The following is a 40,796-nucleotide window of genomic DNA, read 5'->3' as shown; positions in this document are numbered from 1 at the left end:
ATGCACCACCGCTTCGACGCCCTGGCACAGCCGCCGGGCAAGCTCAGGATCCGCCAGATCGCCAGGTATGAACTGCGCACCGCGCTTGACCAAGTGCTCCACGCCTTCGGCGCGCCGGCCGCTGACCCGCACAGCCAGGCCCTGCTCCAGGGCAAAGCGCGCAAAGCGCCCGCCGATGAAGCCGCTCGCCCCGGTGACCAGAATTTGCATGTATGACTCCGCCTTGATTTCAGATGCAACAGACGTCAGCCGCCGCTACAAGGGCACCAGCCAATGCTGTGCCGTTTGCCGCAGATGTTCGGTCAGTTGCGCGAGCATTTGCCCGCCGTTGCGCCAATGATGCCAGTACAGCGGCACATCGATGGGGGTATCGCTGCAGATTTCTACCAACAGGCCATTGGCCAACTGCTCACGGGCCTGCAATTCAGGCACCAACCCCCAACCTAAGCCAGCCTCGGTCATGCGCAGAAAGCCTTCCGAAGAGGGGCACAAATGGTGCAGAAAACCGTCCTCTATTCCCAGCGATGCCAGGTAGCGATGCTGCAGGAAATCGTCCGGCCCATAGACGATCGCCGGTGTACGAGCCAACCGCTGCGCCTTAAAGCCATGGGGGAAATAGCGTTGCATGAAGGCAGGGCTAGCCAGCGCCCGGTAACGCATGGCACCCAACTGCAGGCTGCGAGCGCCCGCCACTGGGCGCTCGCTGCCACACAGGCAGGCAGCCACCTCGCCGGCACGCATGCGCTTGAGGCCCACCTCCTGGTCTTCTACCACCAGGTCAGTGAGCAACTGATGCTCGGCGCAGAAAGCGCCAATCGCCCCAGACCACCACGTCGCCAGGCTGTCGGCGTTGAGGGCGATGCGTAAGCGCTCGGGCAACCCCTGCTCGTCCAACGCTGGCACCTGACGCTGCAGGTCGCGCTCAAGCAAGCGTACCTGCTGAACGTGGTTGAGCAACTGCCGGCCCACTTCAGTCGGGCTAGGCGGGGTGGCGCGCACCAGTACCGGCTGGCCGACCCGCGCCTCGAGCAGTTTGATCCGTTGCGAAATGGCCGATTGCGACAAACCTAATACCTGTGCGGCGCGCTCGAAACCGCCTTGCTCGATCACCGCCGCCAGGGCGGCCAGCAGCTTATAGTCGAACATCGATTTTCCTAATGAGAGATCAGCTTTATTTGTTTTTCTTATACAGCGCTGCTCGCCACAATGGCCAGCATCTTCAATGGCAGTTCATAACTGGAGCACGCGCCATGTGGCAAAGCTATCTCAACGGCATGCTGGTGGCCTTCGGCCTGATCATGGCCATCGGTGCACAAAACGCCTTCGTGCTCGCTCAAAGCCTGCGCCGCGAGCACCACTTGCCCGTGGCCGCTCTGTGCATCGTCTGCGATGCCATCCTGGTGGCAGCCGGGGTGTTCGGCCTGGCCACGGTCCTGGCCCACAACCCTACCCTGCTGGCCATCGCCCGCTGGGGTGGTGCGGTGTTTCTACTGTGGTATGGGGCCAAGGCATTGCGCAGCGCCTGCGCCAAGCAAAGCCTGCAGCACCAGGAGGGCCAGGGCATGCGCTCGCGCAAGGCGGTTTTGCTCAGTGCCCTGGCCGTTACCCTGCTGAACCCCCACGTCTACCTCGACACGGTACTGCTGATTGGCTCGCTCGGTGCCCAGCAGCCAGTGCCTGGGGCTTATGTGGCAGGTGCCGCCAGCGCCTCGATGGTGTGGTTCTCGAGCCTGGCCATCGGTGCGGCGTGGCTTGCCCCGTGGCTGGCACGGCCGGCCACGTGGCGCATGCTCGATTTGATGGTGGCGGTGATGATGTTTGCCGTGGCGGCTCAGTTGATCTTCAACTGAGCTGGGGATGGTCACAGGCGCTACAAACCCCGAGACGAGCACCACCGGTCGGCGGCGGCCAACCGCTCTGGAACCTCTATTCCCTATCTTTGTTGCGTGGTTATGCGCCGGGGCCGGTGCTATGATCCAGCCCTTGCGTCGCAAAGAGTAAAAACTCGCCGACGTATATCGGGCCGCCCGTGATCGGCCTTGCGCAAACCGCAAACAGACCTGAATCAGGAGATCCACCATGGCTTTTGAATTGCCGCCGCTGCCGTACGCCCACGATGCCCTGCAGCCGCACATCTCCAAGGAAACCCTGGAGTATCACCACGACAAGCACCACAACACCTATGTCGTGAACCTGAACAACCTGGTCCCAGGCACCGAATTCGAAGGCAAGTCCCTGGAAGAGATCGTCAAGGCCTCTTCGGGCGGCATCTTCAACAACGCCGCTCAAGTCTGGAACCACACCTTCTACTGGAACTGCCTGTCGCCAAACGGCGGCGGCCAGCCGACTGGCGCCCTGGCTGATGCCATCAACGCCGCATTCGGTTCCTTCGACAAGTTCAAGGAAGAGTTCACCAAGACTTCGGTCGGCACCTTCGGTTCCGGCTGGGGCTGGCTGGTCAAGAAAGCTGACGGTTCCCTGGCCCTGGCCAGCACCATCGGCGCTGGCTGCCCGCTGACCAGCGGTGACACCCCACTGCTGACCTGCGACGTCTGGGAACACGCCTACTACATCGACTATCGCAACCTGCGTCCTAAGTACGTCGAGGCTTTCTGGAACCTGGTCAACTGGGCATTCGTTGCCGAGCAGTTCGAAGGCAAGACCTTCAAGGCCTGAGTCAATCAGCCTTGAACGAGAAGCCCGGCCAAGTGCCGGGCTTTTTTGTGCCTGGCTGATGAACCTGGGGTCTTGCTCAGCGCGCACAGCACGCTAACATCAAACGTCAGGAATTTTGATCGCGCGCACTCAAGTTGCAGGATCGAGCAACCGATACACTAGCCAAGGTCGGCTGATAGTGTATTGCCAACGTTAATGGCAAAATGCCGCCATGCGCATGGATTAAGGAAACCCCATTGAAGCTGGAATTGCGGAACAGCTTGTCGGTCAAGTTGCTCAGGGTCGTGCTCCTTTCAGCGCTGGCCGTTGGCGTGGTCCTCAGTTGCGCGCAAATCGTCTATGACACCTACAAGATACGCCAAGCCGTCAACAACGACGCTCAACGTATCCTCGACATGTTCCGCGACCCTTCCACCCAGGCGGTGTACAGCCTCGACAGGGAAATGGGCATGCAAGTGATGGAAGGCCTGTTCCAGGACAAGTCGGTGCGCATGGCCTCGATCGGCCACCCCAATGAAACCATGCTGGCCGAGAAGTCTCGCCCCCTCCAGGATATGCCGATGCGCTGGCTGACCGACCTGATCCTCGGGCAGGAGCGCGCCTACACAACTCAGCTGGTCGGCCGAGGCCCCTACAGCGAGTACTACGGCGACCTGAGCATCACCCTCGATACCGCGGCTTATGGCGAACAGTTTCTCATCAACGCGGTGATCATCTTCATTTCCGGGGTACTGCGAGCCCTGGCGATGGGCTTGGTGCTTTATTTGGTCTATCACTGGCTGCTGACCAAACCGCTGTCCAAGATCATCGAGCACCTGACCCAGATCAACCCGGATCGCCCGAGCCAGCATCAGATACCGCTGCTCAAGGGGCACGAGAAGAATGAGCTGGGCATCTGGGTCAACACCGCCAACCAGCTGCTGGCCTCGATCGAACGCAACACCCATCTGCGCCATGAAGCCGAAAACAGCTTGCAGCGCATGGCCCAGTACGACTTTCTGACCGGGCTGCCCAACCGCCAACAGTTGCAGGCGCAACTGGACAAGATCCTGGCCGATGCCGGCCGCCTGCAGCATCGGGTGGCGGTACTGTGCGTGGGTCTGGACGACTTCAAAGGTATCAACGAGCAGTTCAGCTACCAGGCTGGCGACCAGTTGCTGCTGGCACTGGCCGACCGCCTGCGGGCCCACAGTGGCCGGTTGGGCGCCCTGGCGCGCCTGGGGGGCGACCAGTTCGCCATGGTCCAGGCCAATATCGAACAGCCGTACGAGGCGGCAGAACTGGCCCAGAGTATCCTCGACGACCTGGAACAACCGTTCGGGCTGGACCTGCAGCAGATCCGCCTACGCGCCACCATCGGCATCACCTTGTTCCCTGAAGACGGTGACAGTACCGAAAAGCTGTTGCAGAAGGCCGAGCAGACCATGACCCTGGCCAAGGCCCGCTCGCGCAACCGCTATCAGTTCTATATCGCCAGTGTCGACAGCGAAATGCGCCGCCGCCGCGAACTGGAAAAGGACCTGCGCGAAGCCCTGCCACGCAACCAGCTGTACCTGGTTTACCAACCGCAGATCAGTTACCGCGACCAGCGCGTGGTCGGCGTAGAGGCTTTGCTGCGCTGGCAGCACCCGGAGCTGGGCATGGTCCCACCTGACCAGTTCATCCCGCTGGCCGAACAGAACGGCAGCATCATCGGTATTGGCGAATGGGTGCTCGACCAAGCCTGCCGGCAACTGCGCGAGTGGCACGACATGGGCTTCAGCGAGCTGCGCATGGCAGTCAACCTGTCCACCGTGCAGTTGCACCACAACGAACTGCCGCGGGTGGTCAACAACCTACTGCAGGCCTACCGCCTGCCCCCTCGCAGCCTGGAGCTTGAGGTTACCGAAACTGGCTTGATGGAGGACATCAGCACCGCCGCCCAGCATCTGCTTAGCCTGCGACGCTCAGGGGCGCTGATCGCCATTGATGACTTCGGCACCGGCTACTCCTCGCTCAGCTATCTCAAATCGCTGCCGCTGGACAAGATCAAGATCGACAAAAGCTTCGTCCAGGACCTGCTCGATGACGATGACGACGCGACCATCGTTCGGGCCATCATCCAGTTGGGCAAAAGCTTAGGCATGCAGGTCATCGCCGAAGGCGTGGAAACCGCCGAGCAGGAAAGCTACATCATCGCCCAAGGCTGCCATGAAGGTCAGGGTTACCACTACAGCAAGCCGTTGACCGCGCGCGAGCTGACCAGTTATCTCAAACAGGCACAGCGCAATCAGGTTTCGGTGCTGTAACGCCTGCTTCGACCAAGGGCACTGACTCGCATTTGCATGAATTGCGAGGCCACCCCTTTACAGCAAATGCAAATCTTTCGCATGATGTTGTCGTTTCGCGTGCCACGGCGCACGGCCCAACCCCATGGTCCAACCACACGACGCAGGAAACCCATAATGATTCGTATGCCTCTGGCCTCCGCCAGTCTGCTGGCCATTGCCATCGCTCTCGCAGGTTGCGGCGAAAGCAAGGATGACAAGGCCGCCGCTCCGCAAGCTCAGGCACCGGCTGCAGCCAGCACCAATGCTGCGGCGCCCGGGGCCGTCGACGAGGCGGCCGGCAAGGCCGTGGTCAAGCATTACACTGAAATGGTCTATGCCGTTTACAGCGACTCGCTGAGTACCGCCAAGACCCTGCAAGGCGCCGTGGATGCATTTCTGGCCAAGCCCAGTGAAGAAACGCTAAAAGCCGCCAAAGAGGCCTGGGCCGCCGCCCGCGTTCCATACCTGCAAAGCGAGGCATTCCGCTTCGGCAACACCATCATCGACGACTGGGAAGGACAGGTGAACGCCTGGCCTCTGGACGAAGGCCTGATCGACTACGTCGACCAGGGCTACGAACACGCCCTGGGTAACCCAGCCGGTAGTGCCAACATCATCGCCAACACCGAAATTCAAGTGGGCGAAGAGAAGGTCGACGTCAAGGACATCACCCCGCAGAAGCTGGCCAGCCTGAATGAGCTGGCGGGTTCGGAAGCCAACGTCGCCACCGGCTACCACGCCATCGAATTCCTGCTTTGGGGCCAAGACCTCAACGGCACCGGCCCGGGTGCCGGCAACCGTCCTTACACGGACTACCTGGAAGGCAATGGCGCCACTGGTGGGCACAACGACCGCCGTCGTGCCTACCTCAAGGCGGTGACCGACCTGCTGGTCAAGGACCTTGAAGAGATGGTCGGCAACTGGGCGCCGAACGTCGCCGACAACTACCGCGCCACCCTTGAAGCAGAGCCTGTGACCGATGGCTTGCGCAAGATGCTGTTCGGCATGGGCAGCCTGTCGCTGGGCGAACTGGCCGGCGAGCGCATGAAGGTTTCGTTGGAAGCCAACTCGCCTGAAGACGAGCAGGACTGCTTCAGCGACAACACCCACTACTCGCACTTCTACGATGCCAAGGGTATCCGCAACGTCTACCTGGGCGAGTACACCCGGGTCGACGGCACCAAGATGACCGGCCCGAGCCTGTCTTCGCTGGTTGCAAAAGTGGACCCTGCGACCGACGCGACCCTCAAGGCTGACCTTGAGGCCACCGAAGCGAAAATCCAGGTGATGGTCGACCACGCCCTCAAAGGTGAGCACTACGACCAGCTGATCGCCGCCGACAACGCTGCCGGCAACCAGATCGTGCGCGATGCCATCGCTTCGCTGGTCAAGCAAACCGGCTCTATCGAGCAAGCTGCCAGCAAACTGGGCATTGCCAACCTCAACCCGGACACCGCCGATCACGACTTCTGATCAGCTCTGGCGTTGCTAACAGAGGCGGCCTTCGGGCCGCCTTTTTTATGTGACCGCCTTATGGCAGCTCAAGCCCAGCGCTGCAGGTCACCTCAGAGCATGCGCAGTGTGTGGACTGACGGAAGCAGGTTCACCCGCGAGAGGGCCCACAGCGCTTGATGAAACATCGGTGTTTCACACTCTTTTCATCAGCCTAATTGCAAATTGCTCTTATTCAAACATCGCCGTCCTGCTAAGCTTGCACGCCGGTTTTTCGTCCACGTCCAGGATTGTGCATGTCCTCGCCGCTGTCCCGATTCGCCCTTTTGCTGTTGACCCTCGCCCTTGCCGCCTGTGATGACGCTGCGCGTTTTACCCAGGCCGAGCCCGGCGAAGCGTTGTCTGGCGGCCAGGCAACGGTATTGCGCAATGACCGTAACGCGTTCTCTCTACCTTCGGCCAATCTTTCGGCCGAGCGGCGGCTGGATTTCGCAGTGGGCAACAGCTTCTTCCGCAACCCATGGGTGATCGCACCGTCCACCACCACCGCGCGTGACGGCCTGGGCCCACTGTTCAACACCACGGCGTGCCAGAACTGCCACGTGCGCGATGGCCGTGGCCACCCGCCAGAGCCCGGCGACAGCAATGCCGTAGGCATGCTGGTGCGCCTGTCGATCCCCGACCAGCCTTATCTGGCCAAAGTGATCGAGCGCCTGGGCGTGGTTCCTGAACCGGTCTACGGCACACAGCTGCAGGACATGGCCATCCCAGGTGTGGCCCCAGAAGGCAAGGTCAGAGTGAGCTACAGCACCCAGACCGTGACCTTCAAGGACGGCCATACGGTGCAATTGCGCCGCCCGAGCTTGGAGATCACCCAGCTCGGCTACGGCCCGATGCACCCGGATACACGCTTCTCGGCACGCGTGGCGCCGCCGATGATCGGCCTGGGCCTGCTCGAAGCCATCCCGGAAGCGGCGATTCTGGCCAATGAGGACCCGGATGATCGCAACCATGACGGTATCCGCGGCCGCGCCAACCGGGTGTGGGACGACGCCCAAGGCAAAACTGTGGTCGGCCGTTTCGGCTGGAAGGCGGGGCAGCCGAATGTCAATCAGCAGAACGCGCACGCCTTCGTGGGCGACATGGGCCTGACCAGCACATTGCAACCAAAGGACGACTGTACAGCGGCCCAGGTCGACTGCCTGGCCGCACCCAATGGCAATGGTGAGGGCGATGAGAAGGAAGTCAGCGACAATATCCTGCGCCTGGTCACCTTCTATACCCGTAATCTGGGCGTCCCAGCCCGTCGCGACGTTGACGCGCCACACGTACTGGCGGGCAAGAACTTATTCTTCCAGGCCGGTTGCCAGGCCTGCCACGTGCCGCAGTTCACCACCGCCGCCAATACCGCGCAAGCGGAACTGGCAAGCCAGGTGATCCGCCCCTATAGCGACCTGCTGCTGCACGACATGGGCCCAGGCCTGTCTGACGAACGTACCGAATTCAGCGCCAACGGCCAGGACTGGCGTACCCCGCCCTTATGGGGGATCGGCCTGACCGAAGCAGTCAGTGGCCACACCCAGTTTCTGCACGACGGGCGCGCCCGCAATCTGCTCGAAGCCGTGCTCTGGCATGGCGGGGAAGCCCAGCGGGCGCGTGACCATGTGCTGACCTTCAATGCCGAGCAACGCGCCGCGTTGCTGGCCTTTCTGAACTCACTTTAATACGCGTAAGGAGCCGGGCATGTTCCGACCCAAACTGTTGTTCACCAGCCTCGCCGCACTCGCCTTGGGTGCTTGCTCGCCGCAAGACCCACAGGCAGTGACCTCCGCTGCGATTGCCAAGCAGGTGATCCTGCCGACCTACAGCCGCTGGGTCGAAGCCGACCGCCAATTGGCTGCCAGTGCACTGGCTTACTGTGAGGGCAAGGAAAGCTTGGACACGGCCCGCGCCGACTTCCTCAACGCGCAGAAAGCCTGGGCACAGCTGCAGCCTCTGCTGGTCGGGCCGCTGGCCGAGGGCAACCGCGCCTGGCAAGTACAGTTCTGGCCTGACAAGAAAAACCTGGTGGGGCGTCAGGTCGAACAGCTGGTCAATGGCGACAAGCCGGTCGATGCCGATGCCTTGGGCAAAGCCAGCGTGGTCGTGCGCGGCCTGTCGGCTTACGAATACATCCTGTTCGACAGCAAGCCAGACATCGCCACGGCCGAACAGAAGGCCCGGTACTGCCCACTGCTGATTGCCATCGGCGAGCATCAGAAGAACCTGGCCGAGGAAATCCTCAAAGGTTGGAACAGCACCGACGGCATGCTTTCGCAGATGACCAAGTTCCCCAACCAGCGCTATGCCGACTCCCACGAGGCGATCGCCGACCTGCTGCGCTCCCAGGTCACAGCCCTGGACACCTTGAAGAAGAAACTGGGTGCGCCAATGGGCCGTCAGAGCAAGGGCATCGCCCAGCCCCTGCAAGCCGAAGCCTGGCGTAGCCACTCCTCGCTCACCAGCCTTGAGGAAACCCTCAAAGCGGCCCAGGCAGTGTGGGTCGGGGTCGATAATCAGGGCCTGCGCGGCCTGCTGCCCGGCGATCAGAAAGCGCTGGCGCAGAAGATCGACGACGCCTACGCTACGGCCCTCAAACTGCTGGCCGACAACCACAAGACCCTCGGCGAACTGCTGGCCGACGACGCCGGCCAGCAAACGCTCAACCAGATCTACGATGCCCTGAACGCTGTTCACCGCCTGCACGAAGGCGAGCTGGCTAAAGCGCTGAACATTCAGCTGGGCTTCAATGCCAACGACGGTGACTGACCATGCTGCGACGCCAGGCCCTCAAACTCGGTAGCGTGTTGCTCAGCGCCCTGACCCTGGGCGGCTGGACCCTGTTGCGCAACAAAGGCAGCGAACCTCTGCTGCTGTCGGCGCGTGACGATGGTGACGGTAAGCACTATGCGGTCGGCTTCCGCCTGGACGGTACCCAGGTGTTCTGCACCCAGGTTGCCCAACGTTGCCATGCCATCATCAATCACCCGCAACTGCCGATCGCCCTGTTCGTAGCCCGTCGCCCGGGCACCGAAAGTTATCTGGTGGATTTACGGGACGGGCGCTTGCTGCAAACCATCACTTCGCAAGCAAACCGGCATTTCTACGGCCATGCGGTGATCCACAAAGGTGGTGAGTGGCTGTACGCCACCGAGAACGACACCACCGACCCAGGCCGTGGTGTGCTGGGCGTGTATCGCTTCGAGGGTGAGCGGCTGGTGCACACCGGCGAAATCCCGACCCACGGCATCGGCCCCCATGAAGTGGCATGGCTGCCTGATGGCGAAACGCTGGTCGTGGCCAATGGCGGCATCCGCACAGAGGCCGAAAGCCGGGTCGAGATGAACCTCGATGCGATGCAGCCAAGCCTGGTACTGATGCAGCGCGACGGCACCCTGCTGAGCAAGGAAACCCTGGCGCAGCAGATGAACAGCATTCGCCACTTGGCGGTGGGCGACGATGGCACCATCGCCGCCTGCCAGCAATTCATGGGGGCTGCCGACGAGACCGCAGAACTGCTGGCGATCAAGCGCCCCGGCGAGCCGTTCAAGGCGTTCCCAGTGCCGGAGCGGCAACTGCAATCGATGGCCCAGTACACCGCCAGCGTTGCCATCCACAGCGAACTGCGCCTGGTGGCACTGACTGCGCCGCGGGCAAATCGCCTGTTCGTCTGGGACTTGGACAGTGGTGCGGTCAAGCTCGACGCACCCATGCCTGATTGCGCCGGGGTCGGTGCGGTCGACAATGGATTCGTCGTCACTTCCGGGCAGGGCCGCTGCCGCTTCTACGATTGCCGCAAGGCCGAGCTGATAGGGCAACCGATGGAACTGCCGTCCGGGTTCTGGGACAACCATCTGCACCTGGTCTGATTCGTGCCTGGCTGCCCTGGCTGTTCGCGGCCAAGGCCGCACCTATGGGGGCTGCACAAACCCGTTGAGCGGGCAGCCCTGTAGGTGCGGTTATAGCCGCGTTGGGATCAATACAGGCAATCCCCTCCCCTTCTGCAATACTTCCATGATCCGCACGTGGGCAGGACCGCCCGTTGTCGTGCCATAACCAAAACAAACCCGCATCCAAGGAACCGGACCTATGGTACGTCGCCGCATGCTCATCATGTTGGCCGTCGTGGTGCTGATCGTGCTGGCCCTTGGGGGCTACAAAGGCTTCTCGATCTATCAGCAGATCCAGACGTTCTCTGCGCCTCGCCCGCCAATCACCGTTGCGGCGGCCGTGGCCGAAAAGCGCCAATGGCAGGAACGCCTGCCAGCAGTGGGCAGCCTCAAAGCGCTCCAGGGCGTAGAGCTGAGCCTGGAGGTTGAAGGTATCGTCAAGGCGCTGTACTTCGACTCCGGGCAGAAGGTCAAAGCCGGGCAGCCGCTGCTGCAATTGAACGATGACCAGGAAACCGCCCTGCTCGGCACCGCCCAGGCCGACCTGGGCCTGGCCAAGGTCGATTTCGGTCGCGGTAGCCAATTGGTGGGAGATGCCGCCATCTCCCGCGGCGAGTTCGATCGCTTATCCTCTCAATATCGACGCAATCAGGCAGTGGTGGAGCAGCTCAAAGCGCAGAAAACCAAGAAGAGCATCAATGCGCCATTCAGTGGCACCATCGGCATCCGCCAGGTGGACATCGGCCAATACCTGGCTGCCGGTACGGTGATTGCCACACTGCAGGATCTTTCCAGCCTGTACGTCGACTTCAACGTACCCGAGCAGGCCCTGCCCCATTTGAGCCTCGGCCAGCAGGCCCTGGTACAGGTTGCGGCGTATCCGGGCCAGACATTCCCAGCACATCTGAGCGCGATCAACCCCAAGGTCGACGAAAACACTCGTAACTTGCTGGTGCGCGCGACCCTGGCCAACCCAGACAACACATTGCTGCCGGGCATGTTCGCCAACCTGCAGGTGCTGCTGCCCGACCCGCAGCCCCAGGTGGTGGTGCCAGAAACCGCCATCACCTACACCCTATACGGCAACTCGGTGTACGTCGTCACAGCAAAAAAGGACAAAGACGGCATCGTGCAAAACGACGACAAGGGCCAACCACAGCTAAGCGCCGAGCAGCGTACGGTGCAGACCGGCGAACGCCGCGATGGCCTGGTGGTGGTCAGCAAGGGCCTGGAGGCTGGGGAGCGGGTCGTGACTGCCGGGCAACTCAAACTTACCCCAGGGGCGGCCATCCGTATTGCCCAAGACAACGCGCTCACGCCCGAGCAGCGCGCCCCTAACCACGACTGAGCAGGAGGCAGGCATGGCGTTCACCGACCCATTCATCCGCCGCCCGGTACTGGCCAGCGTGGTCAGCCTGCTGATCCTGCTGCTGGGCTTGCAGGCCTGGAACAAACTGCAGATTCGCCAGTACCCGAAACTGGAGAACGCGCTGATCACGGTAACCACTGCCTACCCCGGGGCCAACGCCGAGACCATTCAGGGCTACATTACCCAGCCGCTGCAACAGAGCCTGGCGAGTGCTGAAGGCATCGACTACATGACGTCCGTCAGCCGGCAGAACTTCTCGGTCATATCCATCTACGCGCGCATTGGCGCCGACAGCGATCGCCTGTTCACCGAACTGCTGGCCAAGGCCAACGAGGTGCGCAACCAACTGCCGCAGAACGCTGAAGACCCGGTGCTGAGCAAGGAAGCCGCCGATGCATCGGCGCTGATGTACATCAGCTTCTACAGCAAGCAAATGAGCAACCCGCAGATCACCGACTACCTGTCGCGGGTCATTCAGCCTAAGCTCGCCACTCTGCCGGGCATGGCCGAGGCAGAAATCCTCGGCAACCAGGTGTTCGCCATGCGCATCTGGCTGGACCCGGTGAAGCTTGCAGGGTTCGGCCTTTCGGCCAGCGACGTGACCGATGCCGTGCGCCGCTACAACTTTCTCTCTGCGGCAGGTGAGGTGAAAGGCCAATACGTTGTCACCAGTATCAACGCCAATACCGAGCTGAAATCGGCCGAAGCCTTTGCCGCGCTGCCACTGAAGGTCTCAGGTGACAGTCGGGTGCTGCTGGGCGATGTGGCGCGCGTGGAGATGGGCGCGGAAAACTACGATACGGTCAGCTCGTTCGATGGCACGCCATCGGTGTACATCGGCATCAAGGCCACCCCTGCGGCCAACCCGCTGGAAGTCATCAAGCAAGTGCGGCGCATCATGCCCGAGCTCGAAAGCCAGCTGCCGACCGCACTGAAGGCATCGATCGCCTATGACGCTACGCTGTTCATTCAGGCCTCCATCGACGAAGTCATCAAGACCCTCGGCGAAGCAGTGCTGATCGTCATCGTCGTGGTGTTTCTGTTCCTTGGCGCTCTGCGCTCGGTCCTGATCCCGGTGGTGACCATTCCGCTGTCGATGATCGGCGTGCTGTTCTTCATGCAGATGATGGGCTACTCACTGAACCTGTTGACGCTGCTGGCGATGGTGTTGGCCATCGGCCTGGTCGTCGACGATGCCATCGTGGTGGTGGAGAACATCCACCGGCATATGGAGCAAGGCGAGTCGCCCCTCGATGCCGCATTGCAAGGCGCACGGGAAATTGCCATGCCGGTGGTATCGATGACCATCACCCTGGCGGCGGTCTATGCCCCCATCGGCTTTTTGACCGGGCTCACAGGTGCGCTGTTCAAGGAGTTCGCCCTGACCCTGGCGGGCGCGGTGATTATCTCTGGCATTGTCGCCCTGACTTTGTCACCGATGATGTGCGCCCTGCTGCTGCGCAAAGAGCACAATCCCAGCGGGCTGGCACATCGGCTGGACCTGCTGTTCGATGGCCTCATGCGCCGTTACCAGCGTGTGCTGCATGCGACGCTGGACAGCCGCCCGGTGGTGCTGGTGTTCGCTGTAATCATCCTGTGCCTGATTCCGGTACTGCTCAAATTCACTCAGAACGAGCTGGCGCCCAATGAAGACCAAGGGGTGATCTTCATGATCAGCAGCTCACCGCAGCCAGCCAACCTCGACTACCTCAACGCCTATACAGACCAGTTCACGCCTTTGTTCAAAGGCTTTCCAGAGTACTATTCGTCGTTCCAGATCAACGGTTTCAACGGGGTGCAGAGCGGTATAGGTGGCTTTCTGCTCAAACCCTGGAACGAACGCGAGCGCACGCAGATGGAGTTGTTGCCGCAGGTACAGGCCAAGCTCTCAGAGATCGCTGGGTTGCAGATATTCGGTTTCAACCTGCCGTCGCTACCGGGCACCGGCGAGGGCCTGCCGTTCCAGTTCGTGATCAACACCGCCGGGGATTACACAGCCCTGCTGGAAGTCGCCCAGCGCGTCAAGCAACGTGCACAGGCCTCGGGCAAATTCGCCTTCCTGGACATTGATCTGGCGTTCGACAAACCCGAGGTGCTGGTCGACATCGACCGGGCCAAGGCGGCGCAGATGGGCGTGTCCATGGATACCCTGGGCAACACGCTGGGCACCCTGCTGGGCGAGGCGGAAATCAACCGCTTCACCCTGGAGGGCCGCAGCTACAAGGTGATTGCCCAAGTGGAGCGGCCTTACCGTGACAACCCAGGCTGGCTCGACAATTACTACGTGAAGAACCAGCAAGGGCAGTTGCTGCCCTTGTCCACGCTGATCACGGTCACTGACCGAGCCCGCCCACGCCAGCTCAATCAGTTCCAGCAACTGAACTCGGCGATCATCCAGGGTGTGCCGATCGTCAGTATTGGCGATGCGTTGCAGACAGTGCAGCAGATCGCCCAGGAAGAAGCGCCGGAGGGGTTTTCGTTCGACTATGCAGGGACCGCGCGGCAGTTCGTGCAGGAAGGCAGTGCGCTGTGGGTAACCTTTGGCCTGGCACTTGCGATCATCTTTTTGGTGCTGGCGGCACAATTCGAGAGCTTCCGCGCCCCCTTGGTGATTCTGGTGACCGTACCGTTATCGATCTGTGGCGCGCTGCTACCCTTGTTCCTGGGCATCTCCAGCATGAACATCTATACCCAGGTGGGGCTGGTGACGCTCATCGGCCTGATCAGCAAGCATGGCATCCTGATCGTCGAATTCGCCAACCAATTGCGCGATGAAAAAGCACTGGATGTACGCGAGGCCATCGAACAAGCGGCTGCCATTCGCCTGCGGCCGGTGCTGATGACCACCGCAGCGATGGTCTTCGGCATGGTCCCGCTGATCCTGGCCAGTGGCGCTGGTGCGGTTAGCCGCTTCGATATCGGCACGGTGATCGCCACCGGGATGTCCATCGGCACCCTGTTCACCCTCTTCGTGCTGCCCTGCATCTACACCTTGCTGGCACACAAATCCCAAGCCACCGAGCCTGTTGTTAGCTGACCTGTTCCCCGACTGCCCGCTACAAGCTTTGCAGGGTGATTAGCCACAATAAAAAAGACCTCGCGAGTGCGAGGCCTTTGTGTGCTCGAGCGCTATCAGCCGAACGGCCGCAGTCCCTGGCGCATGCCGAAAAGAAACAACAGCAGGTCATGGTCCGGTTGGGCCTGGCTTTGCTGTGCCTTGACCGCACGCGGCACCGCGCACTGGTCAGCCTTGCTGAAAACCACTGGCCGCGGCTGCTCCCAGGCAGCTACCGCCATCGTGGTCACCGCCAGCCCACCTGCCATGAACAAAGCTCGAGCGATTTCTAGTTTCATTACCCTAACCCTTTGACAGCGCTGCCAAACGCCATCTGATAAAAGTAGAGCAGCCTTTGCCATTCCGTGTCGTTGAGCGACGAGTGGCGGCGCAGTTGGCGCAGGTCATTGCCTGCTGCCCGCTGACAGCTGATGCGTCGTCTGCATTTCTCCAGATCCAGCAATGCGACTTCGACGCGAGCCTGCTCACCCTCGCCGATCACCTTGACGAAAACGTGCTTGCCGTACAGGCAGCCATGCTGCCAGTGCCCCAGGTGCATGCGAGCCAAGTTTTCGGCCAGGTCCTTGAGCATGCGCTCATGAACCACCTGCGGGTAGCGTTCACGGGCCCCTTGGGCATGCCAGGTATCCAGTTCGACGAAGCCGTCCAGGGCCTCACTGACCAGCAGCGCCCGCCATTGGTGCTGAGCATCACGCTCGGCGCCGCAGAACACGATGCGCGGCACACGCACACCCAATTGCTCGAAACTGTTCAGGGCATCGAGCTCGCGCAACACGGTAGGCCTACCGAATGGGTGCAGCAGGCTGCGATAGATATGGCCAACTTGACGTTTGGCGTACAGCACCTTGCCATTGCCATCATCGAGCCTTTGCACACCACTTTCACCACCACGCCGCTGGTTGGGTTCCTCTACCCATTCACCCTGCTGGCGCCAGTAATAATCGAACCGTGAATCCCCGTTTTGGGTTACAGCCATCAAACACTACCCCTTACGTAATACATAGACTCGCCACATGGCATAGAACGGCAGGAAGTCGAGGTGCTCCTGGATTCTGAAGCCGGCGGCCTTGAATTCTGCTTCAACCGTTTCTGCCGGTAACACGAACCGGTTCTGATAGCTGCCCTGCTCGGCCCTGGCCAGGCGCTTTTGCTCAAGCTTGCTGCGCCGCCAGGCCTTGAAGTTGCCGTCCACCCACAATGACAGGATTACACTGTCACGGCTAACCCTTTGAAACTCACGAAGAATGGTTTTGCGGTGAGCCGCCTCGCCGATGTGGTGAAACAGCCGCATGCAAAAGATGCTGTCCACGGAATTGTCCGGCAAGTCGATCGCGAATGCAGAGGTTTGCAAAGGCCGTACCCGCGCAACCACCTCTGGCGGCTGTGCGGCACAGGCTGTCTGAATCATCGCCTGGGAATTGTCGGCACCGATGATCACCCGGTTGGGCTTTTCTGCCAGCAATGGCCAGAAACGGCCCGCGCCACACGGCAGATCGAGGACCAGCCCCGGGTCTGCGGCCAACGCCAGAGCGCGGCGGGCCAACTGCTCGTCACGCAGGTGGGAGAGGCGCCGGGCTAATCCATCCTTGTGCTTGAGAAAGTATGCCCTGGCGTGCTGCTGGTCGTACTTCTCGGAAAATTCAAGTTTGATCGGACTGCGCATCGGGTAGCTCCTGTTTCCAATGCGCCCCACGTTAGGCAGCAAGGCGTTGGAAACAGGTCATACCGATGTGAAAATAGCGTCATGCTCCGCTAAGGATGTTTCAGCCTATTACTGCGAAGGATCGGTCTTTTCCGCGCTCTGGCTCAGATCCACCTGGAAGCGGCAACCGTGCGGTGCAGTGGAGGTCAATGTCACTCGCCAGCCTTGGTCATCGCAGATCCGCTGCACCAGCGACAGGCCCAGGCCAAGGCCTTCACCGCGCCGCTCCTCGCCACGCACGAAAGGCTTGAACATTGCCTCGCGCTGCTCCTCCGGGATACCTACACCACTGTCTTCGACACTGAAACCACTGGCCTGGAGGGTCAGACGGATGTAACCACTGTCGGTGTAATGGGCAGCATTGCGCAGCAAGTTGCCCATCACCGAATGCAGGAAGGTAGCGTTGTACAGCAATGGCCCTGCGCTGGCCTGGCCGTCGAAGTGCAGCGTCAGCCCTTTTTGCTCGATGGTGTCGCGCCACACCCCGATCAAGTCTTCGGCGACTTCACACAGCGTGGCCTGAGACGCCACGGCCCCCTGATCACGCTGGGCACGCGCGAGCATCAGGAAGGTCTTGACCAGCTCGCGCATCTCTTCGGTGGCACGGGCAATGCGGTCCACCTGATTGCGCGAGCGCGTGTCCAGATTGGGGTTTTCCATCAACAGTTCGCACGAGGTGGCCAGCACCATCAACGGCGTGCGCAGTTCATGGCTGACATCACTGGTGAACAAGCGCTCACGAGTCAACGCATCCCGCAGCCGGCCCAGGGTATCGTCGAAAGCAACCGCCAACTGGCCGACTTCATCGGCGGCGTAGTCGGGTGCCAAGGGCGGGGCCAAGCCCAGCAACTGATCGCGATGACGAACTTGCCGCGCCAAGCGGATAACGGGTGCCATCACCCGGCGCGCAAGCAGCCAGCCGAGCACCACCGCCAGTACCAGGCTCAGTACGAAGCCCACCACCACCACAGCGAACAGTACACGCTCGCGCTCTTCGAAATCACTTTGATCCTGCAGCAGCACGTAGCGCCGACCATCGACGATCTCGACCATTGCATGGTAGGAAAGCTGGTCGCGAAACACCTCATGAAACCCTGCGTCGAGGTGGCGCAGGTCTTTGGGCAACTCGAAATCATCGCGCCCGCCACTGAAGTAAAACAACTGGTCGGGCCTTGGCCGGTGGCTCCAATCGCTGATGCTGTCCATACGCAGCAAACGCTGCAGGTCACCGCCGAGCACCGAAGAAATGAGGCGTTCCTCGACCAGGTGCACGGTGGCGACGATCCCGAAGGCGAAGGCGCCTGCCACCAGTGCGCTCATCAGCGCAAAGGCGATGATGATGCGTTGGGCAAGGCTTTGCTTAAACTCCATCACGGCCCTCGGCGAGGCGATAGCCGACGCCATGGACGGTATGCAACAGCGGTTTGTCGAACGGTTTGTCGATCACTTGGCGCAACTGATGCACATGGCTACGCAGGCTGTCGCTGTCTGGGCAATCATCACCCCAAAGCGCTTCTTCGAGCACCTCGCGGCGCAGCACGTGCGGGCTTTTCTGCATCAGCACTGCCAACAGCTTCAAGCCGACCGGGTTGAGCTTGAGCAGGCGACTTTGGCGGGTGACTTCCAGGGTGTCGAGGTCATAGCTCAAGTCGGCAACCTGCAGGGTCCGCCGCCCACCGCCCTGGGCTCGGCGCAGCACCGCTTCGATGCGTGCAGCCAGCTCGGAGAGTGCAAAAGGCTTGAGCAGGTAATCATCGGCACCGGAGCGGAAACCCTGCAAGCGATCGTCCAGCTGGTCTCGGGCGGTCAGCATGATCACCGGGGTGTCACGGCGGGCGTCCTCACGCAGGCGCTTGCACAGGGTATAACCATCGATCCCCGGTAGCATGATGTCCAGCACAATCAGGTCGTAATGCTCGGTTGCAGCCAGGTGCAGGCCCGACAGGCCGTCCTGGGCGCAGTCGACGGTGTAGCCCTTCATGCCCAGGTAATCGGCAAGGTTGGCCAGAATATCGCGGTTGTCTTCAACCAAAAGAATACGCATCGGGTTCTCCTGTGCGGCGCTTCGCTTGGGTGCGCGGCAGGCGCAGCTTAAGGCCATCGTCGGGACTGTACCAGCCCTTGGTCAAATTCAGCGAACTTGACAGTTTTTTCACTGATCCTTCACGGACAGAGCATAGCGCCCGCCTGACAATGCCCGGTCTTTTTATCCCTGGAGTCGTCATGCAACAACGCACGCGTTCGCGCCCGATCAATCTCTGGCTGTACCTTGGCGTACCAGTAGCGGTCGCCGTGGCTTTGCTCCTGCTGGAGCTGACTTCGATCGACATGGATATCGCCAACCTGTTCTTCGACCCCGCCGCCGGGCAGTTCATAGGCCGTCACAGCTACCTGCTGGAAACCGTCATGCATGACCGGGTCAAGCAGGGCGTCATACTGCTTGGGCTGATTTCGCTGGCCGCGTTCGGCTGCAGCTTCTTCTTCAAACGCCTGTTCGGCTGGCGCCGCGAGCTGGGTTGCCTGGTATTGGCGCTTGGGCTGTCGACCGCCTTCGTTACCCCGCTGAAGAAGGTGACTCAGGTGCAATGCCCTTGGAGCCTGACTCAGTTCGGTGGCACCGAAACGTACAGCAAGCTGCTGGAACACCGCCCGGCCACCGACAAGCCGGGGCTGTGCTGGCCGGGTGGGCATGCGGCCACCGGTTTTTGCCTGTTTGGCCTGTTTTTCATGCTGCGTGATCGCAAGCCAAAACTGGCGCGCGCCGCCTTCTGCCTGGCCCTGGTGGCAGGCTCCACGCTGGGCTTGGGCAGGATGTTGCAGGGCGCGCATTTCCTGTCGCACAACGTGTGGACGGCGGTTTTCTGCTGGTTGATCGGCTTGGGTTCGTACTATCTGGTGCTGTACCGCCGGAACCCGGCTCAAGTACCTGCCAGCGAACAGCGCCTGGCCTGACGCAAAGCCGCCTGGCGGCATATTCCCAACGCACACAAAAAAGCCCCGGTTCTCTCGAACCGGGGCTTTCATGGTGCAGGGGGTAAGGCTGGCTTACATCATGCCGCCCATGCCACCCATACCGCCCATGTCAGGCATGCCAGCAGCTGGCTTGTCTTCCGGCAGGTCGGCAACCATGGCTTCGGTGGTGATCATCAGACCGCCAATCGAAGCTGCAGCTTGCAGAGCCGAACGGGTGACCTTGGCTGGGTCGAGGATACCCATCTCGATCATGTCGCCGTATTCGCCGGTAGCGGCGTTGTAGCCGTAGTTGCCCGAACCTTGCTTGACCTTGTCGGCCACCACGCTTGGCTCGTCGCCGGCGTTGGCAGTGATCTGGCGCAGCGGAGCTTCAACAGCACGACGCAGCAGGGAGATACCGACGTTCTGGTCTTCGTTGTCGCCTTTGAGGTCGACAATGGCAGCCAGGGCGCGAACCAGGGCTACACCACCGCCAGGCACCACGCCTTCTTCGACGGCTGCACGGGTAGCGTGCAGGGCGTCTTCAACGCGGGCTTTCTTCTCTTTCATCTCAACTTCGGTGCCTGCACCGACTTTGATCACGGCAACACCGCCAGCCAGTTTGGCCAGACGCTCTTGCAGCTTCTCACGGTCGTAGTCCGAAGACGTCTCTTCGATCTGGGCGCGGATCTGCTTGACGCGTGCTTCGATGTCGGCGTCAACACCAGCACCGTCGATGATGGTGGTGTTTTCCTTGGACAGGATGACGCGCTTGGCGTTACCCAGGTGCTCCAGGGTGGTGGTTTCCAGGGTCAGGCCGATTTCTTCGGAGATTACCTGGCCACCGGTCAGGACGGCGATGTCTTGCAGCATGGCCTTGCGGCGGTCGCCGAAGCCAGGCGCCTTGACGGCAGCAACCTTGACGATGCCGCGCATGTTGTTGACCACCAGAGTAGCCAGGGCTTCGCCTTCGACGTCTTCTGCAACGATCAGCAGTGGGCGGCCGGCTTTGGCAACAGCTTCCAGAACAGGCAGCAGTTCACGGATGTTGGAGATCTTCTTGTCAACCAGCAGCAGCAGCGGGCTTTCCAGCTCGGCAACCATGGTGTCTGGCTTGTTGACGAAGTATGGCGACAGGTAGCCACGGTCGAACTGCATGCCTTCTACGACGGACAGTTCGTTTTCCAGGCCCGAGCCTTCTTCAACGGTGATCACGCCTTCCTTGCCGACTTTTTCCATGGCTTCGGCGATGATTTCACCGATGGAGTTGTCGGAGTTGGCGGAGATGGTGCCTACCTGAGCGATGGCCTTGGAGTCGGCGCATGGCTTGGACAGGTTTTTCAGCTCGGCGACAACGGCAGCAGTGGCCTTGTCGATGCCGCGCTTCAGGTCCATCGGGTTCATGCCGGCAGCAACGGCTTTCAGGCCTTCGTTGACGATGGCTTGAGCCAGAACGGTAGCGGTGGTGGTGCCATCACCGGCTGCATCGTTGGCCTTGGAAGCAACTTCCTTGACCAGCTGAGCGCCCATGTTTTCGAAGGCGTCTTTGAGCTCGATTTCTTTGGCGACGGAAACGCCGTCCTTGGTGATGGTCGGAGCGCCGAAGCTCTTGGCCAGCACTACGTTACGACCTTTCGGGCCGAGGGTCGCTTTTACCGCGTCAGCCAGAACGTTGACACCAACCAGCATTTTCTTACGAGCGGAATCGCCGAATTTTACGTCTTTAGCAGCCATGATCGTTTAATCCTTGAAAATCTTTGGAGTAACGGGAAGTCGGGGGAAATCAGCCTTCGATAACGGCGAGGATTTCGTTCTCAGCCATGACCAGCAGGTCTTCGCCATCGACTTTCACGGTGTTGCTGCCCGAGTAAGGGCCGAATACCACTTTGTCACCGACCTTGACGGCCAGTGCACGTACTTCGCCGTTTTCCAGAACGCGACCGGTGCCAACAGCAACGACTTCGCCGCGGTTTGGTTTTTCAGCGGCCGAACCCGGCAGGACGATACCGCCAGCGGTTTTCGATTCTTCTTCGCTGCGACGGATGACTACGCGGTCATGCAGAGGACGAAGCTTCATTGTCGATCTCTCCCAAATTGTGGTTTTCATCGGCCGGTATCGACACCGGCGGGTTGATGCAGTCCGGCGTTGCCGGTAGGGGCCCGCCAACGGCGAACCACCTGTGTCATGTCTGGTGTTTTCACCAGTAACCTTGCGGTGACCACATACATAAGGCCGCCATATTCAATTACAAGGCTTGGTATGCAAATTTTTTCAGCAGGCTATAAAACAACGGGGCCGCTGATGCGGCCCCGCAGGTGACGGGTCTGGTTACTTGTCGCGGCGCTCGTATTCGCCTTCGATCACGTTCGGGCGATGTCCGCCGTCGCGGGGCTGCGCCTGAAACGGGTCGTCCTGAAACGCCCGCTGGCGCATGGCTTGGGCCTGGGCCCGCTCGCGCAGCTTGCGGGCTGCCAAATGGCGAGTGAACGGCAGCAGGCACAGCAGGCCCAGTACGTCACTGATGAAACCTGGCAGCAACAACAGCCCACCACCGACAGCCAGCATCAAGCCCTGGAACATGTCCTCAGCGGGCAATTCGCCGCGCTGCAGGCTTTCCCGGGCACGCAGGGCGGTGGCCAAGCCAGCCACTCGCATCACCAGCACACCCAGGGCGGAGCCGGCGATGATCAACAGCAGCGCCGGAAAGAAGCCGATCGCGGCGCTGACTTTGACGAAGACAAACAGCTCAAGCACCGGGAACAACAGAAACAGCAATAAAAAAGCACGCATCAAAGCATTCCTCGTTGGAAGAAACCCTTCCCCTAAGACCTCCAGATGGATGCGTCAGCTCGCAATTTCAAGCCTCGACCTCAGTCGCAGCCGGCCATTGGTCAGCGCGCGCCAGCAAAACCAAGGCTTCACGCACTTGTGTCGGCGTGTTGCAGATTGTTGGGAAGGCGAGCCAGTAGACCGCCTGGCCGATGCGCAGGTGCATCCCTTCGCTGTCGACGCCCACCAATTGCGCTGGTACACCGCGTGGCAGGCCACTGAGCTCTACATAATGGGCAATGGCATTGGCATGGTCGCTGTTCATGTGCTCGACCATGCTGGCCTCGGCCTTACCCGCAAAGGGGTTGGCAAGGGTGACCTGATCGAGCCAGTGGATAGCGCCGAAGCCACCGATGTAGCGGTGACGTACCGGCTGCAATACCCAGAAGTCGAAATCGTGAGCCTTGTGGTAATCGGCAGCATCGGGGAAATAGCGGTAATAGCGCTGGGCCGCTGCTTCGATTGCCGCTTCGTCGTTCAATTTATGCGCTTGGGCCATCACCGTCAGCCTGCCGACTGCCTGTACATCCTCAGCCTCACGCTCACCCACCAGCAGCGAGCACTTGGCATCGTTTTGCAGGTTGTGCGTGTGCTGGGCGATGCGACTGATGAGTATCAGCGGATTGCCCTGAGCATCCAGGCAGTACGGCACCACCGAACCGAACGGGTAGCCCGGCATGGACTTGGAATGGGTCGACAGCACGCCGCGGTATTCTTTGAGCAACAGCTCCCGAGCGGGGCGGATGGCGTTGGTACTCACTGAAGGCGGCTCCTGATGGCGGGGTTGATGCAACACGATAAGCATTATCCCCGCCACTGCCAATGGTGCCGCCGCTCGGCCAGGCTTACCAGGTCACGCCGAAACCTGCGGTATAACGAGTCTTGTCCAGGTTGCTCTCGCGGGTACCGGTAATGATGTCCCGCTCCGCCTTGAGGTTGAGCGACGCCCATTCGGTGACCTTGTAGCGCAGCCCTACTTCGGCATCCAGCGAGTAGTCGGCCACACCGCCCAACGGCTTGGCCAGCTCGCCATTGGTGAACAGCTGGACATTCTTGCCGATCAGGTAGCGGGTGTAGTCCCACTTCACCGCTGCCGAGTAGAAGTTGTCCTTGCCACCATCCTGGTATTCAAAGTCGGTTCGGTTGATCAGCGAGCCCAGGGAGAACGCGCCCAGTTCGTCGTCCCAGAACTGATAGCCCGGGCCAGTACCGACCGTACGCTGGCGAGCAAGGTCTTCGACGTGGTCGCGCTTGTATTCAAGACGCCCCTGCCAGAACCACTTCTCGGTCAAGAAGCGGTCAAGTGCGTACTCGGCGCTCCAGTTGTCGGTGGTGGTGACGTCGTCCTTGGTCTCGCGGTTGTACTCACCTTCGGCGTTGTGCCGCCAGCGGCCATGGCGGGCCGTGGTCTTGAAACCGATATCGTAGTCGTCGGTGTCGTTCTCGGCGCGCTTGTAGTCCAAGGCTACGTCGACATTACCCTTCCAGATCAGGTCCTCGACCATAGGCTTGGGCTTCATGATCTGCTCGATACTGGCAAGCTCTACCGTTTTTGGCGCTTCGCCATTGGCCAGGGTGACCTTGCCTGGTTCGGCAGCCTTCAGGGATTTGGCCTTTTCACCGTTATAGGCATCCTGCTTGACCAGCAACTCTTGATCGCTTTCAAGCGTTTTAACTTGCTTCCAATCCAGGGCGATGGAGCCGCCATAGGGCGTTTGCAACAGCAGCTTGCCGCCATCGAATACCTTGATCTTGCCGGAGAGGCGGTCCCCGTTCTTCATCCAAACAGTATCTGCCATCGCCGGGGTAACGCACACGGCAGCGGTCAACAAGCACAGCAGCGATCTAGAGTACATAAGCGCAATATGGGTTCGATTTGTCGAAAAAGCCGGGCATTATCCGGATGCTGGCGGTCAGAGCAAGCACAGACCCAGGAGAATGCCATTGAGTTCAACTCTCATTTGCCCTAACCACTCGTCCGGTTCATTCCAGGCCAGAGCCGTTGGGATGTCTGACGAATTCGACGTCACTTTGGCGTCCCCTGCAGCCCGACGAACGGCGTTGTATTCTGTCCTTGGCCAAGTGCCGGAGGGCAAAGTCGTGAGCTATGGCCAACTTGCCGAGCTGGCGGGGCTTGGCCGTGCGGCGCGTTGGGTGGGGCGCACACTTGGGCAGTTGCCAGCCGATAGCCGACTGCCCTGGCACCGCGTGCTTGGCGCAGGCGGGCGCCTGAGCCTGGCGCAGGGAACGCCCTCGGGGGATGAACAGCGGGCCAGACTACGCGCGGAGGGCGTCAATGTAGCCAATAATCGTGTGGATATGACGCGCCATGGCTGGCGCCCGATGGAGCACAGCGGTTAGAGTGCGCGCTTTGTTTTCGCAATTTTGAGGCAGATATTGGCCCATGCCCCGTAAAACCTGGCGCGCTGCGCTCGCTGCCTATGCCAGCCCGTCTACCTTGGTACTTTTGCTGCTCGGTTTCGCGGCTGGCCTGCCTTACATGCTGGTGTTCTCCACGCTGTCGGTGTGGCTGCGCGAAGCGGGCGTAGCCCGCGAAACCATTGGCTACGCCAGCCTGATCGGCCTGGCCTACGCCTTCAAATGGGTATGGTCACCCTTGCTCGACCAATGGCGCCTGCCATTGCTCGGCGGCTTGGGGCGGCGACGTTCGTGGCTGTTGCTGTCGCAATCGCTGATCGTGATCGGCCTGATCGGCATGAGCCTGTGCGACCCGCAACAGCACCTGTCCTGGCTCATCGCGCTGGCCGTACTGGTGGCCTTCGCCTCAGCCACCCAGGACATCGCGGTGGACGCCTATCGGCTGGAGATCGCCGACGATCAGCGCCAAGCTGCCCTGGCCGCCAGCTACATGGCCGGCTACCGGGTAGCTGCCCTGCTTGCCACAGCCGGTGCACTGTTCTTTGCAGAATGGTTCGGCTCAACTGGCTTCAGCTACCTGCACAAGGCCTGGGCGGGCACTTACGTGCTGTTCGGGGTGATGATGCTGCCGGCGCTGTTCACCACCCTGGTAATGCGTGAGCCACCGGTGCCACTGCGCACTCAGTTATCGGCCGCGCGCTATGGCTTGATGCATCAGATGGCTTCGGTATTCGTGCTGATCATCCTACTGGTGTCGGTGCCGGCCAGCTTCACACAGATGTTCAACACCGGGTGGTCGAGTGTGATCTCCGGGGACGCGACCCCCCTTGACCTGTTGCTGGAAGACCGTGCGTTCCTGCGCCTGATCCTCTATGTGCTGCTGACCTGGGCCTGCCTCTCGAGCCTCGGCCGCCGCGGCCTGGCTCCGGTGCTGACGCCGGTTCACGACTTCATCACGCGCTACCGTTGGCAGGCCTTGTTGCTGCTGGGGCTGATCGCCACCTATCGCATGTCGGACACGGTGATGGGGGTGATGGCCAACGTGTTCTACATCGACATGGGCTTCACCAAGGATGAAATCGCCAGCGTCAGCAAGGTATTCGGCCTGATCATGACCCTGGTGGGCGCCGGGGTGGGTGGCTTGCTGATCGTGCGCTTCGGCATCCTGCCCATTTTGTTCATCGGCGGTGCCGCATCGGCTGCTACCAACATTCTGTTCCTGATGCTGGCCGACATGGGACCGAATCTGGAAATGCTGGTAGTGACCATTTCGCTGGACAACTTCAGCTCCGGCCTGGCCACCTCAGCGTTCGTCGCTTACCTTTCGAGCCTCACCAACCTGAAGTTCTCGGCCACCCAATACGCGCTGCTCAGCTCGATCATGCTGCTGCTGCCACGCCTGATCGGCGGTTATTCGGGGGTGATGGTGGAAAAGTATGGTTATCATGACTTCTTCCTGATCACCGCCCTACTCGGGGTGCCCACGCTGATTCTGATCGCTCTGCACTGGTGGCAGGAGGCGGGCCGGGGAAAGCAGGTTGCGGTGAATAACTCGGCCACCGAGCAGCCTTGATCGCTTTTTGCAGGCGGTCACGCCTCTTCGCCGCAAAGCCCACTTCTACCGCCAATGCACAAGCGTTAGACACTGTGCATTGCCTGTAGAAGCGGGTTCACACGCGAAGAAGCCGGCCTAGGCAGCCAAGACTATTGAGCGACCGCCCCTTCCCCAGGCCGCCCACCCACCACGAACCAAAGCGGCCACAGTGCCAGGGCCCCTGCCAGGCCAGCGGCCAGGGCAAAGTGCAACAGGCTCGCTCCCGCCCCAATCATCGCCAGCAACGCGCCACCAAGCCCCAGCAAGGCGATGGTGATCATGCCCAACATCGCCGATACCAACCCTTTGCTCTGTTCGCTGGCGAACAGCGTCATGCGATACAGAACAGCGTTGGTCACACCCAGCCCCAACGCATACAGCGACATGCCGGCAACCACGCTGGTGACCGTCGGCCACAACCAGGTCGCCAGCACCATTACACACAGGCCGGCCAGATAGGGCGCCAGCGCCCCGCGTACAAGGCTTGCCAGCGGGTATTGGTCCGCGATGCGGTTGATGATCAAATTACCCAGGATCAACCCGCCGAAAACCGGCAATTGCCACAGTGCGTAGGCCATGGTGCTCAGCCCTTCGTCATGGATCAGCAACACCGGTGACAGGCCGATCCAGCCAATCAGCGGCAGCCCCACCAGCCCCAGCGCGGCACTGCCTGCGACGAACTTGCGGTTGCCCAGCAACTGCCCGTAACCGGCAAGCAACGGCAGCAGGTGAATCGGCGTAAAGGCCAGCCGCGAACCGTCGCGGCGCTCTACACCCAGGGTTTCCGGCATCAGCCGGTACAGTAGCAGCCAGCACACAACGGCCCCCATGGCGAAGGCTACGAACAGCCAACGCCAGTCCAGCCACTGCAGCATGAGGGTGCCGACCAGTGGACCGAGCAGTGGCGAAAGCAAAGCGATATTGGCCAGCAGCGCCATCATGCGCACCGCATCCGCTTCACTGAACGACTCGTTGAGCGCCGGGTAGCTGACGGTTACCACAAAGCCCAGGCCGATGCCCTGCAGCAGGCGCAGCAGATTGAACAGGCCGATATCGTCCACCCAGTAGGTGGCCAGGCAAGCAAAACCGAATGATGCGCAGCCAGCCAGCAACAGCGGGCGGCGGCCATAGCGGTCGGCCAGCGGGCCAATCAGCCATTGCAATACAACGCCACCGAGCAGATACAGGTTGAGCGCATGGGGGATGTATTCGGGGCTGGCATTGAGGTGCTCGACCACCACCGGCATTGCCGGCATCACGGCATCGCTGGCCAGGTAGGTGAGCAATTCGAACAGCGCCAGGGTCAGCCCGAACAGCAAGGCCCGCAGTGGCGTGATGTAGAGCAGTGGTTTCATGATGGTGTATCGGAACAGGCAAGAGGGGTCAGGCTATATGCCAGAAAAGGCCAACACATGCTGTGAACAAGTGTAAGGAGGGGGTGAAAACACCGAGGGCCGCTGCTGCGACCCCCGGCTTAGCGTCACTGTGCGGCAGTCTCCTGCACGACACGAATCACTCGCTGCGGGAACGGGATATCGATGCCTTCGGCCTTCAACCGGTCACGGGCCTGTTCGTTGAGCATGAACATCACGTCCCAGTAGTCGGAGGTTTTGGTCCACAGCCGCAGGGAAACGGTGATCGAACTGTCACCCAAGGTCGAGACGACTGCCTGAGGCGCAGGTTCTGCCAGCACACGAGGGTCCTGCGCCAGCTCCAACAGCACGTTGCGGGCCTTTTGCAGGTCGGCCTCGTAGTCCACGCCCACATCGAACACCACCTTGCGCGTGGGCTGGCGGTTGGTGTTGGTAATGATGCCATTGGACAGCGAACCGTTGGGCATGATCACCGTCTTGTTGTCACCGGTGCGCAGCACAGTGTGGAAGATCTGGATGCTGTCGACCGTACCCGCCACGCCTTGCGCTTCGATCCAGTCGCCGATGCGGAACGGGCGGAACATCAGGATCAGCACGCCACCTGCGAAGTTCGCGAGGCTGCCCTGCAAGGCCAGGCCGATCGCCAGGCCAGCGGCACCGATGGCGGCAACGAACGAGGTGGTTTCGATGCCGATCATCGACGCCACGCTGACGAACAGCAGTATCTTGAGCACGATGTTCGACAAGGTGCTGATGAAGCCTTGTAAGGCGAGGTCAGCATTACGCAAGCCGACCAATTTGCCCAGGCGTGCGCTGACCTTGTTGATGATCCACCAGCCGACCGCCAGGGTCAGCAGTGCCAGCAGCAGGCGGCTGCCATATTCCATGAGCAAGGGCACCCAGGTCTGAGTCTGGCGTACCAGATGGTCAACTTCGGCGTTCAAATCCATATTCATCTCCTGATGCCAAACGGCACGTACACAGTAAAGCGGGCGGCTGACGTCGCAGCCGCCGTGAACCCCGATGGACAACGCTGCGCCATCAGGGTTTCAGGTGCCGCGATCAATCGCGGAAGTTGTTGAACTGCAAAGGCATGTCGAATTCCTTGGTCCGCAGCAGGGCAATGGCTTCCTGCAGGTCATCACGCTTCTTGCCGGTGACGCGCACCTGCTCGCCCTGGATGGCGGCCTGGACCTTGAGCTTGCCGTCCTTGATGGTGGCGACGATCTTCTTGGCCAGGTCCTTGTCGATGCCTTCGCGGAACTTCGCTTCCTGTTTCTTTTCCTTGCCCGAGGCATATGGGTCTTTGGTTTCCAGGCACTTCACGTCGATCTTGCGCTTGACCAGCGCCAGGCGCAGGATTTCCAACATGGCTTCGAGTTGGAACTCTTCCTCGGCGGTCAGTACGACGGTCTGTTCCTTGTCCTTGAACTCGAAGCTGCCCTTGCCTTTGAGGTCATAGCGGCGGTCGAGGTCCTTGATAGCGTTATCGACGGCGTTCTGCACTTCGTGCTTGTCCAGTTCCGATACCACGTCGAACGAAGGCATGGGTTGTCTCCATAAAATGAAAGCGCGCTCAGTCTGAACATGGAGCGCGTCGGTGTAAGGGGGTTAAAATGCCAGCTCATTATAACGGGTTGCGAAACGCAGATGAGCAGCACCTGGCATATTCTCGGCGCCGGTAGCCTCGGTAGCCTCTGGGCCTGCCGGCTGGCCCGCGCAGGCAAAGCAGTCCGCCTGATCCTACGCGATGCACAGCGCCTGCAGGCCTACCAGCAGGCCGGTGGCCTGACCCTGCTCGAACAGGATCGGGCTAGCCTGTACGCCATCCCGGCCGAAACGGCCGAGTCCGGTGGCCCCATTCATCGCCTGCTGGTGGCCTGCAAGGCCTACGACGCCGCCCCCGCCATCGCTGCCCTGGCGCCGCGCCTGGTGGCAGGCGCAGACCTGGTATTGCTGCAAAATGGCCTGGGGAGCCAGGACGAAGTCGCTGAACGAGCGCCACTGGCGCGTTGCGTTTTCGCCTCCAGTACCGAAGGCGCATTTCGCGAAGACGACTGGCGAGTACGCTTTGCCGGCCACGGTTTCAACTGGCTGGGCGACCCGACCAATCCTACCCCGCCGCCATGGTTCACAGACCTTGGCGAGGCCGGCATCCCTGCTCAATGGACGCCCGACATCCTTAGTCGGCTCTGGCGTAAACTGGCGCTCAACTGTGCCATCAACCCATTGACCGTTCTGCACGACTGCCAGAACGGAGGGCTGCTCGGGCATCTGGACGAGGTCGAGGCGCTGAGCACTGAACTGGCCGCGTTGCTGCGCCACTGCGGTCAGCCACTGGCTGCCAGGGATCTTGACGAAGAGGTTCAGCGGGTAATCCTGGCAACGGCTGCCAACTACTCTTCCATGTACCAGGACGTACGCGCTGGTCGACGTACTGAAGTGCATTACTTGCTGGGGCACGTTTGCCGAGCAGCAGCGCGCCACGATATGCGCGTGCCACAGCTGGAACACCTGCATCAGCGTCTGGTCGATAACCTGCGAGCGCGTGGTTTGCCCAGCGCGTGATCTCAACCCATAGGGACATTGCCTTACCCATGAGCCTGCGCCAACGCCTGGAAAACCTCCCGGTCGGGCAAAAACTGCTGGCGGCCCTACTGGTACTGCTGGTGACTATCCTGCTGGTGGCCAATCTGGCCTTCATCAGCGCCGCGTACTGGATCACCCAGGACAGCATGGCGCCGCAGGCGTTGCAGACCATCGGCAAGCTTGTCGCCAACCCGCAGCTCTCTGCCCGCGCTGCCGACTCGAGCGAAACCGCCACTGCTTTGCTCAAAGAGCTGGACAGCTATACCCCGCTACGCGCCGCCGCGCTTTACGGCGGTGACGGCAAGATGCTGGCGCAGCTGCAGCACGGCGAGCCCATGGTCCTGCCCAAGCGCTACCGCAACATCGACGGTTGGCGCCTGATGGAGTTTCGCAGCACCCAGTTGATCCGCATTCCGCGCGATGCCAGCCCACCGGCACACCTGTTGCTGGTCGCCAGCAGTGAACTGCCCACCGCGTTCTACACCGGCACCCTCAGCGCGAGCCTTGCGATACTGGTGTTCAGCATTTTACTGTGGCTGGTCATTGCCCGGCAGATAAAACGGCTGATCACCCAGCCGATCAACCAACTCGAGGAACTGAGCCGCCAAGTCACCCGCGAGGAAAGCTATGCCCTGCGTGCCAAGCGCGGCAATGACGATGAAATCGGCAGCCTGGCCGATGCGTTCAACACCATGCTCTCACGCATCGAAGCACGCGAGCAGCAGCTCAAGCGCACCCGCGACGAGTTCCAAACCGCCTATGATCAGGCCCAGGGCCTGGCCGAAGAAACCCGCCATACCAACCGCAAGCTGGAGCTGGAAGTTCAGGTACGCAGCAAGATCGAGAAGAAGCTCACGGGGTTTCAGAACTACCTCAACAGCATCATCGACTCCATGCCTTCGGCCCTGATCGCGCTCGACGAACAGCTCTACGTCACCCAATGGAACCACGAAGCCACGGTGCTTTCCGGCACTCCCCTGGACCAGGCGCTGAACCAGCCGATCTTCATCGCGTTCGAGCCGCTCAAGCCATTCCTGCCCCAGCTCAAGGAAAGCGTCGAGAAGCACCGGGTAGCGAAAATCGAGCGGGTCACTTGGCCCAAGGACGACGACCTGCGCCACTACGCCTTGACCTTCTACCCGCTGATGGGCGGCGGCGGCCGTGGCGTGGTTATCCGCATCGACGACATCACCCAGCGCCTGTCGCTGGAAGAGATGATGGTCCAGTCGGAAAAAATGCTCTCGGTCGGCGGCCTGGCCGCCGGTATGGCTCACGAAATCAACAACCCGCTCGGCGCCATCCTGCACAACGTGCAAAACATTCGCCGGCGCCTGTCACCCGAGCTGCCGCGCAACCAAGAGCAGGCCAGCGAGCTGGGCATCGATTTGCCGAGCGTCAACCGCTACCTGGAGCACCGCGAAGTGCCGCAACTACTAGACGGCATCCAACAGGCCGGGGCGCGCGCGGCGAAGATCGTGACCCACATGCTCAGTTTCAGCCGCCGCAGCAACCGCCAACTGGTGCCATGCGAGCTACCCGCGCTGATCGACCAGGCAGTGGAAATCGCCAGCAACGACTTCGACCTGACCATTGGCTTCGATTTCAAGGGCCACGCCATCGTCCGCCAGTTCGACCCCAATCTGGGCCCGGTGCCATGCACGGCCAACGAGCTGGAGCAGGTGCTGTTGAACCTGCTCAAGAATGCTGCCCAGGCCATCCATCAGCGCCCTCAGCCATGCGAGCCAGGGCGTATCACCTTGCGTACTCGGCTCAATCCACCCTGGGCCGAGATTCAGGTCGAGGACAACGGCGTCGGCATGCCTGAAACCGTGCGTAAACGCACCTTCGAGCCATTTTTCACCACCAAGGAAATCGGCCAGGGGACCGGGCTTGGCCTATCGGTTTCGTATTTCATCATTACCAACAACCACAAGGGGCAGATGGAAGTGCATTCCTCGCCCGGCCAGGGCACCTGTTTCACCCTGCGCCTGCCCCTCGGCCAGCCCTCATCGGCGGCGCCGAACGACACGGAGGCATGACATGGGCTATCGCCTGTCGAAGATCTATACCCGTACTGGCGACCAAGGCGAAACCGGCCTGGGTGACGGCCGGCGCGTACCCAAGGACCACCCAAGGGTCGAAGCGATTGGTGAGGTGGACAGCCTCAACAGCCAGCTTGGGCTATTACTGGCCGGGCTTGCCGAGCAGGGGCTTGAAGAACTCAGCGCTGTCCTGGCGCCTTGCCAGCACCGCCTGTTCGACCTGGGGGGCGAGTTGGCGATGCCCAGCTATCAGGCCCTCGACCAGGCTGAGGTCGAACGACTGGAGGCGGCGATCGATGTGTGGAACGAAGAGTTGGGGCCCCTGAAGAACTTCATACTCCCCAGCGGTTCGGCGCTGGTGGCACAGGCCCACGTGTGCCGCAGCCTGGCGCGCAGTGCGGAGCGGCGCTGCCAGCAATTGAATGCGCTGGAGCCATTGCAGGGGGTGGGTTTGGCTTACATCAACAGGCTGTCCGATCTGCTGTTCGTGGCAGCACGGATCATCGGGCGGCGCCAAGGCATTGCCGAAGTCCTGTGGCAGCCTGCAGCAAAGCCTCAAGGCTGAGATGACTGGGGCCGCTGCGCGGCCCCGAATACTCAAGCGTCTGGCCAGAAGGCGCGGATTCCCGCCACACCCTGTGCGCCAACCTCCCACGCCTGGTCTCGCTGCGCCGGACCAACGCCGCCCAGCAGGTAAACCGGCAGGTTGAAGCCAGCAATCAACCGCTGTGCTTCATCCCAGCCCAGCGGCACAGCCTGCGGATGAGTCTGGGTCGCCTGAACCGGTGAAAGCGTAACGAAATCCACGCCCATCTGCGCAGCCAAGGCCAACTCCTCGGCGCTGTGGCAAGATGCGGCCAGCCAGCGCTCCTGGGGGAACGGGCGGCCGTTAGCTGCATACTTGCGCAGTTGCGCGGCAGTCAGGTGCCAGCCCGCTGACGGAAAGTCGCCGAGCCACTCCAACGGGCCTTTGAGCATCAGTTGCGCCTTGCCGGCGCAAAGGCCGACCGCGTCCACGGCTACATCACGGTACTTGGGGTCGTACATGTCTGGCGCGCGTAACTGAATCAAGCCAATGCCACTGGCCACGGCCTTCTGGATACCCTTAAGCAGTTGCGGCACCTCCAGGCCCTCGGGGGTAATCAGGTACTGGTCCGGTAAGCGCGCAGCGGCGACGATCGGCTTGTTGGCCTCGGGGAACGCATATTGAGGAAGGTCCCGTGGCGCAACCCAGGCCACAGGTTGGCCTTCAGCGCCGTGGGGCTCACCGGTGAACGCATCGACCTCACGGACATCCAGCAGCACCTGCTTGTCCGGGTAATCGTGGCTGACCTTGATCAACGCGCGCGAGCGGCTAACCTCGATGCCCAATTCTTCGCGCAGCTCACGAGCCAACGCCGCTTCGACGCTTTCGCCCTGCTCCACCTTGCCGCCAGGGAACTCCCAAAGGCCTCCCTGGTGCTGAGAATCGGCGCGGCGCGCAATCAGGATGCGGCCGTCACCGCCGCGAATCACCGCGGCTACTACATGAATTCGTTTCAACCTTCACACTCCGCCAGCCAGCATGCCGGCTCGATTGCTTGGGGGTTGGGGCCGCCACGCGACCCCAGGTGGATCAGGTGCGGTATTCGGCGTTGATCTTCACGTACTCGTGGGACAGGTCGGTCGTCCAGATGGTTTCGCTGCACTGGCCGCGACCCAACTCGATACGGATGGTGATCTCTTCCTGGGCCATCACAGCAGCGCCCTGCGCTTCGGTGTAGCTCGGGCTACGACCGCCTTGGCTGGCGATGCACACCTCTCCCAGGTAAACGTCGATCAGGCTGACATCCAGCGCTGGCACGCCAGCACGGCCCACCGCCGCCAGAATACGGCCCCAGTTAGGGTCGGAGGCGAACAGCGCGGTCTTGATCAGCGGCGAATGCGCTACCGCGTAACCGACATCCAGGCACTCCTGATGGTTGCCACCACCGTTGACCTGCACGGTGACGAACTTTGTGGCGCCTTCGCCATCACGCACGATGGCCTGGGCCACTTCCATGCACACTTCGAACACGGCCTTTTTCAGCGCTTCGAACAACGCACCACTGGCCTCGGTGACTTCCGGCAGGTTGGCCTTGCCGGTGGCGATCAGCATGCAGCAATCGTTGGTCGAGGTGTCGCCATCGATGGTGATGCGGTTGAACGACTTGTTGGCGCCATCGAGCATCAAATCCTTGAGCACCGCCGGGGCGACCTTGGCGTCGGTAGCGATGTAGCCGAGCATGGTGGCCATGTTCGGACGGATCATGCCAGCGCCTTTGCTGATACCGGTGACGGTGACGGTAACGCCCTCGTGCTGGAATTGACGACTGGCCCCTTTGGGCAGGGTATCGGTGGTCATGATGCCGGTAGCGGCTTCTGCCCAGTTGTTCTCCGACAGATCGTCCAGGGCCGCCTGAAGTGCGCCTTCGATCTTCTCGACCGGCAATGGCTCACCGATTACACCGGTGGAGAATGGCAATACCGATTCGGCCGGCACCCCAGCCAGCTCGGCCAGCTTGGCACAGGTACGCTCGGCAGCTGCCAGGCCCGGTGCGCCGGTACCGGCGTTGGCATTGCCGGTGTTGGTCAGCAGGTAGCGCACAGTGCCTTGTACGCGTTGCTTGGACAAGATCACCGGCGCGGCGCAGAAGGCGTTGAGGGTGAACACGCCAGCCACGCTGGAGCCTTCGGCACAGCGCATGACCACCACATCCTTGCGCCCAGGGCGCTTGATGCCGGCAGAAGCGATGCCGAGTTCAAAACCCGGAACCGGGTGCAGGGTGGGCAAGGGACCAAGACCAACAGCCATTAGAGCGCTCCTAGAAAACGGTGAATATGGAAAAAGGGGGCCGCAATGCGGCCCCCAGGGTTGTCACGATAAAGCAATCAGGTCAGGTCACTCGATCTGACCATGGCAATGCTTGAACTTCTTGCCCGAACCACACCAGCACGGCTCGTTGCGGCCCAGCTTGAGGTCATTACGCACCGGGGCAGCAGCGACCGCAACCTCGGCGCCCTCCTCGGCCAACTGATCATTTTCAAGGCCTGGTGCCTCGGCGTGCTGGAACTGCATGCGGCTGGCCAGTTCTTCGGCTTCGCGACGCAGGCGTGCCTCTTCTTCGACAGGGTCTTCGCGGCGCACCTGAACATGTGACAGCACACGGATGGTGTCGCGCTTGATCGACTCGAGCAGTTCCTGGAACAGGGTAAACGACTCGCGCTTGTACTCTTGCTTCGGGTTCTTCTGGGCATAGCCACGCAGGTGAATACCGTGACGCAGGTGGTCCATGGTCGACAGGTGGTCTTTCCACAGATCGTCGAGCACACGCAACAGGATCTGCTTCTCGAAGGTACGCAGGGCATCGAGGCCGGCCTGGTCTTCCTTCTCGGTGTACGCCGTGGTGATTTCGTGCAGCAGCTTATCGCGCAGGGTTTCTTCGTAGAGACGATCGTCCTCGTCCAACCACTGCTGAATCGGCAGTTTGATGGCGAAGTCGCTGGCCAGCGACGCTTCCAGGCCGGCTACATCCCACTGCTCAGGCAGCGACTGCGGCGGGATATGCTGGCTGATGGTGGCGTCCAGAACTTCCTTGCGGAACTCGACGATGGTGTCGCCGATGTTTTCCGCCGCCAAAAGGCTGTTGCGCATGTGGTAGATCACCTTGCGCTGTTCGTTGGCCACGTCATCGTATTCGAGCAGCTGTTTGCGAATGTCGAAGTTGCGGCCCTCGACCTTGCGCTGGGCTTTTTCGATGGCGTTGGTGACCATGCGGTGCTCGATGGCCTCGCCGGACTGCATACCCAACGCCTTCATGAAGTTCTTCACCCGGTCAGAGGCGAAGATGCGCATCAGGCTGTCTTCCAGCGACAGGTAGAAGCGGCTGGAACCCGGGTCGCCCTGACGGCCAGAACGGCCCCGCAGCTGGTTGTCGATACGGCGCGATTCATGGCGCTCGGAGGCGATCACATGCAGGCCACCGGCTTGAATGACCTGCTGGTGACGCTTCTGCCAGTCGGCCTTGATCTGAGCAATCTGCTCGGGGGTCGGGTTATCCAGGGCAGCCACTTCGGCTTCCCAGTTACCGCCCAGCAGAATGTCGGTACCACGGCCAGCCATGTTGGTAGCGATGGTCAGCGCACCCGGAGCACCGGCTTGAGCGATGATCTCGGCTTCCTTCTCGTGGTACTTGGCGTTCAGTACCTTGTGGTCGATCCCTTCCTTCTTCAGCAGGTTCGACATGTGCTCGGACGTTTCGATGGTGGCAGTACCCACCAGGATCGGACGGCCCTGGGTCATGCTCTCTTTGATGTCAGCGATGATCGCGGCGTACTTCTCGTCGGCGGTCAGGTACACCAGGTCGTTGAAGTCCTTACGCGCGAGCGGCTTGTTCGGCGGAATGACCATCACGTTGAGCGAGTAGATCTGGGCGAACTCGAAAGCCTCGGTGTCTGCGGTACCGGTCATACCGGACAGCTTGCTGTACAGGCGGAAGTAGTTCTGGAAGGTGGTCGAAGCCAAGGTCTGGCTTTCGGCCTGAATATTCAGGTTTTCCTTCGCTTCGATGGCTTGGTGCAGGCCCTCGGACAAACGACGGCCCGGCATGGTGCGACCCGTGTGTTCATCGATCAGCAGCACCTGGCCGTCTTGAACGATGTACTCGACGTTGCGGTGGAACAGCTTGTGCGCACGCAGGCCGGCGTAGACATGGGTCAGCAGGCCCAGGTTGTGGGCCGAGTAGAGGCTTTCGCCCTCGGCCAGCAGGCCGGCCTGGGTCAGCATCTCTTCGATGTACTGGTGACCGGCTTCGTTGAGTTCGACCTGGCGGCTCTTCTCATCGATGGTGTAATGGCCTTCCTGGGTGACCTGGCCTTCGACTTCTTCGATGTGCTGGGTCAGGCGCGGGATCAGGCGGTTGATCTCGATATACAGCTTGGAGCTGTCTTCGGCCTGGCCGGAGATGATCAGCGGGGTGCGCGCTTCGTCGATGAGGATCGAGTCGACTTCGTCGATGACCGCGAAGTTGAGGTCGCGCTGGAACTTCTCTTCCTGGCTGAACGCCATGTTGTCGCGCAGGTAGTCGAAGCCGAATTCGTTGTTGGTGCCGTAGGTGATGTCGGCAGCGTAGGCTGCGCGCTTTTCTTCAGGCGGCTGGAAGGCTGAAACGATGCCCACGGACAGGCCGAGGAATTCGTACAGGGGGCGCATCCAGTTGGCGTCTCGGCGAGCCAGGTAGTCGTTCACAGTGACCACGTGCACGCCCTTGCCAGACAAGGCGTTGAGGTAAACGGCCAAGGTACCGACCAAGGTCTTGCCTTCACCGGTACGCATTTCTGCGATCATGCCCTCGTGCAGGGTCATGCCGCCGATCAGCTGCACGTCGAAGTGGCGCATGCCCATCACACGCTTACCAGCCTCACGGGCGACAGCGAAGGCTTCAGGCAGCAATTGGTCCAGCGTCTCGCCTTTGGCCAGGCGCTCCTTGAACTCTGCGGTCTTGGCGCGCAGCTGCTCGTCGGAGAGGGCCACCATTTTCTCTTCGAAGGCATTGACGATCGTTACCGTCTTGAGCATGCGTTTGACTTCACGCTCGTTCTTGCTTCCAAAAAGTTTTTTTAACAAAGGCGCAAACATATCGGCAGGATCTTCCACACGTAGGGATGGAGGGCGGCCCCATGAGTCGCCCGTGCAGCCCTGAGGCCGCATGCGAACGAGCATTCTACCCGGAAACGATGGTGAGGAAAGTGGTCGATTGCCACGATGCTGGCACAGCGCTTAGGCGGGGGCTTTTCTAAGATAGGGGCATTTTCCCTGAGTTCAACCCGCAGGTTGATGAAACGTGTCAATAAGGCCAGCACCGACCATGGGGATGTTAGACTGGCGATCTTGTAACTTGATGCAAACCACCATGGCTTTCAAACCCACACCCGCCCAGCCGCCTGCCGCACTGCTACGTCAGAACCGCCCGTTACGCCTGTTGCTGAACCAGGCTGAGCGTCTGGAGCACCTGCAGCGCTTGCTGGAAAGCCAGTTGCAGCCGGCTGCAAGGGAGCATTGCCATGTGGCCTCATGGCGTGATGGCACGCTGCTGCTGGTGGTGACCGATGGCCATTGGGCGACTCGTCTGCGCTACCAGCAGAAGCGCTTGCAGCGCCAGTTACAAACCTTGGAAGCGTTCGGCAACTTGCAACGCATCCTGTACAAGGTTCAGCCACCGTTGGTACCTGCCAAGCGCGGCGGCAACACGACCGAGCTGTCGAACAGCGCCGCCGACAGCATCCGCGATTCCGCTGAAGGCATCGCCGACCCCAAGTTGCGCGCTGCTCTGCAACGGCTGGCGGCACATGCGAAGGGTAAGGGCTAGGGGCGCTTGCCTTGGGTATTATGCTGGCGCTCGATATCCGCACCCGCGCACAACCCCAGACAAACACCATAAAAAAGGCCACCCGAAGGTGGCCTTGATGACACTAGAGAGAGTGTTCGAACTTACACTGCCGCAACAGGGCGCATGTAGGAGATCGGTGCCGTACTGGCATCTTCGAATGTAACCACTTCCCAGGCATCGGTTTCTTCGATGAGCTTACGCAGCAGCTGGTTGTTCAGCGCGTGGCCGGACTTGTAGCCCTTGAACTCGCCGATCAGGCTGTTGCCCAGCAGGTAAAGGTCGCCAATGGCGTCGAGGATCTTGTGCTTGACGAATTCGTCATCCGAACGAAGGCCGTCTTCGTTGAGCACACCGGTCTCGTCGACCACGATGGCGTTCTCGACACTGCCACCGAGCGCAAGGTTGTGCTTGCGCAGGTACTCGATGTCACGCATGAAGCCGAAAGTACGGGCGCGGCTGACTTCCTTCACGAAGGACGTGCTGGAAAAGTCGACGACCGCACTCTGGGTCTGGCCCTTGAGGACCGGGTGATCGAAGTCGATCTCGAAGCTCACCTTGAACCCGTCAAATGGCAGGAAGGTGGCGCTCTTGTCGCCCTCCACCACTGTCACTTCACGCAGGATACGGATGAACTTCTTGGCTGCGTCCTGTTCTTCCAGGCCGGCAGACTGAATCAGGAATACGAAGGGACCGGCGCTGCCATCCATGATCGGTACTTCCGAGGCGGAGAGCTCGACGTAGGCGTTATCGATGCCCAGGCCCGCCATGGCGGAGAGCAGGTGCTCGACCGTATCGACCTTGACGTCACCGTTGACCAGCGTGGTGGACATGGTGGTCTCACCGACGTTGGCCGCACGCGCCGGGATCTCGACAACTGGGTCGAGGTCGGCGCGACGGAAGACGATGCCGGTGTCGACAGGCGCAGGCTTGAGGGTCAGGTAGACCTTCTCCCCGGAGTGCAGGCCGACGCCCGTGGCACGGATGGTATTCTTCAGGGTGCGTTGTCTAATCATGGCATTGGCCGCTTCAGCGCAAATAATGCGAACAGGTATCAACAAAGGCTGGGGATGATAACAGACCCTGCCTTTGCTGAACACCAATCACCCTTATACCCCTGATAAATTCCATCAATCGGCCTGACGACGCAGGAAGGCTGGGATATCGAGGTAGTCCAGGTCATCCTGAGGGTTGAGTTTAGCCGCCGCCGCAGCGCCTGCGTGGGCCTGGTTGCGCATCACGGTCGGGCGCTCCAAGTCACGGTAGTTCACCGCTGGTTGCTCTGGACGCACTGGCGCCGGGTTGGACGCTTCGTACGCTTGCTGAGCGGTTTGCAGGGTGTTGTCGACCACTTTCACCGGTTTCTCGATGCGTGCGCCGAGGCCGGTCGCGACTACGGTGACATGCAGCTCATCGCGCATATCAGGGTCGATCACGGTGCCGACTTTGACCATGGCATGGTCGGAGGCGAAGGCTTCGATGATGCTACCGACGTCGGAGTACTCACCCAGCGAAAGGTCAGGGCCTGCGGTGATGTTCACCAGAATGCCGCGGGCACCCTGCAGGTTGACGTCTTCGAGCAGCGGGTTGCGAATGGCCGCTTCGGTGGCTTCGCGAGCACGGTTCGGGCCGCTGGCGCAACCAGTACCCATCATCGCCATGCCCATTTCACCCATGACGGTGCGTACGTCGGCAAAGTCGACGTTGATCATGCCTGGGCGCTTGATGATGTCGGAGATACCGCGAACGGCCCCGGCCAGTACATCGTCGGCCTTGGCGAAGGCGGACAGCAGGCTGGCGTCCTTGCCCAGGATGGTCAGCAGCTTCTCGTTAGGGATGGTGATGAGCGAGTCGACGCTCTCAGCCAGCATGCGGATGCCTTCATCGGCGATCTGCATACGTTTGCGACCTTCGAACGGGAACGGACGGGTCACCACTGCAACGGTGAGAATGCCCATTTCCTTGGCCACTTCAGCGATGATCGGCGCCGCACCGGTACCGGTACCGCCACCCATGCCGGTGGTGATGAACACCATGTTGGTGCCCTGCAGCACCTCGGCAATGCGCTCACGGTCCTCGAGTGCAGCCTGACGGCCGACCTCAGGATTGGCACCGGCACC

At 61.1% G+C, this 40,796-nt stretch carries 36 protein-coding genes; 16 read left to right on the top strand and 20 right to left on the bottom strand.

Annotated features, from left to right (window positions below; all coding sequences use genetic code 11):
* Positions 1-210 (bottom strand): NAD-dependent epimerase/dehydratase family protein (locus J5M56_RS21540; RefSeq protein WP_207937749.1); only part of this gene is annotated, 210 nt, incomplete at its 3' end.
* A 45-nt stretch (positions 211-255) separates the two neighbouring features.
* Complete coding sequence (locus J5M56_RS21535) at positions 256-1,146, bottom strand: LysR family transcriptional regulator ArgP (RefSeq protein ID WP_207937748.1); 891 nt, start codon at positions 1,144-1,146, stop codon at positions 256-258.
* 104 nt (positions 1,147-1,250) lie between these two features.
* Between J5M56_RS21535 and J5M56_RS21530 the strand changes: the two genes are divergently transcribed.
* The 9 genes from J5M56_RS21530 to J5M56_RS21490 all read left to right on the top strand — a co-directional run bounded on the left by J5M56_RS21530 (position 1,251) and on the right by J5M56_RS21490 (position 14,772).
* Positions 1,251-1,850: a LysE/ArgO family amino acid transporter gene (locus J5M56_RS21530; protein WP_186477512.1), complete on the top strand. Its 600-nt coding sequence runs from the start codon at positions 1,251-1,253 to the stop codon at positions 1,848-1,850.
* A 229-nt stretch (positions 1,851-2,079) separates the two neighbouring features.
* On the top strand, positions 2,080-2,676 hold the full coding sequence (locus J5M56_RS21525; RefSeq protein ID WP_009686825.1) for a Fe-Mn family superoxide dismutase: 597 nt from the start codon (positions 2,080-2,082) through the stop codon (positions 2,674-2,676).
* A gap of 236 nt (positions 2,677-2,912) precedes the next feature.
* Positions 2,913-4,964: a bifunctional diguanylate cyclase/phosphodiesterase gene (locus J5M56_RS21520; RefSeq protein ID WP_186477511.1), complete on the top strand. Its 2,052-nt coding sequence runs from the start codon at positions 2,913-2,915 to the stop codon at positions 4,962-4,964.
* A gap of 156 nt (positions 4,965-5,120) precedes the next feature.
* Positions 5,121-6,458 carry an imelysin family protein gene (locus tag J5M56_RS21515; RefSeq protein ID WP_186477510.1) on the top strand — a complete coding sequence of 446 codons (1,338 nt, stop codon included), beginning with the start codon at positions 5,121-5,123 and terminating at the stop codon, positions 6,456-6,458.
* A gap of 275 nt (positions 6,459-6,733) precedes the next feature.
* Positions 6,734-8,161: a di-heme oxidoredictase family protein gene (locus J5M56_RS21510; RefSeq protein ID WP_207937747.1), complete on the top strand. Its 1,428-nt coding sequence runs from the start codon at positions 6,734-6,736 to the stop codon at positions 8,159-8,161.
* A gap of 19 nt (positions 8,162-8,180) precedes the next feature.
* Positions 8,181-9,245, top strand: coding sequence for an imelysin family protein (locus J5M56_RS21505; protein WP_207937746.1), 1,065 nt, complete (start codon positions 8,181-8,183; stop codon positions 9,243-9,245).
* Between the two features lie 2 nt (positions 9,246-9,247).
* Entirely contained in the window at positions 9,248-10,345 is a 1,098-nt protein-coding gene (locus J5M56_RS21500; RefSeq protein ID WP_207937745.1) for a DUF1513 domain-containing protein, read from the top strand.
* A 220-nt stretch (positions 10,346-10,565) separates the two neighbouring features.
* A complete protein-coding gene (locus tag J5M56_RS21495) occupies positions 10,566-11,714 on the top strand; it encodes an efflux RND transporter periplasmic adaptor subunit (protein ID WP_207937744.1) in 1,149 nt (382 codons plus the stop codon).
* 13 nt (positions 11,715-11,727) lie between these two features.
* Positions 11,728-14,772 carry a multidrug efflux RND transporter permease subunit gene (locus tag J5M56_RS21490; protein WP_207937743.1) on the top strand — a complete coding sequence of 1,015 codons (3,045 nt, stop codon included), beginning with the start codon at positions 11,728-11,730 and terminating at the stop codon, positions 14,770-14,772.
* Positions 14,773-14,867: 95 nt separating this feature from the next.
* Here J5M56_RS21490 and J5M56_RS21485 read toward each other — a convergent pair whose 3' ends face one another.
* From J5M56_RS21485 to colR, 5 genes are all read right to left on the bottom strand, one after another.
* Positions 14,868-15,089 (bottom strand): hypothetical protein, encoded by a 222-nt coding sequence (locus J5M56_RS21485; RefSeq protein ID WP_207937742.1) that lies wholly within the window; start codon positions 15,087-15,089, stop codon positions 14,868-14,870.
* A complete protein-coding gene (locus tag J5M56_RS21480) occupies positions 15,089-15,787 on the bottom strand; it encodes a lipopolysaccharide kinase InaA family protein (protein ID WP_186477503.1) in 699 nt (232 codons plus the stop codon). The genes J5M56_RS21485 and J5M56_RS21480 overlap by 1 nt, the downstream gene beginning before the upstream one ends.
* 6 nt (positions 15,788-15,793) lie before the next feature.
* Positions 15,794-16,474, bottom strand: a complete 681-nt coding sequence (locus tag J5M56_RS21475; protein ID WP_207937741.1) for a class I SAM-dependent methyltransferase — start codon at positions 16,472-16,474, stop codon at positions 15,794-15,796.
* 108 nt (positions 16,475-16,582) lie between these two features.
* Positions 16,583-17,884 (bottom strand): HAMP domain-containing sensor histidine kinase, encoded by a 1,302-nt coding sequence (locus J5M56_RS21470; RefSeq protein WP_207937740.1) that lies wholly within the window; start codon positions 17,882-17,884, stop codon positions 16,583-16,585.
* Positions 17,874-18,557, bottom strand: a complete 684-nt coding sequence (gene colR / locus J5M56_RS21465; protein WP_060478108.1) for a two-component system response regulator ColR — start codon at positions 18,555-18,557, stop codon at positions 17,874-17,876. The genes J5M56_RS21470 and colR overlap by 11 nt, the downstream gene beginning before the upstream one ends.
* A 179-nt stretch (positions 18,558-18,736) precedes the next feature.
* Here colR and J5M56_RS21460 point away from each other — a divergent pair, with 179 nt between their 5' ends.
* Positions 18,737-19,465, top strand: coding sequence for a phosphatase PAP2 family protein (locus J5M56_RS21460; RefSeq protein ID WP_186477501.1), 729 nt, complete (start codon positions 18,737-18,739; stop codon positions 19,463-19,465).
* Positions 19,466-19,558: 93 nt separating this feature from the next.
* On the opposite strand, the gene groL is transcribed toward J5M56_RS21460, so the two are convergent.
* The 5 genes from groL to J5M56_RS21435 form a co-directional block, all read right to left on the bottom strand.
* Positions 19,559-21,199: a chaperonin GroEL gene (gene groL / locus J5M56_RS21455; RefSeq protein ID WP_060478110.1), complete on the bottom strand. Its 1,641-nt coding sequence runs from the start codon at positions 21,197-21,199 to the stop codon at positions 19,559-19,561.
* A gap of 49 nt (positions 21,200-21,248) precedes the next feature.
* Positions 21,249-21,542 carry a co-chaperone GroES gene (locus tag J5M56_RS21450; RefSeq protein WP_009684394.1) on the bottom strand — a complete coding sequence of 98 codons (294 nt, stop codon included), beginning with the start codon at positions 21,540-21,542 and terminating at the stop codon, positions 21,249-21,251.
* A gap of 252 nt (positions 21,543-21,794) precedes the next feature.
* Positions 21,795-22,256, bottom strand: coding sequence for an FxsA family protein (locus J5M56_RS21445; RefSeq protein ID WP_060478111.1), 462 nt, complete (start codon positions 22,254-22,256; stop codon positions 21,795-21,797).
* A gap of 67 nt (positions 22,257-22,323) precedes the next feature.
* Positions 22,324-23,055 (bottom strand): DUF2470 domain-containing protein, encoded by a 732-nt coding sequence (locus tag J5M56_RS21440; protein ID WP_060478112.1) that lies wholly within the window; start codon positions 23,053-23,055, stop codon positions 22,324-22,326.
* Between the two features lie 85 nt (positions 23,056-23,140).
* Positions 23,141-24,151 (bottom strand): DUF481 domain-containing protein, encoded by a 1,011-nt coding sequence (locus tag J5M56_RS21435; protein ID WP_186477500.1) that lies wholly within the window; start codon positions 24,149-24,151, stop codon positions 23,141-23,143.
* 151 nt (positions 24,152-24,302) lie between these two features.
* Between J5M56_RS21435 and J5M56_RS21430 the strand changes: the two genes are divergently transcribed.
* Positions 24,303-24,656, top strand: a complete 354-nt coding sequence (locus tag J5M56_RS21430) for an MGMT family protein (protein WP_186477499.1) — start codon at positions 24,303-24,305, stop codon at positions 24,654-24,656.
* 43 nt (positions 24,657-24,699) lie between these two features.
* Entirely contained in the window at positions 24,700-26,247 is a 1,548-nt protein-coding gene (locus J5M56_RS21425; protein ID WP_186477498.1) for an AmpG family muropeptide MFS transporter, read from the top strand.
* A 131-nt stretch (positions 26,248-26,378) separates the two neighbouring features.
* On the opposite strand, the gene J5M56_RS21420 is transcribed toward J5M56_RS21425, so the two are convergent.
* From J5M56_RS21420 to J5M56_RS21410, 3 genes are all read right to left on the bottom strand, one after another.
* Entirely contained in the window at positions 26,379-27,623 is a 1,245-nt protein-coding gene (locus tag J5M56_RS21420; protein WP_207937739.1) for an MFS transporter, read from the bottom strand.
* Between the two features lie 125 nt (positions 27,624-27,748).
* Positions 27,749-28,591: a mechanosensitive ion channel family protein gene (locus tag J5M56_RS21415; RefSeq protein WP_186477496.1), complete on the bottom strand. Its 843-nt coding sequence runs from the start codon at positions 28,589-28,591 to the stop codon at positions 27,749-27,751.
* Positions 28,592-28,703: 112 nt separating this feature from the next.
* Positions 28,704-29,189 carry a YajQ family cyclic di-GMP-binding protein gene (locus J5M56_RS21410; protein WP_054884610.1) on the bottom strand — a complete coding sequence of 162 codons (486 nt, stop codon included), beginning with the start codon at positions 29,187-29,189 and terminating at the stop codon, positions 28,704-28,706.
* 102 nt (positions 29,190-29,291) lie between these two features.
* Between J5M56_RS21410 and J5M56_RS21405 the strand changes: the two genes are divergently transcribed.
* Genes J5M56_RS21405 through J5M56_RS21395 form a run of 3 tightly spaced genes read left to right on the top strand, consistent with a single transcriptional unit; the run spans position 29,292 to position 32,837 of the window.
* The gene (locus J5M56_RS21405) at positions 29,292-30,209 is read left to right on the top strand and encodes a putative 2-dehydropantoate 2-reductase (RefSeq protein WP_207937738.1); all 918 of its coding nucleotides are present in this window, start codon (positions 29,292-29,294) and stop codon (positions 30,207-30,209) included.
* A 29-nt stretch (positions 30,210-30,238) separates the two neighbouring features.
* Positions 30,239-32,269 carry an ATP-binding protein gene (locus tag J5M56_RS21400; RefSeq protein ID WP_207937737.1) on the top strand — a complete coding sequence of 677 codons (2,031 nt, stop codon included), beginning with the start codon at positions 30,239-30,241 and terminating at the stop codon, positions 32,267-32,269.
* A 1-nt stretch (position 32,270) separates the two neighbouring features.
* Positions 32,271-32,837 (top strand): cob(I)yrinic acid a,c-diamide adenosyltransferase, encoded by a 567-nt coding sequence (locus tag J5M56_RS21395; RefSeq protein WP_186477493.1) that lies wholly within the window; start codon positions 32,271-32,273, stop codon positions 32,835-32,837.
* Between the two features lie 32 nt (positions 32,838-32,869).
* Here J5M56_RS21395 and J5M56_RS21390 read toward each other — a convergent pair whose 3' ends face one another.
* The 3 genes from J5M56_RS21390 to secA form a co-directional block, all read right to left on the bottom strand.
* A complete protein-coding gene (locus J5M56_RS21390; protein ID WP_207937736.1) occupies positions 32,870-33,814 on the bottom strand; it encodes a Nudix family hydrolase in 945 nt (314 codons plus the stop codon).
* Positions 33,815-33,887: 73 nt separating this feature from the next.
* A complete protein-coding gene (gene argJ, locus J5M56_RS21385; protein WP_060478122.1) occupies positions 33,888-35,105 on the bottom strand; it encodes a bifunctional glutamate N-acetyltransferase/amino-acid acetyltransferase ArgJ in 1,218 nt (405 codons plus the stop codon).
* A gap of 87 nt (positions 35,106-35,192) precedes the next feature.
* Positions 35,193-37,928 (bottom strand): preprotein translocase subunit SecA, encoded by a 2,736-nt coding sequence (gene secA, locus J5M56_RS21380; RefSeq protein ID WP_186477490.1) that lies wholly within the window; start codon positions 37,926-37,928, stop codon positions 35,193-35,195.
* 274 nt (positions 37,929-38,202) lie between these two features.
* Here secA and J5M56_RS21375 point away from each other — a divergent pair, with 274 nt between their 5' ends.
* A complete protein-coding gene (locus J5M56_RS21375; protein ID WP_207937735.1) occupies positions 38,203-38,658 on the top strand; it encodes a DciA family protein in 456 nt (151 codons plus the stop codon).
* A gap of 122 nt (positions 38,659-38,780) precedes the next feature.
* Here the strand turns inward: J5M56_RS21375 and lpxC are convergent, their stop codons facing one another.
* Together lpxC and ftsZ are read right to left on the bottom strand one after the other, a co-directional pair.
* Positions 38,781-39,692: a UDP-3-O-acyl-N-acetylglucosamine deacetylase gene (gene lpxC / locus J5M56_RS21370; RefSeq protein ID WP_027917990.1), complete on the bottom strand. Its 912-nt coding sequence runs from the start codon at positions 39,690-39,692 to the stop codon at positions 38,781-38,783.
* A 114-nt stretch (positions 39,693-39,806) separates the two neighbouring features.
* The coding region (ftsZ, locus tag J5M56_RS21365) for a cell division protein FtsZ (protein WP_207937734.1) at positions 39,807-40,796 on the bottom strand (990 nt) is incomplete at its 5' end.

The sequence above is a fragment of the Pseudomonas sp. 51_B genome (genome assembly GCF_017491595.1).
Taxonomy (GTDB): domain Bacteria; phylum Pseudomonadota; class Gammaproteobacteria; order Pseudomonadales; family Pseudomonadaceae; genus Aquipseudomonas; species Aquipseudomonas promysalinigenes.
The sequence above is the reverse complement of the archived record's forward strand: the minus strand, read 5'-3'. Positions and strand labels throughout refer to the sequence as shown.

Excerpts from the sequence above, each read along its gene's own strand:
- J5M56_RS21535 (WP_207937748.1), bottom strand. The coding sequence starts at position 1,146 with ATGTTCGACTATAAGCTGCTGGCCGCCCTGGCGGCGGTGATCGAGCAA.
- J5M56_RS21530 (WP_186477512.1), top strand. The coding sequence starts at position 1,251 with ATGTGGCAAAGCTATCTCAACGGCATGCTGGTGGCCTTCGGCCTGATC.
- J5M56_RS21525 (WP_009686825.1), top strand. The coding sequence starts at position 2,080 with ATGGCTTTTGAATTGCCGCCGCTGCCGTACGCCCACGATGCCCTGCAG.
- J5M56_RS21515 (WP_186477510.1), top strand. The coding sequence starts at position 5,121 with ATGATTCGTATGCCTCTGGCCTCCGCCAGTCTGCTGGCCATTGCCATC.
- J5M56_RS21510 (WP_207937747.1), top strand. The coding sequence starts at position 6,734 with ATGTCCTCGCCGCTGTCCCGATTCGCCCTTTTGCTGTTGACCCTCGCC.
- J5M56_RS21505 (WP_207937746.1), top strand. The coding sequence starts at position 8,181 with ATGTTCCGACCCAAACTGTTGTTCACCAGCCTCGCCGCACTCGCCTTG.
- J5M56_RS21500 (WP_207937745.1), top strand. The coding sequence starts at position 9,248 with ATGCTGCGACGCCAGGCCCTCAAACTCGGTAGCGTGTTGCTCAGCGCC.
- J5M56_RS21495 (WP_207937744.1), top strand. The coding sequence starts at position 10,566 with ATGGTACGTCGCCGCATGCTCATCATGTTGGCCGTCGTGGTGCTGATC.
- J5M56_RS21490 (WP_207937743.1), top strand. The coding sequence starts at position 11,728 with ATGGCGTTCACCGACCCATTCATCCGCCGCCCGGTACTGGCCAGCGTG.
- J5M56_RS21485 (WP_207937742.1), bottom strand. The coding sequence starts at position 15,089 with ATGAAACTAGAAATCGCTCGAGCTTTGTTCATGGCAGGTGGGCTGGCG.
- J5M56_RS21480 (WP_186477503.1), bottom strand. The coding sequence starts at position 15,787 with ATGGCTGTAACCCAAAACGGGGATTCACGGTTCGATTATTACTGGCGC.
- J5M56_RS21475 (WP_207937741.1), bottom strand. The coding sequence starts at position 16,474 with ATGCGCAGTCCGATCAAACTTGAATTTTCCGAGAAGTACGACCAGCAG.
- J5M56_RS21470 (WP_207937740.1), bottom strand. The coding sequence starts at position 17,884 with ATGGAGTTTAAGCAAAGCCTTGCCCAACGCATCATCATCGCCTTTGCG.
- colR (WP_060478108.1), bottom strand. The coding sequence starts at position 18,557 with ATGCGTATTCTTTTGGTTGAAGACAACCGCGATATTCTGGCCAACCTT.
- J5M56_RS21460 (WP_186477501.1), top strand. The coding sequence starts at position 18,737 with ATGCAACAACGCACGCGTTCGCGCCCGATCAATCTCTGGCTGTACCTT.
- groL (WP_060478110.1), bottom strand. The coding sequence starts at position 21,199 with ATGGCTGCTAAAGACGTAAAATTCGGCGATTCCGCTCGTAAGAAAATG.
- J5M56_RS21450 (WP_009684394.1), bottom strand. The coding sequence starts at position 21,542 with ATGAAGCTTCGTCCTCTGCATGACCGCGTAGTCATCCGTCGCAGCGAA.
- J5M56_RS21445 (WP_060478111.1), bottom strand. The coding sequence starts at position 22,256 with ATGCGTGCTTTTTTATTGCTGTTTCTGTTGTTCCCGGTGCTTGAGCTG.
- J5M56_RS21435 (WP_186477500.1), bottom strand. The coding sequence starts at position 24,151 with ATGTACTCTAGATCGCTGCTGTGCTTGTTGACCGCTGCCGTGTGCGTT.
- J5M56_RS21430 (WP_186477499.1), top strand. The coding sequence starts at position 24,303 with ATGTCTGACGAATTCGACGTCACTTTGGCGTCCCCTGCAGCCCGACGA.
- J5M56_RS21425 (WP_186477498.1), top strand. The coding sequence starts at position 24,700 with ATGCCCCGTAAAACCTGGCGCGCTGCGCTCGCTGCCTATGCCAGCCCG.
- J5M56_RS21420 (WP_207937739.1), bottom strand. The coding sequence starts at position 27,623 with ATGAAACCACTGCTCTACATCACGCCACTGCGGGCCTTGCTGTTCGGG.
- J5M56_RS21415 (WP_186477496.1), bottom strand. The coding sequence starts at position 28,591 with ATGGATTTGAACGCCGAAGTTGACCATCTGGTACGCCAGACTCAGACC.
- J5M56_RS21410 (WP_054884610.1), bottom strand. The coding sequence starts at position 29,189 with ATGCCTTCGTTCGACGTGGTATCGGAACTGGACAAGCACGAAGTGCAG.
- J5M56_RS21405 (WP_207937738.1), top strand. The coding sequence starts at position 29,292 with ATGAGCAGCACCTGGCATATTCTCGGCGCCGGTAGCCTCGGTAGCCTC.
- J5M56_RS21400 (WP_207937737.1), top strand. The coding sequence starts at position 30,239 with ATGAGCCTGCGCCAACGCCTGGAAAACCTCCCGGTCGGGCAAAAACTG.
- J5M56_RS21395 (WP_186477493.1), top strand. The coding sequence starts at position 32,271 with ATGGGCTATCGCCTGTCGAAGATCTATACCCGTACTGGCGACCAAGGC.
- argJ (WP_060478122.1), bottom strand. The coding sequence starts at position 35,105 with ATGGCTGTTGGTCTTGGTCCCTTGCCCACCCTGCACCCGGTTCCGGGT.
- secA (WP_186477490.1), bottom strand. The coding sequence starts at position 37,928 with ATGTTTGCGCCTTTGTTAAAAAAACTTTTTGGAAGCAAGAACGAGCGT.
- J5M56_RS21375 (WP_207937735.1), top strand. The coding sequence starts at position 38,203 with ATGGCTTTCAAACCCACACCCGCCCAGCCGCCTGCCGCACTGCTACGT.
- lpxC (WP_027917990.1), bottom strand. The coding sequence starts at position 39,692 with ATGATTAGACAACGCACCCTGAAGAATACCATCCGTGCCACGGGCGTC.